Source organism: Streptomyces sp. F001, assembly GCF_004187715.1.
In the GTDB taxonomy this organism is placed as follows: domain Bacteria; phylum Actinomycetota; class Actinomycetes; order Streptomycetales; family Streptomycetaceae; genus Streptomyces; species Streptomyces flavusporus.
In genome coordinates this window covers 1-57,671 of record NZ_QZWF01000018.1, presented here as the reverse complement: position 1 = coordinate 57,671, position 57,671 = coordinate 1, and the positions used below count along the sequence as shown (strand labels likewise).

Genomic DNA, 57,671 nt, shown 5'->3' with positions numbered 1-57,671 from the left:
GCCTCGAACTCCTCGACGCACTTGCCGGAACCGAGCGCCACGCTGTCCAGCGGGTCCTCGGCGATGTGGATCGGCATACCGGTCTCGTGGCGCAACCGCTCGTCCAGGCCGCGCAGCAGGGCGCCCCCGCCGGTCAGCACGATTCCGCGGTCCATGATGTCGCCGGACAGCTCCGGCGGACACTTGTCGAGCGTCGTCTTCACCGCGTCCACGATCGCGTTGACGGGCTCCTCGATCGCCTTGCGTACTTCGGCGGCCGAGATGACGACGGTCTTGGGCAGTCCGGAGACGAGGTCCCGGCCGCGGATTTCGGTGTGCTCGTCGGAGTCGAGTTCGTACGCCGAACCGATCGTGATCTTGATCTGCTCGGCCGTGCGCTCACCCAGCAGGAGCGAGTACTCCTTCTTGATGTGCTGGATGATCGCGTTGTCCAGCTCGTCGCCCGCGACGCGGATGGACTGGGCGGTGACGATGCCGCCGAGGGAGATGACCGCGACCTCCGTGGTGCCGCCGCCGATGTCCACCACCATGTTGCCCGTGGCCTCGTGGACCGGCAGGCCGGAGCCGATGGCGGCGGCCATGGGCTCCTCGATGATGTGCACCTGGCGGGCGCCGGCCTGGGACGACGCCTCGATGACGGCACGGCGCTCGACGCCCGTGATACCCGAGGGCACACAGACGACGACCCGCGGACGAGCCAGATACCGCCGCTTGTGGATCTTCAGGATGAAGTAGCGGAGCATCCGCTCGGTGATCTCGAAGTCGGCGATCACGCCGTCCTTCAGCGGACGTACGGCAACGATGTTGCCCGGCGTGCGCCCGATCATCTTCTTGGCTTCGGCACCGACCGCGAGGATGCCACCGGTGTTGGTGTTGATCGCGACGACGGACGGCTCGTTGAGTACGATCCCGCGACCCCTGACGTACACCAGCGTGTTGGCGGTCCCGAGGTCGACAGCCATGTCACGGCCGATGAACGACATTGAGTTCCCCATCAGGATTCGTCTGGCCTTCCCACGGAGCTTTTGAGGGCTTTTCAGGTCGGCGAAGTGGGTTGCTGTGACGTGAAGGCTTCTATCGTAGACGCGCCTTCCCGCACTGTGCGCGAGGGTCTTCGCCATTGTCGGCAGATGGCGTGTCGCCTCGCTTGTGGAGACGGGCCATCGGGGGCACTCGTTCCCCCGATCGGCACGTGTATGCCGGGGGACGACCGGGAATACACGGCCGTCCCAGGTCAGGCGTATGGGAAAGGTGACGGTCCCTCAGAAGGACCCTCGGTGAATTCGTTCCGCTTCTACGGCGACCGGTCAGGCGCGACCGGGAAAGAAGATCTTCACCTCGCGTTCGGCGGACTCCTCGGAGTCGGAGGCGTGGATGAGGTTCTCACGGACGATCACGCCGTAGTCACCGCGGATGGAACCGGGCGCCGCGGCGATCGGGTCGGTCGGACCGGCCAGCGCGCGCAGGCCCTCGATGACCCGCTCACCCTCGACGATCATCGCCACGACCGGGCCCGAGGCCATGAACTCCACCAGCGGCTCGTAGAAGGGCTTGCCCTTGTGCTCGCCGTAGTGCTGCTCCAGCGTCTCCTGGTCCAGGGTGCGCAGCTCCAGCGCGGTGATCTGCCAGCCGGCCTTGCGCTCGATACGGCTGATGATCTCGCCGGTCAGGCCGCGACGGACGGCGTCGGGCTTGAGCAGGACGAGGGTCCGCTGGGTCACGACGGGGCTCCTTCGAAGGAAAAGGTGTGCGGGGTGGGGATGAGGCTACAGGGCTGGTCCCGGCGCCTGTTACACAGCGTCAGCCGAAGAGCCGGCCTGGGCCGCGAATCGTGCTTTGGCCTCGTCGATCTTCCTGCCGTAGTGCACCGACGCCCACCACAGCGCGGCGAACATCGCACCCATGAAGAACATGGTCGGGACGACGAAACCGGAGGCGATCAGACCGATCTGCAGGGCCCAGCCGAGGGCCACGCCGCCCGGCCGGGTGACCAGACCGCACAGCAGCAGACACAGGAACATCGCGATACCGCTGACCGTCCAGACCGTCGACGTCGACAGGTCGGGGTCCTTCATCGCGACCAACCCGGCGAAGCCGATGACGAAGAACTCGCCGATCAGGGTCGAAGCACAGAGCGTACGCACGAGAGTCAGCCCCTCCCCAGGAGCAGTCGGGCCTCGCCGACGGTGATGACGGAGCCGGTCACGAGCACGCCGCCACCCGCGAACTCGCCCTCCTCCTCGGCCAGGGTGATGGCGGCCTCCAGCGCGTCCGGCAGCCGCGGCTCGACCTGGACCCGCTCCTCGCCGAACACCTCGACGGCGATCGCGGCCAGCTCGTCGGCGTCCATCGCGCGATGGCTGGAGTTCTGTGTGACGACGACCTCGGCGAAGACCGGCTCGAAGGCCTCCAGCAGCCCGCGTGCGTTCTTGTCGCCGCTCGCGCCCACGACCCCGATGAGCCGGCTGAACTGGAAGGCCTCCCCGATCGCCGTGGCGGCCGCGCGGGCCCCCGCCGGATTGTGCGCGGCGTCCAGCACGACGGTCGGCGACCGCCGTACGACCTCCAGCCGCCCCGGCGAGGCGACGGCGGCGAACGCCTTGCGCACCGTGTCTATGTCGAGGGACTCGGCCCGCTGGGCGCCCACCCCGAAGAAGGCCTCGACGGCGGCGAGCGCGACGGCGGCGTTGTGCGCCTGGTGGGCACCGTGCAACGGCAGGTACACCTCGGTGTACTCACCGCCGAGCCCGCGCAGGGTGACGAGCTGTCCGCCGACGGCGACCTGCCGGTCCACCACCCCGAACTCGAGCCCCTCCCGCGCCACGGTCGCATCGACCTCGACGGCCTTCTTCAGCAGCACCTGCGCCGCGTCCACCGGCTGCTGCGCCATGATCACGGTCGAGCCGGGCTTCACGATCCCGGCCTTCTCGGCGGCGATCTCACCGGGCGTGGTACCGAGCCGGTCGGTGTGGTCGAGGTCGATCGGCGTGACGACGGCGACGTCCCCGTCGATCACGTTGGTGGCGTCCCAGGAGCCGCCCATGCCCACTTCGACGACAGCGACATCGACGGGCGCGTCGGCAAAGGCGGCGTACGCCATGCCGGTCAGCACCTCGAAGAAGGACAGCCGGAACTCCTGCTGGGCGTCGACCATCTCGATGTACGGCTTGATGTCGTGGTACGTCTCGATGAACCGCTCGGCGGAGACCGGCGCCCCGTCGAGGCTGATCCGCTCGGTGACGGACTGCACGTGCGGCGACGTGTACCGCCCGGTACGCAGCTCGAAGGCGCCCAGCAGGGCCTCGATCATGCGGGCGGTGGAGGTCTTGCCGTTGGTGCCGGTGATGTGAATGGAGGGGTACGACCGCTGCGGCTCCCCGAGCACATCCATCAGCGCGGAGATCCGCGCGACGGAGGGCTCCAGCTTGGTCTCGCCCCAGCGCGTGGCGAGCTCCGCCTCGACCTCCCGCAGCGCCTTGTCGACCTCGGGATCCTCCGGCCGCCCCGGCACATCGGCCTGCGGCGGACCGCCCTGCGTCCGCAGGGTCCGGCTGCCGGCCTCGATCACGGCGAGATCGGGGTCACGCTCGGTCTCGGCGGCGATGATCTCGTCAAACGCCTCAACGGGATCGGGCTGCTCGCTACTGTCATCCGGGGGGAGCTCACTCACAGGGCCAGTCTACGTACGCAGCACACCACACCCAGCTGCGGGCAGCCGCGCCACACCCAGCTGCGGGCAGTCGTGCCGCTGGGGCGGCACGGGTGGGCGCAGCGGCACCCCGTCAGCGCCGGGCCGCGCAACGCCCCCCGGCCCAGCACGAGGCCCCCGGAACCAACCAGCTCCGGGGGCCTGCACCGACGTAAAACCACCGCCCTACGCCGAAGGCAACCGCTCCAGCTGCGCCTGAATCCGCGCAATATCCTCATCGGCCTTGGCCAGCCGCCCCCGGATCTTGTCCACGACATGATCCGGCGCCTTGGCCAGAAACGCCTCGTTCCCCAGCTTCGCCGTAGCCTGCGCCTTCTCCTTCTCCGCAGCGGCAAGATCCTTGGCCAACCGCTTCCGCTCCGCGGCGACGTCGATCACGCCGGACAGATCCAGCGCGACCTCGACCCCCGCCACCGGCAGCGTCGCGGTCGCCGCGAACCCCTCACCCTCCGGCTGGAGACGCAGCAACTGACGGATCGCGGCCTCGTGCGCGGCGAGGACCGAGCCGTCGAGGGCGAGACGGGCCGGAACCCGCTGACCGGGCTGCAGCCCCTGGTCCGCCCGGAACCGCCGCACCTCGGTGATGACGGCCTGCAGCGTCTCGATCTCCCGCTCGGCGTCCGCGTCCCGGAACCCGCTGTCCTTGGGCCACTCGGCGATGACCACCGACTCACCACCGGTCAGCGTCGTCCACAGCGTCTCCGTGACGAACGGAACGACCGGGTGCAGCAGCCGCAGCGTGACGTCCAGGACCTCACCCAGAACCCGCTTGCTGACCTCGGCCGCCTCACCGCCGCCGGCAAACGTCGTCTTGGACAGCTCGACGTACCAGTCGAACACCTCGTCCCACGCGAAGTGGAACAGCGCGTCGGACAGCTTCGCGAACTGGTAGTCCTCGTAGTACGCGTCGACCTCGGCGACCACCGAGTTCAGTCGCGACAGAATCCACCGGTCCGTCGACGACATCTTCGACGCGTCCGGCAGCGGACCCTCCACCGTCGCGCCGTTCATCAGCGCGAAGCGCGTGGCGTTCCAGATCTTGTTGGCGAAGTTCCGGGACCCCTGGACCCAGTCCTCACCGATCGGGACGTCGACGCCGGGGTTGGCACCACGCGCGAGGGTGAACCGGAGCGCATCGCTGCCGTACTTGTCCATCCAGTCCAGCGGGTTGACGACGTTCCCGAAGGACTTCGACATCTTCTTGCCGTTCTGGTCACGGACCATGCCGTGCAGGGCGATGGTGTGGAACGGCGGGGTGCCGTCCATCGCGTACAGCCCGAACATCATCATGCGGGCGACCCAGAAGAAGAGGATGTCGTAGCCGGTGACCAGGACGGAGTTCGGGTAGAACTTCGCGAGGCTCTCGGTCTGCTCCGGCCAGCCGAGCGTGGAGAACGGCCACAGGCCGGACGAGAACCAGGTGTCGAGGACGTCGGAGTCCTGCCGCCAGCCCTCACCGCTCGGCGGCTCCTCGTCGGGACCGACACAGACGACCTCGCCATCGGGCCCGTACCAGACCGGAATCCGGTGACCCCACCACAACTGCCGCGAGATGCACCAGTCGTGGAGGTTGTCGACCCAGTCGAAGTACCGCTTCTCCATCTCCTGCGGGTGGATGGTGACCTTGCCCTCGCGGACCGCGTCACCGGCGGCCTTGGCGAGCGGCCCGACCTTGACCCACCACTGCATGGAGAGCCTGGGCTCGATGGTGGTCTTGCAGCGCGAGCAGTGGCCGACGGAGTGGACGTACGGCCGCTTCTCGGCGACGATCCGGCCCTCGGCGCGCAGCGCGGCGACGATCGCGGAGCGGGCCTCGAGCCGGTCCAGGCCCTGGAAGGGGCCGTGGGCGGTGATGACGGCGTGCTCGTCCATGATCGTGACGGCCGGCAGGTCGTGCCGCTGGCCGATCTCGAAGTCGTTCGGGTCGTGCGCCGGGGTGACCTTGACGGCACCCGTGCCGAACTCGGGGTCGACGTGCTCGTCCGCGACGACCGGGATGGAACGGTCGGTCAGCGGCAGCTTGATGAGCTTGCCGACGAGGTGCCGGTACCGCTCGTCGTCGGGGTGGACGGCGACGGCCGTGTCGCCGAGCATCGTCTCGGCACGGGTGGTGGCGACGACGATGGTGTCGTCCCCGTCCCCGTACTTCATGGAGACCAGCTCGCCGTCGTCGTCCTGGTACTCGACCTCGATGTCGGAAATGGCGGTGAGGCACCGGGGACACCAGTTGATGATGCGCTCGGCGCGGTAGATCAGCTCGTCGTCGTAGAGCCGCTTGAAGATGGTCTGAACGGCCTTGGACAAGCCCTCGTCCATGGTGAACCGCTCACGCGACCAGGCAACGCCGTCGCCGAGGCGCCGCATCTGCCCGGAGATCTGCCCACCGGACTCGGCCTTCCACTGCCAGACCCGCTCGACGAAGGCCTCGCGTCCCAGGTCGTGCCGGGACTTGCCCTCCTTCGCAAGCTCCCGCTCGACGACGTTCTGCGTGGCGATACCGGCGTGGTCCATGCCGGGCTGCCACAGCGTCTCGTACCCCTGCATCCGCTTGCGGCGGGTGATGACGTCGATGAGGGTGTGCTCGAAGGCGTGCCCCAGGTGCAGGCTGCCCGTGACGTTCGGCGGCGGGATGACGACGGTGAACGGCGGCTTGTCGCTCTTCGCGTCCGCCTCGAAGTAACCCCGCTCTACCCAGCGCTCGTACAGCGCCCCCTCTACCTCGGCCGGCGCGTACTGGGTCGGCAGTTCGGTCGTGGGCGCTGATGGCTGCTGCTGAGCGTTGTCGGTCACGGGCTCAGTTTAGGGGTGTCGCGGGCGTGTCCCGAAACGGGATTCTTCTGTAACGGTGCGCCCCCCGATGCCGTGCGTGCGCTGCGTTTGCGCCAAGATGTCGTGAACACATAAGCATCTGGAGGGGAACCCAGAAATGAGCTACAACCAGCCGGGCCCGTACGGCGGGCAGCCCCAGCAGCCCGGACCGTACGGCCAACCGGGTCCGTACGGCCAGCAGCCGCAGGCCCCCCAGCCCGGCTACGGCTACCCCCAGCAGCCTCCGCCGCCCAGCCGGCTACGGCTACCCGCAGCAACCCCCGCAGGGCGTCCCGCCCCAGCAGCCCCCGTACGGCCAGCAGCCCCCTACGGCCAGGCCCCGTACGGCACCCCGATGCCCCCGGCCCGGGCGGCGGGAAGAAGACGGGCCTCATCATCGGCGCGGTGGCGGTCGTGGCGGCGATCGGCGTCGGAGCGTACTTCGTGATCGGCGGGGGCGGCGGCGCGGGCGGCCTGGAGGACGACGGCGCGCACAAGCTGACGACGCCGGCGACCGCGCTCACCGAGTACAAGCGGGTCGGCGAGGGCAACCAGGTCAGCGACTCCGACACCGCGAAGGACATGGAGAAGAGCGGCGTCAAGAGCGGTACGGCCGTCGTCGGGCAGTGGTCGACCGCCGACTTCAGCAACTACGACCCGCAGGACCCCTCCACCATTCCCGACCAGTCCGAGCTGCTGACCGCCAAGGGCTTCACGATGGTGGGCGGTTACGGCGAGATCGCCGACCCCCAGACCGCCCTGGACAAGTTCTTCGCCTCCATCCAGAAGGAGGTCAAGGAGTCCTCCTCAAGTGACTCGAACACCATGCAGAACGCGGAGCTGGTCGGCGAGCCCGAGGAGGTCGAGATCGACGGCGCGGTCGCCAAGTGCCAGTCGACCAAGAGCACCAACGCGCTCACCAAGAAGGAGTCGACCGACTGGTTCTGCGCCTGGGCCGACTACAGCACGGTCGCCATGGTCTCGCCCGGCGACAACACCAGCACGGGTGTCGACAAGGACACCGCGATCGACATCACCACCAAGCTGCGTGAGGAAGTCCGCGTCAAGGCCTGACACCCGCTCAACGCCGAAGGGGCCCCGGTCGGTTGACCGGGGCCCCTTCGCTTGTCTGCTCTGCTGCTGCGGCGTTACGCCGACTTCTGCTCGCCCGTCCCCCGCCCCCGCGCATCCCGCGGGATCAGGGTCGGGTTCACGTTCGAGTGGACGACATCCGCCGTGATGACGACTCGGGCGACATCCTTGCGGGACGGGACCTCGTACATCACGGACATCAGGACTTCCTCCATGATGGCGCGCAGGCCTCGTGCGCCGGTCTGGCGGAGGATGGCCTGGTCGGCGATGGCCTCCAGGGCCTCGCGTTCGAAGTCCAGTTCCACTCCGTCGAGTTCGAACAACCGCTGGTACTGCTTCACCAATGCGTTGCGCGGCTCGACCAGGATCTTGAGCAGGGCCTCGCGGTCGAGGTTGTGGACGGAGGTGATGACGGGGAGGCGGCCGATGAACTCGGGGATCATGCCGAACTTGACCAGGTCCTCCGGCATGACGTCCTCGAACTGGTCCTTGGCCTCCAGCTCCCGCTTCGAGCGGATCGTCGCGCCGAAGCCGATGCCCTTCGCGCCGGCCCGGGACTCGATGATCTTCTCCAGACCGGCGAAGGCGCCACCGACGATGAACAGGACGTTCGTCGTGTCGATCTGGATGAACTCCTGGTGGGGGTGCTTGCGGCCGCCCTGGGGCGGGACCGAGGCCGTGGTGCCCTCGAGGATCTTCAGGAGCGCCTGCTGGACTCCCTCTCCGCTGACATCCCTGGTGATCGACGGGTTTTCGCTCTTTCGGGCCACCTTGTCGATCTCGTCGATGTAGATGATGCCCGTCTCGGCCTTCTTGACGTCGTAGTCCGCCGCCTGGATCAGCTTCAGCAGGATGTTCTCGACGTCCTCGCCGACATAGCCGGCCTCCGTCAGCGCCGTGGCGTCGGCGATCGCGAACGGGACGTTCAGCATGCGGGCCAGGGTCTGGGCGAGGAGGGTCTTGCCGGAGCCCGTGGGGCCCAGCAGCAGGATGTTGGACTTCGCCAGCTCGATGGCGTCGTCGCGGCCCTGGGCGCCGCCGTTCTCACCGGCCTGGACACGCTTGTAGTGGTTGTACACCGCGACGGAGAGGGCCTTCTTGGCGGGCTCCTGGCCGACGACGTACCCCTCGAGGAACTCGTAGATCTCGCGCGGCTTGGGCAGTTCCTCCCAGCGCACCTCGCTGGTCTCCGCGAGCTCTTCCTCGATGATCTCGTTGCAGAGATCGATGCACTCGTCGCAGATGTACACACCGGGGCCTGCGATGAGCTTCTTGACCTGCTTCTGGCTCTTGCCGCAGAACGAGCACTTGAGCAGATCGCCGCCGTCACCGATGCGTGCCACGGTGTGCTTCCCCTTCGCCTGGGAGACGCCTGGACGCAATGAGTCCAGCGGCTCCTGGTGCTGCCTTATGTCCGACGGTACCTTGCCGAGCCCCCCGTTCGGGCCCCCCTTGGCACGGTTCACTTTGACGTGCACCTTGCGATGCACGGTGACACAGCGCGCCAAGGGGCGGCAGACGATACAGGATCCGCGTCAGCGGACCGACTCGTTGTTCATCTTGCGTGTGGAGATGATCTGGTCGATCAGACCGTACGCCAGCGCGTCCTCGGCAGTGAGGATCTTGTCGCGCTCGATGTCCTCACGGATCTTGTCGATCGACTGGGTGGAGTGCTTGGCCAGCATCTCCTCCAGCTGCGAGCGCATCCGCAGGATCTCGTTCGCGGCGATCTCCAGGTCGGACACCTGGCCACGGCCGGTCTCGCTGTACGGCTGGTGGATCAGCACACGTGCGTTCGGCAGCGCCATGCGCTTGCCGGGCGTGCCGGCGGCCAGCAGGACGGCGGCGGCGGAGGCCGCCTGGCCCATGCAGACCGTCTGGATGTCCGGCTTCACGAACTGCATCGTGTCGTAGATCGCCGTCAGCGCGGTGAAGGAGCCGCCGGGGCTGTTGATGTAGACCGAGATGTCCCGGTCGGGGTCCATCGACTCAAGGCACAGCAGCTGCGCCATGACGTCGTTGGCGGAGGCGTCGTCGATCTGGACGCCCAGGAAGATCACGCGCTCCTCGAAGAGCTTCGCGTACGGGTCGTACTCGCGAATGCCCTGGGAGGTGCGCTCGACAAAGCGCGGGATGACATAGCGGGACTCGGCCGCCGGGCCGGTGTACTCGGCACGCGTACGGTCGTAGAGGCCGCTGCCGGGGAAGTCGTTCACGGTGTCTCCTGAAGGGGGCTGGAGCGGTGGCTGGGGGCTGAAGGGACCGCGGGGGCCTTTGCGGGCCCGAGCGGCCCTTAGGAGCCGCCTCCGGTGCCGCCGCCGCCCGGCATGTGGGCCGCCGTTGCGATCACGTCGTCGATGAGGCCGTACTCCTTGGCCTCATGGGCGTCGAACCAGCGGTCGCGGTCCGAGTCGCGGGTGATCTGCTCGACCGACTGGCCGGTGTGCAGGGCCGTGAGCTCGGCCATGCGCTTCTTGGTGTGCAGCAGCCGCTCGGCGTGGATCTTGATGTCCGAGGCCGAGCCGGCCAGGCCGGCGGACGGCTGGTGGATCAGGATCTCGGCATTGGGCAGGGCGAAGCGCTTGCCGGGAGTGCCCGCGCTGAGCAGGAACTGCCCCATCGAGGCCGCGAGGCCCATGGCGATCGTCACCACGTCGTTCTTGATGAACTGCATCGTGTCGTAGATCGCCATACCGGCCGTGATCGATCCGCCGGGGCTGTTGATGTAGAGGTTGATGTCCTTGTCCGGGTCCGCGGCAAGGAGCAGCAGCTGTGCGGTGATCTTGTTCGCGATGTCGTCGTCGACCGGCTGGCCGAGGAAGATGATTCGCTCGTTGAGCAGCCGGTTGTAGACCTGGTCGCCGAGGCCACCACCGATGGAAGGCTCGCCGGCGGCGGAGGGCATCAGATTCGTCACGTATCCACCTGCTCGTCTTACGACGGCGCCGGGCCGTCTCACGTTTCCCTGCGGGGGGCCTCCGGCGGGTTCGCCGAGTTCCCTGCCCCCGTATTCATGGACCCTAACGCGGTGACCCTGCGGTGCAATCCCGGTTCAGCCGGTGTTCGCTGTGAGCGCATGGTTCGCCGGGCTTCCTCACCGTGGCTCCGCCGGATTGTGGGCGGCTGCGAGTCCGATGTGGCTGATCGCGCAGTTCCCCACGCCCCCTTTAAGGGCATTTCCCTCACCGTACGACGAAAGGCCCCAGGGCGCGTTGTGCGCCCCAGGGCCCCTCGTACGACGTTCAGGCGCCGTGGGCTCAGCCCTCGGTCTTCTCCTCGGCCTCGGCCATGCCCTCGGCGGCCTCGACCGTCTCGGTGGCGGTCTCGACCTCGTCCTCGTCCTCCAGGTCCACGATCTCGCCGTTGGTGTCCTTGACGGTCGCGGCCTCGACGACGACGGCCAGGGCCTTGCCGCGGGCGACCTCGCCGACCAGGAGCGGGACCTGGCCCTGCTCGACGACGGCCTGCGCGAACTGGTCGGGGGACATGCCGGAGGAGGCCGCGCGCCGCATGAGGTGCTCGGTGAGCTCCTCCTGGTTGACGTTGAGCTTCTCCTGCTTGACGAGCTCGTCGAGCACGAACTGGGTCTTGATGCCCTTGACCGCGGCCTCGCGGGTCTCGGTCTCGAACTCCTCGGCGGTCTTGCCCTGGATCTCCAGGTACTTGTCGAGGGTCAGGCCCATCTGGCCGAGCTGGTGGTGCTCGAGGTTGTGCTTACGGGTGTTGATCTCGTCCTCGAGCAGCTTCTCGGGGACGGGGACCTCGACCAGCTCGAGCAGCTTCTCCAGGACGCGCTCCTGGGCCTGCGTGGCCTGGTCGAACTGCTTCATGTTCTCCAGGCGCTTGCGGCTGTCGGCCTTCAGCTCCTCGAGGGTGTCGAACTCGGAGGCGAGCTGAGCGAAGTCGTCGTCCAGCTCGGGCAGCTCGCGCGCGGCGACCTGGGTGACCTTGACGGTGACCTCGGCCTCCTGGCCGGCCGCGGAGCCGCCCTTGAGCTCGGAGGTGAAGGTGGCCTCGCCACCGGCCTCCAGGCCCTTCACGGCGTCGTCGATACCGTCGAGCAGCTCGCCGGAGCCGATGGTGTACGAGACGCCCTCGGCCACGCCGTCCTCGAGGACCTCGCCGCCGACCTTGGCCTCCAGGTCGATCGTGACGACGTCGCCGTCCTCGGCGGCGCGCTCGACCGGGGAGGTGGACGCGAAGCGCTCACGCAGCTCCTCGACCGCCTTGTCGACGTCCTCCTCGCTGACCTCGACGGCGTCGACCTCGACCTCGATGCCGGAGTAGTCCGGGATCTCGATGGCCGGGCGGATGTCGACCTCGGCGGTGAAGTTCAGCGTCTCGCCGTCCTTCAGCTCGGTGATGTCGACCTCGGGCTGGCCCAGCACGTCGATCTCGGCCTCGTTGACCGCCTCCGTGTAGAACTTCGGAAGCGCGTCGTTGACGGCCTCCTCCAGCACGGCGCCACGGCCGAACCGCTGGTCGATGACCCGGGCCGGGATCTTGCCCTTGCGGAAACCCTTCACCGTGACCTGCTGGTTGATCTTCTTGTACGCCGCGTCGAGGCTGTCCTTGAGCTCCTCGAAGGGCACCTCGACAGTGAGCCGAACCCGGGTCGGGTTCAGGTTCTCCACGGCGCTCTTCACGGTTCGGTCTCCTTGTGGCTGACTTCTCGGGTTCTGCCGGGACCCGACGGGTCCGGCGGATGTGGCCGCCCGGAGGACTATCAGTGATGAGACACACGGGCGTGCAGCTTGCATAGTAACGGCAGCGGCTACACGACCCAAAAGGCGATCACGCAAAGTGATCGGATGGGTGGTCGGGGTGGCGGGATTTGAACCCACGGCCTTCCGCTCCCAAAGCGGACGCGCTACCAAGCTGCGCCACACCCCGTCTGGTGCGACACGTAGGGTACATGCCCGCAGGCAGCACGGCTGCCGCATTTCCCGAGCACCGGTGCGGTGTCGGCGTCCGTACGGATGGGGTGTGCGGTGAGGGGGGCCGACCCGCTAGGATGCCTGCAGTGCCGCGGTCGGCTGACCTGCGGCGCGTTGTGTGCGGGCGTAGCTCAATGGTAGAGCCCCAGTCTTCCAAACTGGCTACGCGGGTTCGATTCCCGTCGCCCGCTCTGTACGGCGAAGGGCCCGGTTCCTCGGAACCGGGCCCTTCGTGTTCCACAGGTCGCGTACGTCCGCTCTTGATCAGCGCCGAGACCGGCCGGTCAGAACTGGATCTCGTTGATGGTCTGGGCTATCGAGTCCAGGAAGCGCTGTATGTCGTCGGCCATGCCGGTCGAGGCGAGGAAGAAGCCGAAGAGGACCGCAACGATCGCGGGGCCCGCCTTGATGTTCCCTGCCCTGATCATCACCACCAGGATGATCGCCAATAGCAGCACCACTGACAGCGAAATGGCCACAACTGATCACACCCTCGGTCGGTCCGCTCTCCCGGCCTGGGATGCAGCCCGCACACCCCCGGCAGAACCATCGTGCCACCAACACGGCCCCGGTATGCGGGCCGTGACGCATCGTCCGCCACACCCGTGTCCGACAAGTCCGGATCCGTCCGGGCGTGCGCACGCCCCTGTCACAACCGGCGACACAATTCGACAGTCAACTGCGCAAGGAATTCGACTGGTTCGTTTCCGTCTTCGCACAACGCGTTCGCAGGGAATTCGATTTGTTGCACATAAAGAGAGAGGAAGCGGACATTCCGTCATCCACCGCGTTGATTCACTGTGTTGACCATCACGTCGTCCGCCATGCCAACTCTGCGGAAACACGGGTAGGCGCGACGGAAAAGCAGGAATGACGCCGAGGGTTTTACGGAAACCCGCAGACGACGCTAGGGTGCCTCAGATGTTTCGACAGCGCGACGCCTTCTTCGACAACGCCAAGTATCTGGCGATCGTCCTGGTGGCCGTGGCCCACGCATGGGAGCCGTTGAAGGGGGACAGTCGGACCCTGGAGGCCGCGTACATGGTCGTGTACGCGTTCCACATGCCGGCGTTCATCGTCATCTCGGGCTTCTTCTCCCGCAGTTTCGACATGCGCGCGGACCGGCTCCAGCGGCTCGTCACCGGTGTCGTGGTGCCGTACATCGTCTTCGAAACCGCCTATTCGCTCGGCGAGCGCTACTTCGGCGACGACCCGGAACAGAAGATCAGCCTGCTCGACCCCTGGTATCTGACCTGGTTCCTGATCGCGCTGTTCATCTGGCGGCTGACCACCCCCATCTGGAAGCTGGTGCGGTGGCCGCTCCCTCTCGCGCTCGGTATCGCCATGCTGGCGTCCGCCACCCCGGGAATCGGCGACGACCTGGATCTGCAGCGGGTGTTGCAGTTTCTGCCGTTCTTCGTGCTGGGCCTGTGTATGAAGCCCGAGCACTTCCGGATGGTGCGCCGGCGTTCGGTGCGGATCCTGTCGGTGCCGGTGTTCGCGGCCGCGGGTGTCGTCGGCTGGTGGGCGGTGCCGCGGATGAACACCGGCTGGTTCTACCACCGGGACGCCGCGCAGGAACTGGGCGCGCCCTGGTGGACCGGGCCGGTCATGGTGCTCGCGCTGTTCGGCTGCTCGCTGTTGCTGACGGCCTGCTTCTTCGCCTGGGTGCCGGGCCGGCAGATGTGGTTCACGGCGCTCGGCGCGGGCACGCTGTACGGCTATCTGCTGCACGGCTTCCTGGTCAAGGCCGGTGGGTACGGCGGCTGGTACGAGCACGCCTGGCTGCACCGGCCGTACGGCGAGATCCTCGTGAGCGTCCTCGCGGCCGTCACCGTCACGCTGCTGTGCACCAAGCCCGTCCAGCGGGTCTTCCGGTTCGCGATGGAGCCGAAGATGGAGTGGGCGTTCAGGCGGGACGCCGCGGACCTGGCGCGCGAGCGCGAGCGGGCGCGGGAGAAGCAGCTGCAGAAGGCGGACGCCTAGTCGTCCGGCAGGCCGAGGAGTGTGCGCATGCGGGCGTACTTCTCGGTCAGTCGGGTGCGGGTGGGCTCGTCGAGGCGTGCGAGGCGGGCCGGGTCCGCGTTGTGGGCCAGGTCCGCCTCCTTGACGAGGAGTGCGCCCGGCGTGGCGAGGATGCGGGCGGCGTACGCCTCCGGTGACTCCCCCGCCCGTTTGGTGACCGCGCGCACCACGTCCTTCGTACGGCGGCTCAGCGCGGCCTCGTGCAGCCACTGCTCGGACAGGGCCTCGTCCTCGACCGCGTCGTGCAGCCAGGCCGCCGCGATCTGCTCCTCGTCACCGCCACGGGCACGGACGCCGTCGGCGACGGCGGCGAGGTGTTCGGCGTAGGGGCGGCCGGCCTTGTCCGTCTGCCCCTGGTGGGCGGCGCGGGCGACGGCCTCCACTTCGGCCAGGGTGAGGTGCGGGTTCTCGGTCACTCGTCGAGTGTCTCAGCGGGCCGCCGCCGCCAGGGCCGTCGGGCCCTCACGGCAGATCAGCAGGAGGGCTCGGTCGTCGTTGACGTCCTTCGCCACCGCCTCGATGAGGTGCCAGGCGGCGCCGTGGAAGCCGCCGGCGACATAGCGGTCGGCCTCGCCGGTGAGGCGGTCGAGGCCCTCGACGATGTCCCGGTCGGACGTTTCCACCAGACCGTCCGTGAACAGCATCAGCACGTCGCCGGGCCGCAGCGAGCCCTTCACCGAGTCGAACTGGGCGCCTTCGTACACACCCAGCAGCGGCCCCTCCGCCGCCTTCTCCTCCCAGCGGCCGCTGCCCGCGTTGAGCTGGAGGCCCGGCGGATGGCCCGCGGAGTACAGCTCGTAGTCGCCGGAGTCCAGCTCGAGGACCAGGTGGATCGAGGTCGCGAAGCCCTCGTCCCAGTCCTGGCGGAGGAGGTAGCCGTTCGCCGCCGGGAGGAAGGCGTGCGGCGGCAGCGAGCCGAGCAGACCGCCGAAAGCGCCCGACAGCAGCAGGGCGCGCGAGCCGGCGTCCATGCCCTTGCCGGAGACGTCCGTGAGGACGACCTCCAGGGTGCGGCCGCCGTTCGTGCGGGCCGCGACCACGAAGTCGCCCGAGAAGGACTGGCCGCCCGCCGGCCGCAGCGCCATCTCCCGGTGCCAGCCCTGCGGCAGCTTCGGCAGCTTGCTCTGCACCCGGATCCGCTCGCGCAGGTCGAACAGCATGGTGCCGCCGCGCCGCCAGGGCACGCCGACCCGGCTGCGGAACTGCGCGATCAGCAGCCCGAAGAAACCGCACGCGGCCACCACCAGGACCACGCCCGGGGTGACGCGTGAAGGCCCCTCCGTGTACGGGCCCAGCTGTATCGACTCCACGATCAGCGCCGTGGCCGCCGCCGCGTACAGGCCGAGCAGGCTCGCCGGACGCAGCAGCAGACCGCCCGCGACGATCGGCAGGACCAGCGCGGCCGGGGAGCACCACACCGAGTTGGCGAGCGTGATCATCGTGATCAGCGGGACGGTGAGCAGCAGTCCGGCCAGCGCGATCCAGTCCGAACCGTCGCCGCGGAAGTAGTCGACGGCGCTTCTGCGCACGCCGACGCGGGCCCGGTGCCACCTCATCCTCAACCGGGCCGGGAACGTATCGGCCGCCGCGCGCCGCTCTCGTCCTGCTGCCATTAGTTCGGGACCCTATCCATCGGACCAGCTGCTTGGCACGGGAGGTCCCACTTGTCCCCCGTCCGAGGCTCGACTCCACAGTGAACTCCACGGAAAGCCGCCGCGCCGCCGTCCGGGAGAAATTCCCTCGCTCGTCCCGCAGCGCCCTGGTAGGCATGGGCTCATGGCGACAAACTTCGCGGCAGGCCCGGGGGCAGAGCTACGGGTGCTGCGGCAGGACGAATGGGGCCGGTGGTACGACACCCTGATCCGCGCCTTCGGTGGCATGCCGGAGTCGGCCGAGGAGCGGGAGCTGTGGGACGCGCTCACCGAGTACGACCGGTCCCTCGGCGCCTGGGAGGGCGACGCCTGCGTGGGGACGGCCGGGGCGTTCACGTTCCGGCTGAGCGTGCCCGGCGGGGCGCCGGTGCCGGCGGCGGGCATCACGATGGTCAGTGTCGCCGCCACGCACCGGCGGCGCGGGGTGCTGACGTCCATGATGCGGCGGCAGTTGGACGACATCCGCTCCTGGGGCGAGCCGCTGGCGGTGCTCACCGCCTCCGAGCCGGCGATCTACGGCCGGTTCGGGTACGCCGCCGCGACGTTCGGGCTCAGCGCCGAGATCGACACGAGTCGGGTTCAGCTGTCGGTGCCGGCCGGCACCGATGACGTACGACTGCGGTACGCGGCGCCCGCGGACGTGCTCGACGCGTGCGAGGCGGTCTACGCGCGGCTGGTGCCCCGGCGTCCCGGGATGCTCGCGCGGCAGCCGAGCTGGGAGCGGGTGGGGCTGCTCGACCCGGAGAGCGAGCGGGACGGAGCGTCGCCACTGCAGTGCGTCGTCGCCGAACGGGACGGGGAGGTCACCGGGTACGCGCGCTTCCGAATCAGGCTGGGATGGGGCGTGACCGGGCACAACGGCACGGTGGCGCTGGCGGATTCGGCCGCCCTCGACCCGGTGACGGAGGCGGCGCTGTGGCGGTTCCTGTTCGGGATCGACCTGACGACGACGCTGACCGTGCGCGGGCGGCCGGTCGACGACGCGTGGCAGCACCTGGTGTCCGACATCCGGCGGTGCCAGCCACGGCTGCGGGACTCGCTCTACGTACGGCTGGTGGACGTCGGGGCCGCGCTGGAGGCGCGTACCTATCAGACGCCGGTGGACGTGGTGTTCGAGGTGGCGGACGACTTCTGCCCCTGGAACGCCGGGCGTTGGCGGCTGACGGGAGACGCGAAGGGAGCGTCGTGTGTGCGTACGTCGGATGCGGCTGACCTCGCCTTGTCCGTACGGGAGTTGGGGGCGGCGTATCTCGGCGGGGTGAGCCTCGGGTCGCTGGCGGCGGCCGGGCGGGTGCGGGAGCTGCGGGCGGGGCGCTGGCGGAGGCGTCGGTGGGGTTCGCGTCCACGGTGGCGCCCTGGCTGCCGCACGGGTTCTGACGCGGGGTCAGCCGCGTTACGGCGTCTGGCACTCCGGGCACCAGAAGAGGTTGCGGGCGGCGAGATCGGCGGTGCGGATCTCGCCGCCACAGATGTGGCAGGGCAGATTGGCCCTGCGGTAGACGTAGACCTCGCCGCCGTGGTCGTCGACGCGCGGCGGGCGGCCCATCGCCTCCGGGGTGTGCTCGGGGCGGACGGTGTCGATGCGGTTGTTGCGGACACCCTCGCGCATGAGCTCGACGAGGTCCGCCCAGATGGCGTCCCACTGCGCGGGGGTGATGTCCTTGCCCGCGCGGTACGGGTCGATGCGGTGCCGGAAGAGAACCTCGGCACGGTAGACATTGCCGACGCCCGCGATGACCTTCTGGTCCATGAGCAGGGCGGCGATGGTCGTACGGCTGCGGGAGATCCGCCGGTAGGCGAGGTGCGGGTCGGCGTCCTCACGCAGGGGGTCGGGGCCGAGGCGGTCGTGTATCGCACGCTTGTCGCCGTCCGTGATCAACGCACAGGTCGTGGGGCCGCGGAGATCGACGTACGACGCGCTGTTCGCGAGGCGGAGGCGGACGGTGTTCGTGGGCGGGGTGGGGGCGCCACCGAAGGTGACCTTGCCGAAGAGGCCGAGGTGGATGTGGATCCAGTCGGTGTTTTCGGGGGCGGGGTCCCGGAAGCCGAGGAAGAGATGTTTGCCGTGGGCGTCGGCGGTGTGGAGGGTTGAGCCGTCGAGGAGGGCTGCGGCGTCGGAGAACTTGCCCTGAGGGCTGGTGATGTGGACGGGGCCGCGGTTCTTGAAGCGGGCGGCGTAGTCCTGGGCCAGGCGGTGGATGGTGTGGCCCTCCGGCACGGGGCGGCTCCTTTCTTACGCGGTTGCCTCCGGTTTCTTACGCGGTTGCCTCCGGGTGGGTGAGGGATGGGGCGTTGCGCTTCCGCGGGGCTCGCCCACTCACCCGCCCGACTCGGTCCGTTCAGGGTGAACGCCCCTGGGGCTCCGCCCCAGACCCCGCCTCGCCCACCCACCCGACTCGGTCGGGAGAGAAGTGCCCCTCGGCCTGGGGCTCCGCCCCAGACCCCGGCGGGGACTGCGTCCCCTGCACCCCTCGCGGGGCTTCGCCCCTGCACCCCTGCGGGGGGTGTCCCTGCATCCCTCGTCCCTGCACCCCTGCCGCACTGCGTCCCTGCGGGGGTGCGTCTCCGCACCCCTGGGGGACTGCGTCTCCGCACGCCCCTCGCGGGTGTCCGGCACTCCGTCGCCGGGCTCCGCCCTGGCCGGGCAGTTACTGCTGAGGGTGGTGCGGCGGGATCGGCGGGAGTTCGCCGGTTGCCTCGTAGCTCTTCAGCATCTCGATGCGGCGTTCGTGGCGTTCGTCGCCCGAGAAGGGGGTGTTCAGGAATGTCTCCACGAACTTCGTCGCCTCGTCGAGGGTGTGCATGCGCGCGCCCACCGCGACCACGTTGGCGTTGTTGTGCTGGCGGCCCAGCGACGCCGTCTCCTCGCTCCAGGCGAGCGCCGCGCGCACGCCCTTCACCTTGTTCGCGGCGATCTGCTCGCCGTTGCCGGAGCCGCCGATCACGATGCCGAGGGCTTCGGGGTCTGCGGCCGTGCGCTCGGCGGCGCGGAGGCAGAAGGGCGGGTAGTCGTCCTGGGCGTCGTAGATGTGGGGGCCGCAGTCGACGGGGTCGTGGCCGGCCGCCTTGAGCCACTCGACGAGGTGGTTCTTGAGTTCAAAACCGGCATGGTCGGAGCCGAGGTACACGCGCATGGAAACGAGTGTGTCATGCCGGTTTCGAGGCGGGCGCGCCGGGTCAGCGAGGCGGAAAGTGTGAGTAACGCTACAGAATCTCAAGAAAACCTCAAGTAACGATCCGGAATCAAAGGTTCCCGAATTCGTTCACCTCCGATTCACTGGACCGATTCGTACACCCCCCGCACACCGCTCGGGCGGGTTCGTACGGGGAAACTGCTCGACCGGCGCAAAGGAAACCCGTCCCATGACTTCGCAGCCGACCCTGACGAAGGCCGGAACCGGCCCCGGAGGCACTGGCGACCCCGGCCACGGCCTCCAGGCCGGGCTCAAGAACCGTCATCTGTCGATGATCGCCATTGGTGGTGTCATCGGCGCAGGCCTGTTCGTCGGATCCAGCTCCGGTATCGCCACCGCCGGCCCCGGCATCCTCCTGTCGTACGCCCTCGTCGGCACGCTGGTCGTGCTCGTGATGCGGATGCTCGGTGAGATGTCCGCGGCGAATCCGACGTCCGGCTCGTTCTCGGCGCACGCCGACCGCGCGCTCGGGCCCTGGGCCGGGTTCTCCATCGGCTGGCTGTACTGGTTCTTCTGGGTCGTCGTGCTGGCGGTGGAGGCGACCGCCGGGGCCGCGATTCTGGAGGGGTGGATTCCCGCCGTGCCCCAGTGGGGGTGGGCGCTGATCGTGATGGTGGTGCTGACCGCCACCAACCTCGTCTCCGTCGGCTCCTACGGCGAGTTCGAGTTCTGGTTCGCCGGGATCAAGGTCGTCGCGATCGGAGCGTTCATCGTCATCGGCGGGCTCGCCATCTTCGGTGTGCTGCCCGGGGCCGACAGTGAGCAGGCCGGGCTCTCCAACCTCACGGAGCACGGCGGCTTCCTGCCCAACGGGCCCGGCGCCATCCTCACCGGTGTGCTGCTCGTCGTCTTCTCCTTCATGGGCAGCGAGATCGCGACCCTCGCGGCCGGCGAGTCCGAGGACCCGCAGCGGGCCGTGACCAAGTCGACCAACAGCATCATCTGGCGTATCGCCGTGTTCTATCTGGGGTCGATCTTCGTCGTCGTCGCCCTGCTGCCCTGGGACTCCCCCGCCATCGCCGAGAAGGGCTCCTACGTCGCCGCCCTGGACTCTCTCGGCATCGCGCACGCCGGTCAGATCATGAACTTCATCGTGCTGACGTCGGTGCTGTCCTGCCTCAACTCCGGTCTCTACACCGCTTCCCGGATGGCGTTCTCGCTGGGCGAGCGCGGGGATGCGCCGAAGGCCTTCGCACGGACGACGGGTCGCGGTGTGCCGCGGACGGCGATTCTCGTCTCCGTCGTGTTCGGGTTCGTGGCCGTGTTCTTCAACTACAAGTTCCCGGACTCCGTCTTCCTGTTCCTCGTCAACTCCTCCGGGGCCGTGGCGCTGTTCGTCTGGCTCGTCATCTGCTTCTCGCAGCTGCGGATGCGGAAGATCATCCAGCGGGAGGCACCGGAGAAGCTGGTCGTGCGGATGTGGCTGTACCCGTACCTGACCTGGGCGACGGCCGCGCTGATCGTGTTCGTGCTCGGCTACATGCTGACCGACACCGAGCACGACGGACGCAAGACCGTGCTGCTGTCGCTGCTGGTCGCGGCCGTGGTGCTGGCGATCGCCGTGGTCCGGCAGAAGCGCCGGGGTGCCGTCGGTGCTCCCGACAAGGTGTCGGTGGGCGACTGACGCGCCGCCTCCTCAGTGGTGGTCGAGGGCCCCGTGGCGTCGCGCCGCGGGGCCCTCGGCTGTGTGGGGCGTCCGATGTGCCTCACAGCAGGGTGAAGCTCTTCTTCACGTCCTCGTAGATCGCGAGGGCTTTTTCCTCTCCGGTCGGCTGGTACCAGGTGTTGATCTGGTACGACTTCCCCTTCGCGTCGAAGCCCAGCAGGCGGGCGTGCCAGGGGACGCCCTCCAGCCTGAAGGTGTACTCCCACACCACCGCCGGGTGGCCGCGGAACGTCGTCTCCTCCAGGCGGATCTTCCGGTAGTCCTGGCCCTGGTGGGCGCCTCGTTCCGAGGTTCGCCAGGAGTCCATGAGGTCGCCGCGGGCGAGGGAGGACTTCGCCACGAGTTCCTGGGTGCCGTCCGGGGAGGTGTAGTGCACCTCCGCTCCCGTCTTCACGTCCCGGCGCCAGCCCTCGGGTGTCGTCCACGCGAACCCTCCGGCCTCCTCCCGCGCGCCCGGCGGCAGGGTCGGCGGCCTGGAGGTGCCCTCGACGGTGGGCGACGAGGAGTACGCGGAGGAGGCGGGGGGCTTGGTGTCCGTCCGGGTGTCGTCCGGTGACTCCGCGGTCGCCGCGAGGACGATCCCGGCCACCGCGGCGGCCGTGAGCACGCCGGTGGCGGCCACCAGCGTGGTGCGGCGCCGGGTTCGCCGGGGTGGCGCGGACGGGACGGCGGGGCCGGGCAGTTCACTGCCCGGCGGTATCGCGGCCGGTCGCCGTTCCGTCACCGCCTCGGCCCGCAGGAGTGAAACGCCCGCCGGGCGGGGCCCCTCGGGGGGTGGGCGCAGGTGCGGCGGCTGTACGAGGAGCGGTGTCGGCTGCTCCTGGGCCGGCTCCGGCGGCTCCGGCACGGGGTTCGCCACCGGTTGCGGCGCCGGATGCGCCACCGGTTCCGGTACCGGATGCGCCACGGGTGCCGGCTCCGGTACCGGGTTCGCCGCAGGTTGCGGCTCCGGCAAGGGCACCCGCTCCTGCACTGCCCCGGTTCCCGGCGGCGTCGGCTCCGGCAAGGGCACCGGCCCCGGCACCGCCCCCGGTCCCATCACCGTCGGCGTCGGCTCCGGGAATGCCACCGGCCGCAACGCCGTCTCCAGTTCCTCCAGCGCCGGTCGGGCGGACGGCTCCTTCTGCAGGAGAGCGGCCAGGATGTCCCGCAACGTACCTGCCGCGGCGGGGAGTTCGGGTTCCTCGTAGAGGACGGCGTGCAGGGTGGCCAGGGTGGTGTCGCGGGAGAAGGGAGAGCGGCCGGCCAACGCCGCGCAGAGGGTGGCGCCCAGGGACCAGACGTCCGAGGGCGGTCCCTGCGGGCGGCCGGAGACCCGTTCGGGGGCCATGTAGTCGGGCGAGCCGACCAGCATGCCCACCATGGTGAGCGCCTTGGCGTCCTGGATCGCGGCGATGCCGAAGTCGGTGAGCACGATCCGCCGGGCGTCGTGCTCGACCAGGACGTTGCCTGGCTTGATGTCACGGTGCAGCACTCCGCGCGCATGCACCTGGCGCAGCGCCTCCACCAGGCCGAGTCCGGTCCGTGCCGTCTCGCGCGGTCCGAGCGGCCCGTCCTCGGCCATGATCCGTTCCAGGGAGCGGCCGTCGACCAACTCCATGACGATCCACAGGCGTTCGCCCTCGTCCACGACGTCATACACGCGCACCACGTTGGGATGGTCGATGCGGGCGGTGGCCCGGGCCTCGCGCAACGTGCGTTCACGGCGGGTCCGGGCGTCCTCCGCATCCAGGCCGTCGATACGCATTTCCTTGACGGCGACCGGCCGGTCGAGCATGTCGTCGGCGGCCCGCCACACCCGCCCCATTCCCCCCTGGCCGATGCTCTCGACCAACCGATAACGCCCGGTCACCAATAACCCTGGAACACCGCCACTTCGCGTATTCCCCGGCAATTCGCTGCACCCCCTCGACAACCCCATGACTGAAACACAATGACCACACTTCAGGCCGTACCAGCATAGTGCGGAGAAATCTTGTGGTACCTCTTCAAGTACTGCGAATTCAGGCGCAGCCAAGGGGGACGAACATGAGTGCTCGCCGTACGACGACAATCGCGGGATCGCTGGTCGCGGCATCTTTCTCGGCGGTGATGATCCTTTCCTTCACCGCCGGTGCGGACGATCAGGGACCCGGAAGCAGTAAGGGGGGAAAGGCCGTCGACGAGGCACCGGCAGGGGTGGAACTGAGCACACTGCTGCCCGAGAAGATCTCGGTCGACAACGGTTCGGAGGAAACGGAGATCACCGCCACGGTGAAGAATGAGGGGACTGCTGACAGCGGGCCGATCAGGCTCTGGGTCGTCGGTTTCGACGGGCTGACGGTCAGGAATGTCCCAGGCTGCTCCCCGATCGCCGAAAAAGATCTGCCCGAGGGTTCGAACAGCGGATTCAGCTGTTCGCTCGACAGTCTCGCCGCCGGTGCGTCGAAGTCGTACGACGTCGACGCGACCTACGACCTGGGCAGGACCGGGAAGATCTGCCTGCCCGTCCAGAACGGTGACGGAAGCAAGACGTTCTGGCAGCAGGGCCCGGTTCCGTTCGGTACGGCGAACCCGTCGCCGAACGCCCCGGCCACGCCGCTGCTGCTCGGCACCGACAACAAGCCCGTCGCGCCGGGCGGCGACGAGCTGCCCAGGACCGGCGTCGGACGGGACGTCCTGCCGCTGGCCGCGGCCGGCGGGGCGCTGGTCGCGGCCGGAGCGGCGGGCCTGTGGTGGTCGCAGCGGCGGCCGAGGCGGCAGCAGGAGGGATGAGCACCAAAAAACACCGACCGGGGCGCGGTTTCCCGCGCCCCGGTCGGTGTCCGGCGAGACTCGGTCAGCGCTTGTCGACGAGCTTCCAGGCGGTGGGCAGCACGCCCATCGCCAGGGCGGCCTTCAGGGCGTCGCCGATCAGGAACGGGGTGAGGCCGGCCGCGATCGCGGCGGAGGCGGACATGCCGGTGGCGAGGGCCAGGTAGGGGACGCCGACGGCGTAGACGATCGCCTCGCCGAGCAGCATCGCGCCGGCCATGCGCCACGGGGAGCGGTCGGCGCCGCGGCGGGCCAGGGCACCGACGGCGGTGGCGGCGAGCAGCAGGCCGATGACGTAGCCGAAGGACGGGGCGGCCGCACCGGAGCCGCCCTCCGCGAACCACGGCACACCGGCGATACCGGCCAGCGCGTACAGCGCGAGCGAGAGGAAACCGCGACCGGCGCCGAGGGCCGTGCCGACGAGCAGCGCGGCGAAGGTCTGGCCGGTCACCGGCACCGGGGAGCCCGGTACGGGCACGGCGAGCTGGGCCGCGAGGCCGGTGAGCACGGCACCGCCGGCCACCAGGGCGACGTCCCGGACACGGGAGGAGGGGAGCAGGTCGGCGAGGACCCGTCCCTGGAGGGCGGGGGTGGCGGCAGCGGTGCTCATGGGGACTCCGCGAGTGAGGGCGGTTCGGGACACCGTGACGCTAACCCAGTGCGCCTGAGCCCGACACCGTCACCGCTCGACAAAGGCGGGAGCCGCTATGTGGTGGGCTCTGCACAAAGAGTGGTGGTTACACGTGAGTGGGCGTGACACTGGTCACTGAGGTGAGGATGTGTGCGTCACGAGGGGCGAACGAGTGGCGGACTGTAGGGTTCCACCAATCCGCACCCCCATCCACATGCGCTCGAGCCGCCCGTGAGCGTAGCCGTACACTCCGTGTCTCCGGTGTCCGGATAGTGAACACCGCGCCCCCGCGAGCGGGAACGCCGCCCAGACTGTGGGCGTTTTACCCCTCTCCCGTACGACGTAATGGACGAGCCGCGCCCATGCCCAGCACCTCTGTCGAGACGCCACCAAAGCCGGACGCGTCTCTTTCCCATGGCCGAACGCGTCACTGTCGATGATCCCCTCGTGGGTAATCGGCGCCGCGTTCGTCGGCTCCGGCGCCGGTATCGCCGCCGCCGGGCCCTCGATCGTCGTCGCCTACATCCTCTCCGGCCTCCTGGTGATGCTGGTGATGCGGATGCTGGGCGAGATGTCCGCCGCGCATCCCTCCTCGGGGTCCTTCTCCGCGCATGCCGAGCGGGCGATCGGGCCGTGGGCCGGGTTCACCGCGGGCTGGTCGTTCTGGGTGCTGCTGTGCACGGCCGTCGGCCTGGAGGGCATCGGCGCCGCGAAGATCGTCACCGGCTGGCTGCCGGGCACGCCGGAGTGGGCGTGGGTGGCGCTGTTCATGGTGGTGTTCTGCGGGGCCAATCTGGCCGCCGTGAAGAACTTCGGCGAGTTCGAGTTCTGGTTCGCGGCGCTGAAGGTCGGCGCGATCTCGCTGTTCCTGGTGCTCGGCGTGCTGGCGATCGCGGACGTCCTGCCCGGCACCGACTCCCCCGGTGCGAGCAATCTGACCGACTTCCTGCCGGGCGGCGGTGAGGGGCTGGTCATCGGCCTGCTCGCCTCGGTGTTCGCGTACGGCGGCCTGGAGACGGTCACCATCGCGGCGGCCGAGTCGGAGGACCCGGTCAAGGGCGTGGCGAGCGCGGTCCGTACGGCGATGTGGCGCATCGCGCTGTTCTACATCGGCTCGATGGCGGTCGTCGTCACCCTCGTCCCGTGGGACTCCGCAGCCGTCGTCGAGAAGGGCCCGTACGTGGCCGCCCTCGAGCACCTCGGCATCCCGGGCGCCGGACAGTTGATGAACGTGGTCGTGCTGGTCGCGCTGCTGAGCGCGATGAACGCCAACATCTACGGCTCCTCGCGCATCGCCTACTCGCTGGTGCAGCGCGGGCAGGGCCCCAAGGCGCTGGGCAAGGTCTCCGGCGGCGTACCGCGCCTCGCCGTGCTCGCCTCCTGCGTCTTCGGCTTCGTCTGCGTGGTCCTCAGCTACTGGCGTCCGGACGACGTCTTCCCCTGGCTGCTGAACATGATCGGCGCGGTCATCCTGGTCGTCTGGATCTTCATCGCGGTCTCGCAGCTGCGGCTGCGGCGCCGGCTGGAGCGGGAGGCGCCGCAGAAGCTGGTCGTGCGGATGTGGGCGTTCCCGGTGCTGACCTGGATCGCGCTGGCCGGCATGGCCGCGATCTTCGTCCTCATGGCGCGGGAGCCGGACACGCGGGTGCAGCTGTACTCGACGGGCGGCATGACGCTGGTCCTGGCGCTGATCGGGTACGCCTGGCAGAAGGCACGCGCCCGGAACTGACGCGTTTCCACCCTGCCCACAGGCCCTCACGTTGCCCACGTGAGGGCCTTTTTGTTGCTAGCGTGTAGTTGCAAGCTACTTGCAACAAGGGCTTCGGAGGGGGCCGCCATGCCCGTCCACACACTGCCTGAACCTGCCGTACGAAGACTCGACACCCACCCCAGGGTGAGCGCCGAGTCCATCAAGCTGCAGCAGCAGGTCTACGACCACCAGGGCAACGTCGGCCAGGGCGTGACGCCGATCCTCGTCTTCGACGCCTGGGAGCACGCCTTCTACCTGCGGTACCGGAACCAGAAGGTGGACTTCTTCGAGGCCATGTGACAGGTCGTCAACCGGCAGGACGTGGCCCGGCGCTACGAGGCCGCGAAGTCCCGGGCGGATGTACTGCTGTCGGCGCCATAACGGCCCGTCGAGTCGTCCTGCCTCGTGATCGTCTTCTCACCTTTCACGCGGCAGGCGGAGAAAAGGGGCGGCCCCGCGAGGACGTGACTCGCGGGGCCGCCTCCGTCATGGAGCTCACAGGTTGCTGAAGTCCGGGCCCTTGGTGCGGGTGCGCTTGATCTCGTAGAAGCCGGGGACCGATGCCACCGCGAGGGTGCCGTCCCACAGGCGGGCGGCCTCCTCACCCTTGGGGGCGGGCGTGACGACCGGGCCGAAGAAGGCGATCTGCTCGCCGTCAGGGCCCGGGACGGCGATGACCGGGGTGCCGACCTCCTGACCGACCTTGTCGATGCCCTCCTTGTGGGAGGCGCGAAGCTCGGCGTCGAACTCGAAGTCCTCCTGGTCGAAGTATTCGACCAGGTCCGCGGGCAGGTTCACCTCGGCCAGGGCGGCGGCGACGGCCTCCCGGGTCGGGCCCTCGCCGCGGTTGTGGAAGCGGGTGCCCAGAGCGGTGTAGAGCGGGCCCAGGACCTCGGCACCGTGCTTCTGCCAGGCCGCGGTCACCACCCGGGCCGGCTGCCAGGCCGTCTTCGCGAGCATCTCCCGGTACTCCTCGGGCAGCTCGTCCAGCTTGTCCTCGTTCAGCACCGCCAGGCTCATGATGTGCCAGTGCACCTCGATGTCACGGACCTTCTCCACCTCCAGCACCCAGCGGGAGGTCATCCACGCCCACGGGCACAGGGGGTCGAACCAGAAGTCGACTCGGGTCTTCTCGGCGGAGGTCGTCGCGGTCTCGGACATGGCTCTCCTCGGTAAGCGGTCTTTGAACGCGGCAACATCGTCGGCCCGCCGCTCATTCCCTGCTGCCCGGCGTCAGGGGCACATGGCAGGATCGGTCCTGATCAGCCGTAACCGACCAGCCTGAGGGAGTGCCGCCCGTGCCCGGTGAGAATCTGTCCCGCGACGAGGCCCGGGAGCGGGCCGCCCTGCTGTCCGTCGACGGGTACGAGGTGTCCCTCGACGTGCGCTCCGCGGTGGGCACCGACGCCGGGGACGGCGGGCCGCGGACCTTCCGGTCCGTGACCACGATCCGGTTCCGCTGCGCCGAGCCGGGCGCGGCGAGCTTCGCGGACCTGGTCGCGCCGAGCGTCACCGCGGTCTCGCTCAACGGCAGGGACCTCGACCCCAGCGAGGTCTTCGACGGCACCCGCATCCTGCTGGAGGACCTCGCCGCCGACAACGAACTGATCGTCGACGCCCAGTGCGCCTACTCGCGCACCGGTGAGGGCCTGCACCGCTTCGTCGACCCCGAGGACGGCGAGGTGTACCTGTACACGCAGTACGAGCCCGCCGACTCCCGCCGGGTCTTCGCCACCTTCGAGCAGCCGGATCTGAAGGCGCCCTTCCGTTTCGAGGTGCAGGCGCCGGAGGACTGGACGGTGTGGAGCAACGGCGTCGGCCAACTCGCCGACGGGGTATGGCGGTTCGCGGAGACCAAGCCGATCTCCACGTACATCACCTGCGTGGTGGCGGGTCCGTACCACTACGTGACGGACACGTACTCCCGTACCTTCGACGACGGTACGACGCTGGAGGTCCCCCTCGGCGCCATGTGCCGCAAGGGCCTCGCGCCCTACTTCGACTCCGACGACGTCTTCCTGGTCACCAAGCAGGGCCTGGACTTCTTCCACGACCACTTCGACTACCCGTACCCGTTCGGCAAGTACGACCAGGCGTTCGTGCCCGAGTACAACCTCGGCGCGATGGAGAACCCGGGCCTGGTGACCTTCAAGGAGGAGTTCATCTTCCGCGGGAAGGTCACGCAGACGTCCTACGAGAACCGGGCCAACGTCATCCTGCACGAGATGGCCCACATGTGGTTCGGCGACCTGGTCACCATGGAGTGGTGGGACGACCTGTGGCTCAAGGAGTCCTTCGCCGACTTCATGGGCGCCTTCTCACTGGTCGGCGCGACCCGCTTCAAGGACGGATGGATCACCTTCGCCAACCGCCGCAAGGCCTGGGCCTACCGCGCCGACCAGCTGCCCTCCACCCACCCGATCACCGCCGACATCCGCGACCTGCAGGACGCCAAGCTCAACTTCGACGGCATCACGTACGCCAAGGGCGCGTCGGTGCTCAAGCAGCTGGTGGCGTACGTCGGTCAGGACGCGTTCCTGGAGGGCGCACGGCGCTACTTCAAGCGGCACGCGTACGGCAACACGCGCCTCGGTGACCTGCTGTCGGTGCTGGAGGAGACCAGCGGGCGGGACATGGGGGCGTGGGCGCGGGCCTGGCTGCAGACGGCCGGGGTCAACTCGCTGACGCCGCAGGTGCTGTTGGACGCGCAGGGCCGGGTCGGCGAGCTGACCGTGGTGCAGGAGGCGGCCGAGTCGCACCCGGAACTGCGGCCGCACCGGGTGGCGGTGGGGCTGTACCGACGCGCCGCATCCGGTGCACTGGAGCGGTACGCGCGGGCCGAGGTGGACGTCGACGGTCCGCGTACGGTCGTCGCGGAGCTGGCCGGGGCGGAGGCGCCCGAGCTGGTACTGGTCAACGACGACGACCTCACGTACTGCAAGATCCGCTTCGACACGGCCTCGCTGGAGACGCTGAAGGACGGGCTGGGTGACCTCACCGATCCGCTCGCCCGCGCCCTGTGCTGGTCGGCGCTGTGGAACATGACGCGGGACGCGCTGCTGCCGGCGCGGGACTTCATCGACCTGGTGCTGCGGTACGGGGGCCGCGAGTCCGACATCGGCGTGCTCCAGATGCTGCACGCCTGGGCGAACTCGGCGCTCGTCCACTACGCGGCGCCCGACTGGCGGGAGACCGGCGAGCGGCTCCTCGCCGGCGGTGCGTTGCGCGAGCTGAGGCGCGCCGAGCCGGGCAGTGAGCACCAGCTGGCGTGGGCGCGGTTCGTCGCGTCCACGGCGGCTGCCGAGGCCGACCTCCAGCTGCTGCTCGGGCTGCTGGAGGGCACGGAGAAGATCGACGGGCTGGACGTGGACCAGGAGCTGCGCTGGGCGTTCCTGGAGCCGCTGGCCGCGCACGGGGTCGCCGACGAGAAGCGGCTGGCGGCGGAGCTGGCGCGCGACGACACGGCGTCCGGCAAGCGCCACCAGGTCCGCTGCCTGGCCGCGCGGCCCTCGGCGGCGGTCAAGGCGCAGGCGTGGGCGCAGGTCGTCGAGTCGGACGTGCTGTCCAACGCGCTGGTCGAGGCGACGATCGCGGGGTTCGGACAGCCGTCGCAGCGGGAGTTGCTGGCGCCGTACGCCGAGAAGTACTTCGCGGTGATCGAGCGGGTGTGGGCGGAGCGGTCGATTCAGATCGGGATGGATGTGGTGCGGGGGTTGTTCCCGGGGTTGCAGGACTCCGAGGGGACGTTGGCGGCGACGGACGCGTGGCTGACGGCGCATGAGGGGGCTGCGCCGGCGTTGCGGCGGCTGGTGCTTGAGGCGCGGGACGATCTGGCTCGGGCGTTGCGGGGGCAGGCGTGTGATGGGGCGGCGGCCGCCGGCTAGCGGCTCGCTGTCGCTGGGGCGGGTAGCCGGGGCGCCCGGCGCTGCAGGCTGTGCCCACCCTCCCCACTCTCGGCTTCGCTCGAGCGGGGGGACCCCCATCGCCCTGGGGGTCCCCCAGGCCCTTAAGGCACTGGGGGAGGAACGACTGCCCACAGCGGTTGCGGCAGCGGTCGCGGTTGCGGGGCGAGGGTCACAGCGGTCGTCGGCTGGGGCGGTCGTAAGTCGTTACTGAATCCGGGTAATCGGAACCGTAACCCTTCTGGCCCACCCGAACGGACCAGGGGGTTTCGGCATCCGAACATCCGTCCTTTAGGGCGAGCTTGTCCGGAATTGTCGACGGGCGTGTAACAGCGGTTAGAGGGCCGTTCGGGTACGGGAACTTCGGGGTCATGAACCACAACACCCCGCTCTCCCCCCGCCCCCTGCGTCACCTCTCCGAGGTGCACCGCCGTGTCATGACGGCCGCTCAGCTCCGCTCGCACGGTGTCCCCGCCGCGGAGATGAACGAGCAGTGCCGCTCCGGCGGCCCCTGGCAGCAGATCCTGCCGGGCGTGTTCCTCCTCCACCCCGGCCCGCCGACCAGCGAGGAGCGGCTGCACGCGGTGCTGATGTACGCGGCCCGCGAGTCGTCGCCGGGCGTGCCCTCCCAACCGGGCGCGGACGACCCGCACCGTCCCGTGTACGCCGAGGCGATGATCACCGGTCTCGCGGCACTGAACCTGCACGGTTTCTCGGCCGCTCCCCCGCTGCTCTCCCTGGACCGTGTCGACGTCCTGGTCCCCCGGCTGCGCCGGCTCCGCTCGACGGGCTGTGTGCGCATCGTCCGCACCTCGGCCCTGCCCACCCCCCGGCAGATCACTGGCGTACCGGTGGCTCCGGTGCCGCGCGCGCTGGCCGACGCCGTGGCGGATCTGGCGGACGCGGGTGCCGTGCGCCGGCTGCTGACCGAGGCGGTGCGCGGACGGTACTGCGAACCGGCGGTGGTGGTACGGGAGTTGACCAACGCGAAGCTGCTGAGCCGGCCGCATGTGGTGGACGCTGTGGACTCGCTGCTGGCCGAGGGCCGGGCGATCGCGGAGGACCGGCTGTACCGGATGGTGCGGGAGTACGGTCTGCCGGACCCGGTCTGGAACGTCGATCTGCGGCTGCCGGGCGGCCCCCACCTCGGCGGTCTGGACGCCTACTGGCCGGAGCAGGCGGTCGCCCTCGAGCTGGACACCCGGGCACCGCGTCAGAGCCATCGGCAGGACGACGACGGGCTGTGGTCGGAGTACGCCCGCAAGCGTGAGCACCTGGAGCGGCTGGGCATCACGGTCGTCCACGTCACGCCGAAGAAGCTGCGGGACTCGATGGAGCAGCAGGCGACCGTCGTCCGTACGGCGCTGATGGCGTCGGCGGACCGGGACCCGGCGGCGTATGTCGTGGTGCTGCCCCGGTAGTGACGGACCGGGACAGTCGCCAGGAGGGGAGAGGAGGGGCCGCCGAACCCGGCGGCCCCTCCTCGTGCATGACCCGGCCGCGCCCTGCTCGGGCGGGTTTCAGCCCTTCTTCAGCAGCAGCTCGGTGTTGCGGTCGCGTGAGGTGCCGGCCAGGTCGGTGCGGGCGCCGGGGGCGTTGAAGGAGAGTTCGCGGTAGAGGGCGGCGAGGCCGGTCTGGGAGAGGTCGGTGAAGTCCGTACGGTGCGGGGCCGCCGACTCCACCAGCGTGGTGAAGACCGACAGGGTGCCGTCCTTGTTGTCGACCAGCTCGATGACCCGGGCGAGCTGCGGGAAGTCGACGTGCGAGGCGGTGGAGATCTCCCAGAAGGAGTGCCCGGCGGAGCCGGTGTGCGGGGTGATGTCGTTGCGGTGGATATGGCCGTTCACCCAGGCGAGGACGGTGCGGTGGCGACCGAGCACGGCGAGGACGTCGTCGCCGTTGTGCCGGCGCTCGTTCGGACGGGCCGGGTCGGGGCGCGGGTTGTCCATCGTCTTGCTGGTGTGATGGCTGAAGACGATCGCGTACGAGTCCCTGTTCTCGCGCAGCGTGCGGTCCAGCCAGCGCAGCTGCGCCGAGCCGATGGAGCCCTCGTAGTGGCCGCCGGGGTCGGTGGTGTCGAGGCTGATGCCGATGACGTCGTCGGCGATGCGGAAGCTGTAGTACTGGGTGCCCGCCTCCACGTTGGCCGTGGAGTAGCCGTGGCCGACCGGACCCGGGCCGGTGTACGCGGGGTCGAGGTGGGCCTTGACGTACTCGGCCGGGGTGTAGGGGGCGCGGCGCTCGTCCGGGGTGATGGGGCGCAGGTCGCGGGTGTGGGCCTTGAGCAGGTCGCGGAACTGGGTGCCGATCGGGTCAGTGGCCTGCTTGATGGTGTCCTGGAGCTTCTTCGCCTCGGCCGGAGCGAGGCTCATCAGCTTCCTGCCGCCGACGGCGAAGTCGGCGAGGTAGGAGTCGCCGTGACCGTAGCAGCCGAGCGGGAGGGAGTCGTGGTTGCCGACGGTGGAGTACCAGGGCAGGTTGAGACCGGGACTCTGCAGTTCGCGGACGGCGGCGGCGAGGAAGCCGTCGAGGTGCGGGAAGCCGCGTTCCTTGTCGGCGTCGCGGACGCTGGAGTCGGGCTGCCAGAACTGCCTCAGGCCGCTGTTCTGGACGCCCTCGTAGCGGCGCAGGTCACCGGAGTCGGGGGTGATGCGGCCGCCGCTCATGACGGTCAGGAACCACTCCAGTTCGGTGCGGGCGTTGTTGTCGGTGTTGTCGCCGGTCGTCATGGCGAAGTGCAGCGGGGCGCCGGTGACGGGAGCGCCCCGCAGCGCGTTGACCCGCTCGACGAGCGAGACCGCACCCTGCACGGTCAGCAGCTCCTGCGGCCGCCAGGCGTGCACGTCGGTGGAGCGCAGGAACTCCAGGCGCAGCGGGTGCTGGGCGTCGATGATGTGCAGGTCGGTCAGCTGCACGAACGCGGCGAGTGCGGTACGGCGTTCGCCGCGGCCGGACTTGGGGGCGGCGAGTTCGTTGCGTACGACACGTCGCCAGCCGGGGCCGTCGCCGAGCCGGCGGTAACCGGAGCTGGTGCGGGGCGCGGCGACGGTGGCGAGGGTGGTTCCGCGGGCGTACGGGGCGAGCGGCCCGACGGGCGCCTTGCGGGAGGACGCGATCGGCGCCTCGCCCTCAGGGGCTGCAGCAGCGGGCGCAGCCTCGCTGTCGGTGGGGCGCAGGGCGTAGCCGACGCCGGCGGACAGGGACACCGCTCCGGCGGCGGCGAGGACCGTACGGCGGTTGACCGCCAGTGCGGAGGCGGCGGAGCTGGCGACAGAGCGTATGCGCGACATGGCGCTTCTCTCCCCGAGTGCGAACGCGTCGGCAGTGGTCGCGGACGGCCGCGTCGCGAACCCCCCGCTCGCTCTGGATCGTTGGCACCGGGAATGACCTGCGCGTTAATGAGACGCCAACGGGCAGCGCCGATCACCGTACGTCGATCTTGGACTACCCTGCGCGCCCACGGCCGCTTGTCGAACGGCCCGTGAGCGGTCACTCGGCGTTCATCTGACGGGGTAACACACCTGTCCCTAGGCCGGGTCGACCCGCCCCGCGGCCGGGCGCTCGCGCCACAGTTTCAGGCCCAGGTCGACCAGCCCGATGCGGCGCAGGGCGGCCACCGCGTCCAGTTCGTGCCAGGCGGCCATGTCGGTGGAACCGCCGATCTCGTGCCGCAGTTCGCCGCCGACGACCGTCCCCTCGTACACGAGGCGTACGCCGTGGTGGTCGGTCGCCTGACGGAAGCGGCGGCCGGGAAAGGTGCGGTGGAGGGAGTGGACGCCGAGGATGCCGGTGACCTCGATGCGGTAGCCGGTCTCCTCGCGCACCTCACGGCGGACGGTGTCGTACGGGTCCTCCCCGTGCTCCATGCCGCCGCCGGGCAGCACCCACTCGGGAGTGCCGTCGGGTGCCGGGGAGCGGGCGAGCAGGACCTGGCCGTCGCGGACGCATATGGCGTAGGCCGCCACCCTCAGCTTCTTACGCACGCAGGGACGTTAACCCGTGGAACCGGGAATGCCGACCGACACCCGAAAAGTTCCGCTCGCTCCATATGCCCCTGCATGCGCATCGCGGGTTTTCCCCATGCATCCATTGCGATTCGGTCAACCCTCCCCAAACATGCGCCCCTTGCGTAAGGCTGAGCGGTCGTCCGGGACCAAATTCCGGACTGTCTCGTTCCTTTACCAACAAGGATGCCGATGACCCCCTCCTCCCAGAGCGATCCGATATCGGGCGCGAGACGCGTGGCCCGTATCGCCGTGGCCGCCGGTCTGGTGGCCGCACTCTCCGCGGCCGGGCCGATACCCGTGGCCCTCGCCGCGGACCAGACCCCGGCGGCAGCCGACCCGGGCGTCAAGTCCGCCCACGAAAAGCTCGGTTCCGACGACGCCGATCTGCTCGCCGAGGCCAAGGCCGACGGCGCCAAGAGCGTCACGATGATGGTCGCGACCGCCCCCGGCCGGACCGAGCAGGTCGCCGAGCAGCTCGACTCGGTCGACGGCGGCCTGGTCGGCCGTACCCACGACAAGCTCGGCTACGTCCGTGCCACCGTCCCGACCGGCAAGGCGGACGCGGCCATTGCCGCCGCCGTGAAGCTGTCCTCCGTGCACGGCATCGACCTGCGCGAGGAAATCCCGCTGGACGACCCGGCGCCGAACGGCTCACCAGAGGCCGGTGCCACGGGGACGTATCCCGCCCCCGGCAAGAAGACCCCCGCCGAGAACCCGTACAACCCCTCCTTCGAGACGGGCGCCGTCGAGTTCGTCGAGGACCACCCGAAGGCGGACGGCCGCGGCATCACCATCGGCATCCTCGACTCGGGCGTGGACCTCGGGCACCCGGCGCTGCAGAAGACCACGACCGGTGAGCGCAAGATCGTCGACTGGGTGACCGCCACCGACCCGGTCACCGACGCGGACGGCACCTGGCGGCAGATGACCACCTCGGTCTCCGGCCCGACGTTCTCGATCACCACCGAGTCACTGGGCACCGAGACGTTCAAGGCGCCCGAGGGCACCTACAAGTTCAACTACTTCTCCGAGTCCGCCACCACCGGCGGCGACATGGCCGGCGACCTCAACCGCGACGGCGACAAGACGGACGTCTGGGGCGTGCTGTACGACGCCGCCTCGGGCACGGCCCGCGTCGACCTCGACGACGACCTCGACTTCACCGACGACCAGGCCATGAAGCCGTACAAGGACGGCTTCCAGGTCGGCTACTTCGGCACCGACGACCCGGCCACCGACGTCGTCGAGCGCATCCCGTTCGTCGTCGAGATCCGCAGGGACGTCGTCCACAACGCCGCGGGCGCGAAGGCCGACTACGTCAGCATCGGCGTCATCGAGGGCTCGCACGGCACCCACGTCGCCGGCATCACCGCCGCGAACGGCCTGTTCGGCGGCGAGATGAACGGCGCCGCGCCCGGCGCGAAGCTGGTCTCCTCCCGCGCCTGCACCTGGTCCGGCGGCTGCACCAACGTCGCGCTCACCGAGGGCATGATCGACCTCGTGGTCAACCGGGGCGTCGACATCGTCAACATGTCGATCGGCGGTCTTCCGGCGCTGAACGACGGCAACAACGCGCGCGCCGAGCTCTACACCCGCCTGATCGACGAGTACGGCGTCCAGCTGGTGATCTCCGCGGGCAACTCCGGCCCCGGCGCCAACACCATCGGCGACCCGTCCCTCGCCGACAAGGTGATCTCGGTCGGCGCGACCATCTCCAGGGAGACGTGGGCGGCCAACTACGGCTCGAAGGTGGAGAAGCGGTACGCGATGATGCCGTTCTCCTCGCGCGGCCCGCGTGAGGACGGCGGCTTCACTCCGACGCTGTCCGCGCCCGGCGCAGCGATCAACACCACCCAGACCTGGTCGCCCGGCGGCCCGGTCGCCGAGGCGGGGTACCAGCTCCCGGCCGGCTACTCGATGCTCCAGGGCACCTCGATGGCCTCCCCGCAGGCAGCCGGCGCCTCCGCGCTGCTGCTGTCCGCCGCCAAGCAGAAGGGCATCGACCTCACCCCGGCGACCCTGCGCACGGCGCTCACCTCGACCGCCGACCACATCAGCGGTGTCCAGGCCTACGAGGAGGGCGCGGGCCTGATCGACATCGTGGACGCCTGGGACGCCATCCGCGACGGCGCCACCGCCCACACGTACACGGTCAAGGCGCCGGTCGACACCGCGATCGACTGGGCGCTGAAGACGCCGGGTTACGGCACGGGCCTCTACGACCGTGAGGGCGGTCTGAAGGCCGGTCAGAAGAAGACGTACGAGATCACCCTCACCCGTACGTCCGGCGCCGACCGTGCCATCCGGCACGAGCTGGACTTCGACAACAACGCCGGCGGCACGTTCCGGATCGTCGGCTCCGACGAGGTGCGGCTGCCGCTGAACCAGCCGGTGACCGTCAAGGTGCAGGCCGCGCCGAAGTCCGCCGGCCTCAAGAGCGCGATCCTCGAGGTCGACGACCCGCGCACCGAGGGCGTCGACAAGCAGGTCCTCAACACGGTCGTGGTCTCGGCGCCGCTGAAGTACACCTACTCCGCGTCGGGTTCGGTGCAGCGCAACAGCACCAAGTCGTACTTCGTGACCGTGCCCGAGGGCGCCAAGTCGCTGGAGGTGGCGATCGGCGGGCTGAAGGACAAGAGCCAGACCCGGTTCATCGCGATCCACCCGTTCGGCGTTCCGGTCGACAACACCGGCACCCCCTTCTGCTACAACAACTACCTCGACGGCAACGGCTGCAAGCCCGGCGTGCGTTCGTACGCCGACCCGCAGCCGGGCGTCTGGGAGATCGAGGTCGAGTCGCGCCGTACGTCGCCGCTGCTCGACAACCCCTACAAGCTGGACGTCACCGTCCTCGGCGCGGCCTTCGACCCGGAGACCGTGACCGTGCCCGAGGCCAAGGTCGGCACCCCGGCCGCCGCCTCCTGGAAGGTGACCAACGGCTACGCCGCGATCGACGGCAAGCTGGCCGGCGGCCCGCTCGGCTCGTCGAAGACCACCCGCCCGACCATCGCGCAGGGCGCCACGCAGACCACCACGGTCGAGGTTCCGCAGGGCGCCACCTCGCTCGACGTGGCCATCGGCAACGTCTCGGACGCGTCCGCCGACCTCGACCTGTACGTGTACGACGCGTCCGGCGAGGAAGTCGGCTCCGCCGCCGACGGCGACTCGGAAGAGGCGGTCTCGATCGCCACCCCGGCCGCCGGTACGTACACCGTCCAGGTCGTCGGCTACTCGGTGCCGGCCGGCTCCACCGCGTACGACTACCAGGACGTGTTCTTCTCCGCCGCCCTGGGCTCCGTCACCGTCGACGAGTCGCCGGTGAAGCTCGGCACCGGCGACTCCACGACGGTCTCCGGCAGCGTCACCGCCCTGGCGGCCGCGCCCGAGGGACGTGAGTTCTTCGGGCAGGTCCAGCTGGTCAACGCGCGCGGCACGGTCGCGGGCGTGGGCAATGTGAAGATCGAGAAGGTCACGCCGTAGTCGACTGCGGCTGAACCGAGGGGCGGGCGTCCGGGGACGCCCGCCCTTCTCCTTGTGCTATTCGCAGGCCGTGGTCCGCGACTCGGGCAGCGTCCGGGTGAGGGCCTGGCGTTGGGGAGCGATGTCGCGCTCGCCGACGACCCAGAAGTCGGGGGACGCGGACCCGCGCGGGATGGCGACCAGGAGGTGGTCGCCCTCGTCGAGACCCGCGCTCGTCCGGATCACGAAGGTGACCTCGTCCTCGCCCTTCGCGGGCTTGTAGGAGCGGGTCACGTCCAGGGTGATGCGTTCCTGACGTTCGCCGGGGACCGGCTGGACGTCCGTCACGTCGCCCTCGGCGACCAGGCGGGCGCAGGCGAGGTAGGCCGGGGAGCCCAGAGGGCCGGCGTCCTTGGAGTCCGACTGTGCGCTGTCGGCGGTGGTTGCGCCGGCGTCGTCCCCACTGCCGCCCCCGGCCTGCACGAGCAGCCAGCCCATGCCCACGACCATCGCACCGGCCGCCGCCACTCCGACGGCACCGAGGGCGAGGGCGAAGGGACGGCGCCGGCGCGGACGTACGGGGACGGGTTCGGGGGCCTTCGGCTTCGCGGGCTCGGTCAGTACCCGTCCGATGACCTCCAGCTGTTCCCGCAGCAGCGCCACGTCGGCAGTCGCCGAGCGGTGCTCGGCCATGAAGGCGGCGTCGGCGCGGGCCTCGTCAGGGAGCGGCTCGTCCGTGATCGCGGCCAGCAGTGCGTCCAGTCCGCCGGTTCCGTCGTGCGTGTTGTGCTCGGCGGTCACGTCACACCACCTCGTCCTCGTGCAGGCGGGCGCGCAGAGCCCGTACCGCCGTGTGCAGCCTGCTCTTGACCGTGCCCTCCGGGATGCCGAGCTCCTCGGCGATCCCGCGCACCGGCAGATCGGCGAAGAAACGCAGCACGAGGACCTGCCGCTGGGCGTCGGGCAGCTCGTCCAGGCCCTGGGCGACGGCGACCGAGAGCACGCTGGTGTCCTCGCCGGAGGGGTGCGCGGGCTGGCGCAGGGCGGCCAGCCGCTCGCCGAGCCGCTCCTGGCGGCGTTTGGCCCGGTGCCAGTCCATGGCGAGGTTGGAGGCGACGACCGCTGCCCACGCGGACACGTCCCGCGGCGCCTCCCGGCCGCTCGCCGCCCGCTCCAGCAGCCGCAGGCGTACCTGCTGTACCCCGTCCAGCAGGTCCGCCTGCGGCACCCCGCCCAGCGCGAGCACCGCTCGCACCCGGCGCTCCTGCGCCGCGTCCAGTGGGTCGTCCTGGGCGTCGCCCCCCTGGTCGCGGCGGGTCTTTCTGCGCAGCACAGCCACCCCTCCCCTCGCCGCGTTTCCTCTATGACGCGGATGCGGGCCGGAACGTTCGACTCCATTTGTGGCGTACGTCACACCTGTCCGGAAACTGAGAGGAGGTTCACGCAGGAAAGCCGACGCCGACGGGGTGGGTGTCCCATTCCTCGGGCACAAGGGCAAAGAATTGGACACAGGGGCCCAGGTGCCCCGCATGATGGAAAGGCCCCCGGTCAGGGACGGGGCGCCCCGCAAGCCAGGTAAAGGAGTCGCCGTGAGGGTCGGAATCGTCGGAGCCACCGGTCAGGTCGGCACGGTCATGCGCAGGATCCTCGCCGAGCGGGCTGCATCGAATTCTCTTGGCCCGGTCACCGAGCTGCGCCTGTTCGCCTCGGCCCGTTCGGCGGGGACGGTCCTCGACGGTGTGACGGTGGAGGACGCGTCGACGGCCGACTACACCGGCCTGGACATCGTGCTGTTCTCCGCGGGCGGCGCCACCTCCAAGGCGCTGGCCGAGAAGGTCGCCTCGCAGGGTGCGGTCGTGATCGACAACTCCTCCGCCTGGCGCCGGGACCCCGAGGTGCCGCTCGTGGTGTCCGAGGTGAACCCGCACGCGATCGCGAGCCGCCCCAAGGGCATCATCGCCAACCCGAACTGCACGACGATGGCCGCGATGCCGGTCCTGAAGCCGCTGCACGAGGAGGCGGGGCTCCAGGCCCTGGTCGTCGCCACCTACCAGGCGGTGTCCGGCTCCGGCCTGGCCGGCGTCGACGAGCTGTTCGAGCAGGTCAAGAAGGTCGGCGAGGACGCACCCAAGCTCACCCACGACGGCTCGGCGGCCGAGTTCCCGGCGCCGGACAAGTACGTGGCGCCGATCGCGTACAACGTCCTCCCGCTCGCCGGCTCGATCGTGGACGACGGCCTCAACGAGACCGACGAGGAGCAGAAGCTCCGCAACGAGTCCCGCAAGATCCTGGAGATCCCCGAGCTGAAGGTCTCCGGCACCTGTGTCCGCGTCCCGGTCTTCACCGGCCACTCGCTCCAGGTCAACGCCCGTTTCGCCCGTCCGATCAGCGTCGAGCGGGCCAAGGAGCTGCTGGCCGGCGCCCCCGGCGTCGCCCTCACCGAGGTCCCGACCCCGCTCCAGGCCGCCGGCCAGGACCCGTCCTACGTCGGCCGCATCCGCCGCGACGAGACGGTGGACAACGGCCTCGCCCTGTTCGTCTCCAACGACAACCTCCGCAAGGGTGCTGCGCTGAACGCGGTGCAGATCGCGGAGCTGGTGGCGGCAGAGCTGAGCGCGTAGGCGCCGCCGACACGCCAGAGGGGCGCCCACCGCTCGATCGGTGGGCGCCCCTCTGTCCGCTCCGCCCACCGGCGGTAAACGAACATCGCGTTCCGTGCAGGTCCCGTGGAAGGATGGCACAACCGACACATAACGAGGAGATGACCGCGTGCCTGGCACAAACCTGACTCGCGAAGAGGCGCAGCAGCGGGCGAAGCTGCTCACCGTTGACTCGTACGAGATCGATCTCGACCTCTCCGGCGCGCAGGAGGGCGGCACCTACCGGTCCGTGACGACGGTGCGCTTCGACGTCGCGGAGAACGGCGCCGACTCCTTCATCGACCTGGAGGCCCCGACCGTCCACGAGGTGACCCTCAACGGCGACCCGCTCGACGCTGCCGCGGTCTTCAAGGACTCCCGGATCGCCCTGCCGGGCCTGCTGGAGGGCCGCAACGTCCTCCGTGTCGTCGCCGACTGCGCGTACACCAACACGGGCGAGGGCCTGCACCGCTTCGTCGACCCGGTCGACAACCAGGCCTACCTCTACACCCAGTTCGAGGTCCCCGACGCCCGCCGCGTCTTCGCGTCCTTCGAGCAGCCGGACCTGAAGGCGACCTTCCAGTTCACCGTGCGCGCGCCGGAGGGCTGGACCGTCATCTCCAACTCGCCCACCCCCGAGCCCAAGGACAACGTCTGGGCCTTCGAGCCGACGCCGCGGATCTCGACGTACATCACCGCCCTGATCGTCGGCCCGTACCACTCCGTGCACAGCGTGTACGAGAAGAACGGCCAGAGCGTGCCGTTGGGCATCTACTGCCGGCCCTCCCTCGCCGAGTACCTCGACTCGGACGCGATCTTCGAGGTCACCCGGCAGGGCTTCGCCTGGTTCCAGGAGAAGTTCGACTACGCGTACCCGTTCAAGAAGTACGACCAGCTGTTCGTGCCGGAGTTCAACGCGGGCGCGATGGAGAACGCGGGCGCGGTGACCATCCGCGACCAGTACGTCTTCCGGTCGAAGGTGACGGACGCGGCGTACGAGATGCGCGCCGAGACCATCCTGCACGAGCTGGCCCACATGTGGTTCGGCGACCTGGTCACCATGGAGTGGTGGAACGACCTGTGGCTGAACGAGTCGTTCGCCACGTACACCTCGATCGCCTGCCAGGCGGCCGCTCCCGAGTCGCGCTGGCCGCACGCGTGGACGACGTTCGCCAACTCCATGAAGACCTGGGCGTACCGGCAGGACCAGCTGCCGTCCACGCACCCGATCATGGCCGAGATCCGCGACCTGGACGACGTGCTGGTCAACTTCGACGGCATCACGTACGCCAAGGGCGCGAGCGTGCTGAAGCAGCTCGTCGCCTACGTCGGTGAGGACGCGTTCTTCCGCGGCGTGCAGGCCTACTTCAAGCGGCACGAGTACGGCAACACCCGCCTGTCCGATCTGCTGGGCGCCCTGGAGGAGACCTCCGGACGCGACCTGAAGACCTGGTCGAAGAAGTGGCTGGAGACCGCCGGCATCAACATCCTGCGCCCGGAGATCGAGACGGACGCCGACGGTGTCATCACGTCCTTCGCGATCCGCCAGGAGGCCCCCGCCCTGCCCGCCGGCGCCAAGGGCGAGCCGGTCCTGCGCCCGCACCGCATCGCGGTCGGCCTGTACGACCTCGACGAGGACAGCGGCAAGCTGATCCGGGACGACGACGGCGGACGGATCGAGCTGGACATCGACGGTGAGCTGACCGCCGTACCGCACCTGACCGGCCGGCGCCGCCCCGCGGTGATCCTGCTCAACGACGACGACCTGTCGTACGCCAAGGTCCGCTTGGACGAGCAGTCGCTGGCGTTCGTGACCGAGCACCTGGGCGACTTCTCGGCGTCGCTGCCACGGGCGCTGTGCTGGGCGTCGGCGTGGGACATGACGCGCGACGCCGAGCTCGCCACGCGCGACTACCTCTCCCTGGTCCTGTCGGGCATCGCCAAGGAGTCCGACATCGGTGTCGTGCAGTCGCTGCAGCGGCAGGTGAAGCTGGCCATCGACCTGTACGCCGCACCGTCCGCCCGCGAGGCGCTGCTCACCCGCTGGACCGACGCCACGCTGGCGCACCTGCGGGCCGCCGAGCCGGGCAGCGACCACCAGCTGGCGTGGGCGAGGGCGTTCGCGGCGACCGCGCGCACGCCGGAGCAGCTGGACCTGCTGGAGGCGCTGCTGGACGGTTCGCAGACGATCGAGGGCCTGGTCGTGGACACGGAGCTGCGCTGGGCGTTCGTCCAGCGCCTGGCCGCGGTGGGCCGCTTCGACGAGGCGGAGATCGCGGGCGAGTACGAGCGGGACAGGACGGCAGCGGGTGAGCGGCACGCGGCGACCGCGCGGGCCGCGCGTCCGACGCCGGAGGCCAAGGCGGAGGCCTGGGCCTCGGTCGTGGACTCCGACAAGCTCCCGAACGCCGTGCAGGAGGCGGTCATCAGCGGTTTCGTCCAGACCGACCAGCGTGAGCTGCTCGCCCCGTACACCGACAAGTACTTCGAGTCGGTCAAGGACGTGTGGGAGTCCCGCTCGCACGAGATCGCCCAGCAGATCGCGGTCGGCCTGTACCCGGCGGTCCAGGTCTCGGAGGAGACCCTGCGCAAGACGGATGCCTGGCTGTCCTCCGCCGAGCCGAACGCGGCCCTGCGCCGGCTCGTCTCGGAGTCGCGCGCGGGCATCGAGCGTGCGCTGAAGGCCCAGGCGGCGGACGCGGCGGCCGCGTAGCCGGTGCGAGGGGGCGGGTGACCGGGCCGGTCACCCGCCCCCTTCGCACACCCGGCGGGCGAGGTCGACCATGGTGCGCACATGCAGTCCGGTCTGCGCGGCCACGGGCACCCACTGGAGGTCGTACGACTTGTCGAGCTCCTGGCACCACTCGCGCACCAGGTCGCCGAGGGCGTCGGCGGTCTCGGGGGCCGTGCGGGCGAGGGAGCGGCGCATCATGGCCGCCGCGCGCAGCGGGAGGCGGCGGGCGGCGATGCCAAGGGTCGCGAAGTGGCCCCGGGAGCCGCTGAGTTCCTCCGTGGCCCAGGTCTCGACGACCGAGGGCGCCACGCCGATGAGTTCGAGGGCCGCGTCACGCAGGGGCGCCAGGTCGTCGGGGACGGCCGTGTCCCGCCCGTCGAGTACGGCCGTGAGCTCGCGGGTGCGGCCGAGCAGCACCTCACCCAGCCGTACGAGCTCCCGCTCCGGGGCGTCGGCCGGGCGCGGGTCGCTCACGGCGGGGACGCTCCAGGCGGGCGCCTCGACGAGGGCGGTCAGGGTGCCGTACCGCCGCGGGTACAGCCATGTGCTCTCGGCGACGAAGCCGCTCGGGTCACGTTCGCTTCCGGTGCGGTCACCCGGCAGCACCAGGACTCCCGGCGGCTCCGGGTGCCAGTCGGGGCCGTCGCAGGGGTGGTCGTCGAGGGGGATACGGAGCCGCGCCGCCGTCTCCCGGAAGGCGCGCGCGGCGCCGGAGACCTGGCGCGTCTGCATGGTGAAGGCGCCGCCGAACTCGATGCCGTGCAAGGTGAACTGAGCCACGGGACGCAGTTCGTCGAGCAGCCGCACGAGGGCCGCCGACTCGGGCAGGGGCTGCCGGTCCTCGCCGTGCGCGGGCAGCGACTCCGGCTGACGGGCGAACACGGGCCGGTAGAAGTGCCGGTGGCACTCCTCCAGGGACGGCGTCGGCTCCTGAGGGATCCAGCCGTGCGCGAGCTGCGCCCCGTCCGGGTCGAGGGTGAGCAGGAAGTGCCAGGTGCAGCCGAGCCGTTCGAGCTCCTCCGGCCGGCGTGCGAGCACCCGCGCGAGACGGAGCGCCGAGGCCCCGCCCACCGGTTCGTTGGCGTGCGCCCCGGCCACGGTGAGGATCTGCCGCTCCCCGTGCCCGGCGGACAGCAGCCACAGCGGGCGCCCGGCGCGGCTCTCGCCCACGGCACTCAGGCGCACCACCCCGGGCGCCCCGGCGGCCAGCGCGCGGGCCTGCCGTTCCAGGTCGGCAACAGCCGGATACAACGATGTCCGCACGCCGGCTCTCCGATCAGGCGCCCTGGGAGTTGCTGTCCCCGGTGGTCTCCTTCTTGTCCAACGGACGGATCACGATCTTCGTAGTCACGTCAACTCCTTTGGTCAGCAGGGTTGTTGAGCGTTACACCGCACTCGGGGCACGGCCTTGTCAACCCTCGACTCGACGGTCCAGAGTGTCAAGGACGTAAACGGACAAGTGGTCGAGGCGAAGGGACACGTGTGACGGTCGTGGTGGAAGCGTTGAGCCGGCCCCGGATCAAGCCCGAGCACCGGCCGTACCGCACCGTCGACGGCAACGTCCGCGTCGGCAGCGTCGTCCACGGCATAGGCGCGGAGATCGCGGACCCGCAGGGCTGGGTCTGGACCCTGGTCCGGGCGATGGACGGGACGCGAGGTCTGTCCGAGGTGGTGGACCGGGTGCTCGGCGTACATCCCGGACCGAGCGGCGGCGAGCGTCCCGAGGCGGGCAACGGTGAGCAGTCCGGGCTGACGGCCGAGGACGTGCGGCAGGCTGTGGCCGATCTGTTCGCCGCCGGGTTCGTCGAGGACGCGGGCGCGTCCGTGCCCCTGCCCGAGCGGGAGCGCGAGCGCTACAGCCGGGGCGTACCGCTGCTGCGCTGGATGGATCTCGGGCCGCGGGCGAGCCCGTGGGAGGCACAACTCCGGCTGCGCGAGGCCCGCGTCCTGCTCGTGGGCGTCGGTGGCACCGGCGGATACGCGGCCCAGAGCCTGGTTGCCTCCGGCGTCGGCCATGTGCACTGCGTGGACCCCGACGTCGTGGAGCTCTCCAACCTCAACCGCCAGCCCCTGTTCCGTGAACCGGACATCGGCCGCCCCAAGGTGGACGCGGCAGTGGAGGCATTGCGGGCGCTGAACTCCGACGTACAGGTCACCGGGGAGAGGAGGGAGGTGTGCGGGTCGGCGGACCTGGCGGAGTTGCTCGGGAGAGGAGTGAGCACTGAAGACGGCCAAGGGCGCCAACGGGAGTCGCGTCCGTACGACCTCCTCGTCCTCGCCGCCGACCGTCCCGCCGAGATCCGTCGCTCAGCCAACCGTGTGTGCCTGGCCGCGGGGCTCCCGTGGGTGGACGCCGGCTACCGCGGCCCCCTGGTGACGACCGGTGTGTACGTCCCCGGACGGGGCGCCTGCTGGGAGTGCCTTCGGGCCGGGGAGGCCGAGCGGCGCGAGCTGCGGCTGGCGCCCGGCCAGGACGAGGAGGTGGCCTCGCCCCGAATGCCGTGGAACCCGGCGACCGCGGTCACCGCCGGCCTCTCCGGAACCCTGCTCGCCCACGCGGCCCTGTCCCTGCTCAGTGGTGTGCCCGCACTGGAGCCCGGCTTCCGGTTCGGCGTGAACCTGATGATGCCGGGCGACCCGATCGTGCAGCGTTTTCCGCGGCGACTGGACTGCCCCGCGTGCGGCGAGGCACCGTGAGGGGGCGGTGGCGGGACAGGGGGCGGCCGTGACCGCAGGGGCCGCCGGCCGCGTACGCCTGCACGAGCTCGACTCCCGCCCCGACGGGGAGGAGTGGATCGTCGGGCGGATGGCCACCGGCCGGTTCGTCGCGCTGCCCGGCATCGGCAAGCGCGCCCTCGACCTGCTCGGGCAGGGACTCACCACCGACGAGGTCACCGAGCGGCTGCGGGCCGAGACGGGCGACGACATCGACGTACGGGAGTTCGTCGAGGCACTCGTCGACCTGGGGTTCGTGGCGGAGGTGGACGGCCGGGAGGTTGCGTCGCCCGCTGTGCCGAGGCCCAGCCTCGCCCGGATCCGTCCCCGCCACGTCCGCTGGACGCTCAGCCCCGCTGTGCCCGTCCTGCTCGGCGTCCTCTTCGCGACGACCCTGCTCGCCCGCCCGGACGTGTCCCTGAACTACCGCACGCTGCTGTGGAGTTCGCACGGGAGTGCCGTCATCGCGTTCGGGGCCGCCGCGGGCTGGTCGCTGCTCCTGCTGCACGAGTGCGCGCACCTGCTGACGGCCCGTGCGACCGGCGTCCCCGGACGGATACGGCTGGGCACCCGGCTGCAGTTCCTGGTCATGCAGACCGACATCAGCGGGATCGAACTCGCGCCCCGCCGCCACCGCCTGACCGCCTACCTTGCCGGGATCGCCACCAACCTGGCCGTCGCCGCGCTCGCGGCCCTGGCCGCGGGCGCCGTGGACGGCACGGCCCAGCGCGTCCTCGCCGCCCTCACCCTACTGGCCCTGCTCCCGCTCCCCTTCCAGCTGATGGTCTTCATGCGCACCGACCTGTACTTCGTCCTGCAGGATCTGACCCGCTGCCGGGATCTGTACGGGGACGGGGTGGCGTACGCGAAGTACGCGGCCCGCCGGGTGTTCCGCACCCGTACGAAGGGCGAGGACCCCAGCCGTGCGCTGCCCGCCCATGAACGGCGGGCCGTCCGCGTGTACAGCGTGGTGCTCGTCGTCGGCACCACGTTGTGCCTGGCGTTCCTGGCGACGGTGACCCTGCCTGCGGACGTGACGCTGTTCGCCCGTGCGGTGGCGGCCGGTCTGGGCCCCGGCCACTCCGTGTGGGAACGCCTGGACGCGGTGGCCGTCGTCGTCACACTCGGCGGGGTCCATGTGCTGTGGGCGCGCACATGGTGGCGCAACCGCGCCCGGCACCGCGTCCCCTAGGGCTCCTGGCGTTTTCGGCCTGTCGGACCTGTGCGGGCCGCGTCCCGCACAGGTCCGACAGGCCGAGAGTGGGTGGCAGAGCGCTCAGCGTCCGAGTGTGGCGGTCAGGGCCGTCTCCACGGCCGTGGCGTCCGCGTTGTCCGCCGCCCAGGCCACGTAGCCGTCGGGGCGGACCAGGACGGTCGTACGCCGGTCGCCTGCCCAGCTCTCCACGTTCAGGCGGTTCGCGCGGTCTCCGGACTCCTCGTAGGACCCGGCGGGGGTGATGAGGACGAAGCGGCCGCCGCGGAGGGCCTCGTAGAGGCGGCCGCTCTTGAGGGCGACGTCCGGGATGCGGGTGCCGGTCAGGCTGTGGGAGCCGCGGGGAGCCGTGTACTTGTAGCCGAGGCCGGAGATCTGGGCCAGGGCCTTGCGCTGGGCGGGGCGGGCCAGGTTGACGAAGGCCGAGACGAGGGTGCGTGCGGCGCGCAGTACGGGACTCTGTGCGCGGGCCAGCCGGACCAGCCCGCCGCTGCTGCGCAGCACCGCCTTGCCGACCGGGTGGCGCTCGGCCTCGTACGTGTCCAGGAGGCTCTCCGGCGCCCAGCCCTGGACGGCCGCGACGAGCTTCCAGCCGAGGTTGGCCGCGTCCTGCAGTCCGGTGTTCATGCCCTGACCGCCGGCCGGGGAGTGGATGTGCGCGGCGTCGCCGGCGAGGAAGACCCGGCCGACCCGGTACTTCGGCGCCTGGCGCTCGTCGCTGTGGAAGCGGGACAGCCAGCGGGCGTCGTGCATGCCGTAGTCGGTGCCCAGGGCGCGGCGGGTGATCTCCTTGACCTCGTCGAGGTCGAGCGGGGCGTCGTCGGACACCTCGTGGCGACGGTTCCAGCCCATGACGCGGTACCAGCCGTCGCCGAAGGAGGCGATCATCGCGAAGGCGTCGCCCTCGCCGTTGACGGTGAGCACGCCCTCGGGCTGCTGCGCGAGCCGGACGTCCGCCAGGATCAGAGACCTGATGACGGAGACGCCGGGGAACGGCAGGCCGATCGCCTCCCGTACGGCGCTGCGGTGACCGTCCGCGCCGACGACGTACGCCGCGCGGTGGGTCACGACCGTCCCGTCCGAACCGCGTACGTCGAGGTCGACGCCGGTGTCGTCCTGTCGCAGCCCCACGACCTCGCTCTCGTGGGCGAATTCGACCCCGAGCTCGCGCGCCCGCCGCTCCAGCAGCCGCTCGACCTCGTACTGCGGGGTGATGAGCAGGAACGGGAAGCGGGACGGCAGCGTGCCCAGGTCGAGGGCCAGGCGGCGGAAGAGACGCAGTTCGGTGATGGTGGCGCCGGTGTCGATCAGCGGGTCGGCGAGGCCGCGGGCATCGAGCTGCTCCAGGGTGCGGGCGTGCACGCCGAAGGCGCGGGAGAGGTTGCTGATCTTGTGGGGGCGCCTTTCGAGGAGGGTGACGGGAACGCCGCCGGCGGCGAGATCACCGGCCAGGAGCAGGCCGGTGGGGCCGGCGCCGACGACGATGACGGAGCGGGGGGTGCTGGTTCCGAGATTGCCGTTCATCTTGACCTCCGGAATGCCAACGCTCGTTGGTCAACGTTTGTTGGTCAACACTTGTTGGCAACCGTAGGGCGCTACACCTAGCAGTGTCAACACTTGTTGGCCTACGAATGTTGGCCTACGCTTGTTGGCATGAACGACAGCGACTCCAAGCCCGCCTCCCGCCGCTCCGACGCAACCCGCACCGCCATCCTCGACGCCGCCCGCGAGCGCTTCGCCGCCGACGGATACGAGCGGGCCACCATCCGGGCCATCGCCAGGGACGCGAACATCGACCCGTCGATGGTGATGCGCTACTACGGCAACAAGGAAGGCCTCTTCGCTGCGGCCGTCGCCATCGATCTCCAGATGCCCGACCTCGGCGCGTTCCCCCGCCACGACGTCGGCCGCGCTCTCGTGACGCACTTCCTCGACATGTGGGAGGAGAACGAGGTGCTGACGGCCCTGCTCCGGGTCGGGGTGACCAACCAGGCCGGGGCCGAGCGGATGCAGGGCATCTTCCGGGACCAGTTGCTGCCGACCGCGCGCCATGTCTGCCCCGACCCGGAACAAGTACCGACCCGGGCCGCACTCTGCGCGACGCAGGTGCTCGGGCTGGCGCTCACCCGCTACGTCCTGCGGCTTCCGCCGGTCGTGGCGCTGGTCCGCGAGGAGATCGTGGCCTGGCTGGCGCCGACGCTCCAGCGCTACCTCACCGCACCGAGCCCGTGAGCCCCTGAGTCACGTCCACGGAAACATGCCGAGGGCGCCGTTCCCGTCGGCGTACAGCGCTGTGCGCGTGCGTACGACGACGGGGACGGCGCCCTCGGGAGGTGCGCGGCGGGCTCGTGCGGAGCCCTGCGTCAGGCCTTCGAGCCGGCCTTGGTCGTGATGTTGGTGCTGGTCGTGTCCTTCTGCTTGTGCGACTTGTCCAGGACCATCACCAGCCCGGCGATGACCGCGAACAGCGCGAGCGGGGCAATGACGAACAGCCCCAGCGTCTCGATGACGCTCAGGCCCGTGCCGGGGTCGTCACCGTCGTCCGGGGTGAGCGCGAGCGCGGGGGACGTCATGAGCAGCATCATCAGCGTCGTACCGGCAGCCAGGGCGCCGGCGCGCAGGGCGTTCTTCTTGTCCACGGTGCCAACGTATCCAACGCCGGTTTGATACGCGCGTCCGGGGTGCCCTATGAGACCGGCGCCGGCTGATCAACACCGCCCGGCGTTCCCCCGCAGCACCTCGACCAACGCATGCAGCCGCGCCGACCCCGCCAGCTCCTCCAACGTCACCGGCCTCCCCTCCGCGTCCGCCACGGGCAGCCGCCAGTTCGGGTACTCGTCCCACGTCCCGGGAAGGTTCTGCGGGCGCCGGTCACCGACCCCGTCCGGCAGCCATACGCCGATCATCCGGGCGGGGGTGCGCAGCAGGAAACGGTGGACGGCCTGGACCTCGGCCTCCTCCTCCGACGTACCGAGACCGCCACCCGTACCCTGCAGCAGGCCGAGCCGGGTGAGGAGGGCCAGCCATTCGCCGGTGTCGGCGGCGGCTTCGGCGCGCTCCACGTCGAGGGGGCGGGTGAGCAGGCCGAGACGATCGCGGAGTTCGACGTGTTCCCCGCTGAGACGGGCCGCGGTCGGCGGCAGGTCGTGCGTGGTCGCGGTGGCGAGGCAGTCGGCACGCCAGGACTCCGGCGGCAGGGGACGCCCGTCCCCGTCCCAGTCCCGCTCGAACCACAGCACCGAGGTGCCGAGCACGCCCCGCGAGCGCAGCGTCTGCCGCACACCCGGCTCCACCGTTCCGAGGTCCTCCCCGATCACCACCGCTCCGGCGCGGGAGGCCTCCAGCACCAGGATCGCAAGCATGGCCTCGGCGTCGTAACGGACGTACGTCCCCTCCGTCGGCGGCTGCCCCTGCGGCACCCACCACAGCCGGAACAGCCCCATGACGTGGTCGATCCGCAGCGCACCCGCGTACCGGAACAACGCCCGCAGCAGACGGCGGTACGGCGTGTACCCCGACTCGGCCAGCCGGTCCGGTCGCCAGGGTGGCAGCCCCCAGTCCTGGCCCCGGGCGTTGAAGGCGTCCGGCGGCGCCCCCACCGACATCCCGGCCGCGAAGTACTCCTGCTGCGCCCAGGCGTCCGCGCCCCCGGGATGCACCCCGACCGCGAGGTCGTGCACGATCCCGACGGGCATCCCCGCCTCCCGCGCGACCCGCTGGGCGGCAGTCAGCTGGGCGTCGGTGAGCCACGCGAGACGGCAGTGGAAATCGACCCGGTCCATCAACTCCCCCCGCGCACGGGCGGTTTCGGACGACCGTGGATCCCGCAGCCCCTCCGGCCATCGCTGCCAGTCCGGGCCGTGCACCTCGGCCAGGGCGCACCAGGTGGCGTGGTCCTCCAGTGCCTGGCCCTGCTCGGCGAGGTAGTCGCAGTAGGCGGCGTGCCTGCCGGGGCCGAGGGGCACCTCGTGGAGGAGCTCCAGCGCCTCCCGCTTCGCCTCCCACACCGCGTCCCGGTCGATCAACGCCCCCTTCTCCAGCACCGCTTCACGCAGCCGCCCGGCCCGCTCCAGCAGCGCCCGCACGCGCTCGCGGTCCTCGACGTACGCGAACTCGGGGACGCCCTCGACCCGCAGGTGCACGGGGTCGGGAAAGCGGCGGAGAGGGCGGTAGGGAGGGGTCGGCCGGGGGTCCGGGTACGGCCGCGTGCAGCGGGTTGACCTGCACGAATCCGGCGCCGAGCGCCCGGCCGGCCCAGGCGGCGAGTTCGGCGAGGTCACCGAGGTCGCCCATGCCCCAGGAACGGCGGGAGAGGAGGGAGTAGAGCTGAACCAGGAGGCCGTACGAGCGTCCGGAGGGTGCGGGCAGACAGGCCGGGGCGACGACCAGGTGGCTGTGCGCCGTACGACCGTCGGGAGCCGTGGCGGTCAACCGGTGGACCCCGGGCGGGAGTCGGTCGGCGGCGGCGCGGGTCTCGCCCTGTTCGGTCTCGATGTGCAGCCGGGTGCCGGACGGCAGCGCGGCCAGCGCCTCGGGCGCGTCCCCGCTCCAGCACACCACCGTCGGCGGCAGCAGCCGCTCGCGCAGCTCCCGCTCACGCGCGGCGAGCGCGGCACCGACGGCCCCGGGCGTGCTCGCGTCGACGCCGAGGGCGGCCAGGGCGCGGGTGAGTGCGGTGGCGGAGGCCGTGACCGTACGGTCCGCGGACGGCTGGTAGGAGGTGGCGACGCCGTGCAACTCGGCGAGCCGGGACAGATCCTCGGCGGGGAGTTCGGCCGACCGCTGCGCTGTCATCTACGGCCTCGGGGAGCCCAGGTCCGGAATGTCCAGACCAAAGGCCGCTTCGCCGGCATCGAAGGCCGCCTCGCTCTTCAGGGGCGCCGCATCGGCGAGCGGCGGTTCGCTGGTGAGGGGCTGCTCGGCGTCCGGCAACGGCGGCTCGCTGGTGAGCGGGGTCTCGGCGCAGGCGCCTTCGGCGCTGAAGACACAGGCGTGCGCCTCGTATTCACCGGACGCCTCGGGTTTGGAGAGGGCCGAGAGCAGAAGGTGTGCCGATGCTGCGGCCACGGGGGCCTCCTTGTCGGTGCGCCGTCGAGTACGACGACTTACGGCTTGCGGCCTGCCCTGCGGTTCTCGCCGGCCAGGCCCTGGCGGGTTATCGCAGCCCTACCCGGCAGGCGCGACGCCAGACGTACAGAAAGGAACAACGTGCCTCTCGTCACATTCTGTTTCCGCCGAGAGGCCTTCTCATCGATCACTATTCACTCAGTACATGTACTCAGTGCATAATGATCCGCATGAGCACCCGCCACATCCTGTTGGGGCTGCTCGCCGCAGGGCCGAGCCACGGCTACGACCTCAAGCGACGCCACGACGAACGTTTCCCGCAGGCCCGTCCGCTGGCCTACGGGCAGGTCTACACGACCTTGCAGCGCCTGGTCCGCGACGGCCTGGCCGAGATCGAGGGCACCGACTCGGACGGCGGCCCGGAGCGGACGACGTACCGCTCGACGGAGGACGGAGCGCGTGAACTGGCCCAGTGGGCCGGGGAGATCGCGCCGCCCGCGCCGTTCGTGACGAACGAGATCTTCGCCAAGGTCGTCGTCTCGATCCTGTCCGGCGGTGACCCGGAGGCCTATCTGCGCGCCCAGCGCGCCGCCCACATGGAACGGATGCGGGAACTCACGGCGGTCAAGACCGCGCACGGCGCCGACCTCGCGACGGTGCTCTCGGCGGACTACGCCCTCAACCACCTCGACGCCGACCTCCGTTGGATGACGACCACGGCGGCCCGGCTCACCACCCTGACCGCGGAGGTCGACACAGCATGAGCAACAAGGGGGGAACCGCGGTGCCGCTGCTCGCGGCCCGCGACCTCGTCAAGGCGCACGGCAGAACGCAGGCCCTGCGCGGCGCCTCCGTCGAGCTGCACGCCGGGGAGATCCTCGCCGTCACCGGCGCGAGCGGCAGCGGAAAGTCCACGCTGCTGCACTGTCTGACCGGCATCGTCCGCCCGGACGCCGGCTCGGTGAGCTACGGCGGGGAGCGGCTCGACCAGTTGCCCGAGAAGCGGCTGAGCGAGCTGCGGCGCACGGAGTTCGGCGTGGTCTTCCAGTTCGGGCAGCTGATCCCCGAGCTGACGGCCCTGGACAATGTGGCGCTGCCGCTGTTGCTCGCGGGCGTCCGCCGCCAGGAGGCCCAGGCGACGGCCGGGGAGTGGCTGGAGCGGTTCGGGGTGCGCGGTCAGGAGGAGCTGCGGCCCGGCGAGATGAGCGGCGGCCAAGCCCAGCGAGTGGCGCTGGCCAGGGCCCTGATTACCGGCCCGAAGGTCGTCTTCGCCGACGAACCGACGGGGGCGCTGGACTCGCTGGCGAGCGAGCAGGTGATGACGGCCCTGGTGCACACGGCCCGCGAGTCGGGCACGGCGGTGCTGCTGATCACGCACGACGCGCAGGTGGCGGCGTACGCGGACCGCGAGGTGCGGCTGAGCGACGGCGCCCTGGCGCCGGTGGGGGTGACGGCGTGAGCAGCGCTGCGGGGATTTCCGTCGACGTACGGCTCGCCTGGCGGCTCACCCGGGGTTCCGACCGGCGTGAGTGGTGGCGGGTCGGGCTCACCGTGGCCGGCGCGGCGCTCGCGACCGGGTTCGCGCAGGCCGCCGTGGTGCTGGCCTCGCTGGACGGCCACTACGCGATCGGGGTGGCGCACGGTCTGCTGGACAACCCCGGGGAGCGCCACGGCGTGGTCTTCAGCCTGCTGCTTCTCCTCGTCCCCGTCCTCGGCTTCCTCGGCCAGACCGCGCGCATCGGCGCCGTGCACCGAGACCGGCGACTGGCCGGGCTGCGGCTGGCCGGGGCCACGCCGTGGCAGGTGCGCCGGATCGCCGCGCTGGAGACAGGACTGGCCTGCTTGCTGGGCTCGATGCTCGCCGCCGCGGTCGCGGTGCCGATCCTGCTGTCCTACTGGGCCGGCCCGTCCGCCCTCGCCTGGGCGGGGATGGTCGCGGTCGCTCTGGGGGTACCGATGCTGGGTACGGCGGTGGGCGCGCTGGCGCTGCGCCGGGTGGTGGCCTCGCCGCTCGGCTGGGTGCGCCGGGTACGACCCGCACAGCGCCCGGGGCGGGTGTTGCTGGTGGCGACGCTGCTGTTCACGGCGCTGGCGCTGGTCACCTTGCTGACGCCGTTCACCGCCAACCCACTCTTCGGGTTCGCGCTCGTCCCGCTGACCGTGTTCGCCCTGGTCCTGCTGGTCGGCTCCGCCGCGGTGTGGCTGTCGGGCTGGTCTTCGAGCCTGCTGGGACGCGTCCTCGCCGACCGGGCGCATAGCGCGGCGGGGCTGATCGCGGCGGAACGGCTGCGGGACGATCCGTGGTCGGCGGCCCGTACGCATGCGGCCGTGCTGCTGGTGACGGTCGTGGGCACCGGCTTCGTGGGGGTACGGCAGGTGATGCTGGCCGATCTGAGGGGGATGCGTAGTGTCGGCCAGCTCGGCATGGACATGGAGTTCTACACGACGGGCCTGGACCTGACGGCGGCGGCGATCACCGTCGGCCTCGTGATCGTGCTGTCCGCTCTCGCCGTCGGCACCGCCGAGTCCCTGGCCAGTCGCCGCCAGGGCCTGGCCGCACAGGCCGCTGCCGGGGTGCCGCGCGCGGTGCTGGGTCGGGCGCTGCTGCTGGAGAGCGCGCTGCCACTGGCGCCCGCGGTCCTCGTGGCGGGCACGGGCGGCATGGCAATCGGCGTCTGGTACGCGTCGATCACCACGGAGTACACGACGCATAACGTGCCGTATGCGGCGCTGCTGGTGCCGCTCGCGGTGTACATGTGCTGCCTGCTCGCGGCGGCCACTTCCCTGCCGTTGCTGCGGCGGTCGGTGCGGCCGGCGGAGCTGCGGTACGTGTGAGAGCAGCCGTCCGGCTGGGACCAGCCGTCCGGTCCCGGGGGCACTGGGGACCCCCGGGGCCGGCATCACGGCGCACGCACGCACACGTACGCCAGGTATGCGAAGGCCCGGATCGTCAGGCGGAAATGCCGTCGATCCGGGCCAAGGCGTCATCCGCGCCGTACGGCTGCAAGTACGGCAGCCAGCGCGGGTCCCTATGGCCGGTGCCGATGATGCGCCAGGCCAGACCGGTGGGCGGAGCGGGTTTGTGGCGCAGCCGCCAGCCGATCTCGAACAGGTGTCGGTCGGCCTTCACGTGGTTACAACGGCGACACGAGGCCACCACGTTGTCCCAGACGTGCTTGCCCCCGCGGCTGCGCGGAATGACATGGTCGACGCTGGTTGCGACGCCACCGCAGTACATGCACCGGCCCCCGTCGCGCGCGAACAGCGCCCGACGGGTCAACGGAACGGGTCCCCGATAGGGAACCCGGACGAATCGTTTGAGCCGGACCACGCTGGGTGCGGGGACTGTGACGGTTGCGCTGTGCATAAAGGCGCCGGACTCCTCGAGGCATACGGCCTTGTTCTCGAGGACGAGGACGAGCGCGCGGCGGAGCGGTACGACGCCGAGCGGCTCGTACGACGCATTGAGGACCAGGACGTGCGGCACGGATGCCTCCTTGTACGCCGGCGGCGCGTGGCTCGCGCCGGGACGATCTGCAGTCAGTCTCCCCTCATGCCTGGTGAAAGCGCCACCATGTCCCGGTAACGGGCTGGGAGTGTTTTCGACCACATCCGATTCCTCCCCCGGATCACGACCACTTCATTCCCCCTCCTGGTGTCACTGCTCGTCCCACCTGGTGTTCGTCTGGTCTGTTCATCCCCACGGGGACGCCGTCTCTCCCTCGAACATCGCAACGATCCCCACACGATGCCCCGATAGTGTGGTGAATCCGCCCGCCCGGTGACCTTTCCGTGACCTCGACCACGTTCACGGCCTTGAACTCTGACCGCCGTACCGGGGGCGGACCGTTGCACCTGGAGGTACCTGCTGTGTCGCCCTTCTCGGACCTGCTCGCCGCCGGTTCGTCGCCGTCGCCGTCCCCGTCGGAGACGGCCCCGTCCGTTCCCTCTCTCCAGGACGCCCAGGAGAGCGCCACGAACGCCGCCGGCTGGGTCGAGGAGAACTGGTCGACCTGGCTCGCGATCGGCCTCAGGGTGCTGCTGATCGCGGTGATCGCGACGGTGCTGCGGGTGGCGGTACGGCGGGCGATCACCAAGCTGATAGACCGCATGAACCGCACCGCGCAGGCGGTCGACGGTACGGCGATCGGCGGTCTGCTGGTGAACGTGGAGCGCCGCCGGCAGCGTTCCCAGGCGATCGGCTCGGTGCTGCGCTCGGTGGCGAGTTTCCTGATCCTCGGCACCGCGGGCCTGATGATCCTCGCCACCTTCGAGATCAACCTGGCGCCGCTGCTGGCGTCCGCGGGTGTCGCAGGCGTCGCGATCGGTTTCGGCGCGCGCAACCTCGTCACGGACTTCCTGTCCGGCGTGTTCATGATCCTGGAGGACCAGTACGGCGTCGGCGACTCCATCGACGTGGGCGTCGCCTCGGGCGAGGTCGTCGAGGTCGGCCTGCGCGTGACCAAGCTGCGCGGCGACAACGGGGAGATCTGGTACGTCCGCAACGGCGAGGTCAAGCGCGTCGGCAACCTCTCCCAGGGCTGGGCCACGGCCGGCGTCGACGTCACGGTCCGCCCCTCGGAGGACCTCGACCACGTCAAGGCCGTGCTCACCGAGGTCGGCGAGGCGATGAGCAAGGAGGACCCCTGGAACGAGATGCTGTGGGGCCCGGTCGAGATCCTGGGCCTGGACAGCGTCCTGCTCGACTCGATGGTCGTCCGCGTCTCCGCCAGGACCATGCCGGGCAAGTCCCTCACCGTCGAACGCGAGCTGCGCTGGCGTATCAAGCGCCGTTTCGACAGCGAGGGCATCCGCATCGTCGGCGGTCTGCCGTTGCAGCAGGAGACGGAAGCGGACAGCGACCCGACGGCGGGCATGGCGGCTCCGTCGGCCTACGCCAACACGACGTCCCCGCAGGCCCAGGCGGCCACGCCGCTGACGCCGCCGAGCGTGACGAAGTAACGGAACGGTTCAGCACACTCGTTCGAGTGAACGGTCGGGCATCCGGCGCTGGGTGGGCGTCGGATGCCCGACCGTTCTGTCGGGGCACCCAGCGCGGGCGTAGCCTGGCAACAGCGTGGCAAGGAGAACCGATGAGCGCCGAACCGATCATGGAGCCGGTGATGACGCAGGTGGACCCCATCGACCTGTTGATTGCGCTCGAAGAGGCATCGCCGATGCCGATTCGACCGGAGTATGTCGAGGGGACGGTCATCGTGCCGCCGCAAGCCAACGACAGCCACAACCATGGCGCTTACGAACTGAGCTACCAGCTCCGTGCGGCCGGATTCCGCCTCGTGGGCATGGGCAACGGATATCGCGCCGCCCACAAGGACGGCAGCACCATGGCCCTGCTCATCCCCGACTTCTACGTCCGCCGCCGCAGGGCGTCCGAACTCGACGAGTCGTACCGCAAGGCCCACAAGGGCTGGTACCCCGTCGACATGATCTCCCTGGTTGCCGAGGTCACGTCGTCCAATCACTGGGCGGACACCGGCCCCAAACTCCGCACCTACGCTGCCGCGGGCGTTCCCGTCTACGTACTGATCAACCGCAACACCAAGACGGCTCACTGCTACACCGACCCCATTCTCCCCGGCGACGACCCCGCCAAGGCCTACTACGACAACGAGTCCGATGTCGACCTCGGCGACCCGCTCCCCCTCCCCGCCCCGTAC

Annotated in this window: 43 protein-coding genes, 2 tRNA genes and 5 pseudogenes (1 of these 50 running past the window's edge); 22 read left to right on the top strand and 28 right to left on the bottom strand. The window is 70.2% G+C overall.

Annotated elements, in window-relative coordinates:
• From StrepF001_RS35745 to StrepF001_RS35725, 5 genes are all read right to left on the bottom strand, one after another.
• Positions 1-983, bottom strand: the 5' portion of a protein-coding gene (locus tag StrepF001_RS35745) for a rod shape-determining protein (protein WP_129802332.1). It extends 37 nt beyond the left edge of the window; the window shows 983 of its 1,020 coding nt (coding positions 1-983); it begins with the start codon at positions 981-983; its stop codon lies off the left edge, out of view.
• A 324-nt stretch (positions 984-1,307) separates the two neighbouring features.
• Positions 1,308-1,721 carry a nucleoside-diphosphate kinase gene (gene ndk / locus StrepF001_RS35740; RefSeq protein ID WP_129802331.1) on the bottom strand — a complete coding sequence of 138 codons (414 nt, stop codon included), beginning with the start codon at positions 1,719-1,721 and terminating at the stop codon, positions 1,308-1,310.
• 69 nt (positions 1,722-1,790) lie between these two features.
• Positions 1,791-2,144, bottom strand: coding sequence for a DUF4233 domain-containing protein (locus tag StrepF001_RS35735; RefSeq protein ID WP_129802330.1), 354 nt, complete (start codon positions 2,142-2,144; stop codon positions 1,791-1,793).
• A 5-nt stretch (positions 2,145-2,149) separates the two neighbouring features.
• Positions 2,150-3,670 (bottom strand): folylpolyglutamate synthase/dihydrofolate synthase family protein, encoded by a 1,521-nt coding sequence (locus StrepF001_RS35730; RefSeq protein ID WP_129802329.1) that lies wholly within the window; start codon positions 3,668-3,670, stop codon positions 2,150-2,152.
• A gap of 204 nt (positions 3,671-3,874) precedes the next feature.
• Positions 3,875-6,499, bottom strand: a complete 2,625-nt coding sequence (locus StrepF001_RS35725) for a valine--tRNA ligase (RefSeq protein WP_129802328.1) — start codon at positions 6,497-6,499, stop codon at positions 3,875-3,877.
• A 136-nt stretch (positions 6,500-6,635) separates the two neighbouring features.
• Between StrepF001_RS35725 and StrepF001_RS35720 the strand changes: the two are divergent.
• Positions 6,636-7,591 (top strand): annotated as a pseudogene (locus StrepF001_RS35720) (hypothetical protein).
• Positions 7,592-7,665: 74 nt separating this feature from the next.
• On the opposite strand, the gene clpX reads toward StrepF001_RS35720, so the two are convergent.
• From clpX to StrepF001_RS35695, 5 genes are all read right to left on the bottom strand, one after another.
• Entirely contained in the window at positions 7,666-8,952 is a 1,287-nt protein-coding gene (clpX, locus tag StrepF001_RS35715) for an ATP-dependent Clp protease ATP-binding subunit ClpX (RefSeq protein ID WP_129802327.1), read from the bottom strand.
• A 192-nt stretch (positions 8,953-9,144) separates the two neighbouring features.
• Positions 9,145-9,825 (bottom strand): ATP-dependent Clp protease proteolytic subunit, encoded by a 681-nt coding sequence (locus StrepF001_RS35710; protein ID WP_129802326.1) that lies wholly within the window; start codon positions 9,823-9,825, stop codon positions 9,145-9,147.
• A 77-nt stretch (positions 9,826-9,902) separates the two neighbouring features.
• On the bottom strand, positions 9,903-10,514 hold the full coding sequence (locus StrepF001_RS35705; RefSeq protein WP_165396475.1) for an ATP-dependent Clp protease proteolytic subunit: 612 nt from the start codon (positions 10,512-10,514) through the stop codon (positions 9,903-9,905).
• 352 nt (positions 10,515-10,866) lie between these two features.
• Positions 10,867-12,255: a trigger factor gene (tig, locus tag StrepF001_RS35700; protein ID WP_129802324.1), complete on the bottom strand. Its 1,389-nt coding sequence runs from the start codon at positions 12,253-12,255 to the stop codon at positions 10,867-10,869.
• Positions 12,256-12,425: 170 nt separating this feature from the next.
• Positions 12,426-12,502: transfer RNA gene (locus StrepF001_RS35695), tRNA-Pro, on the bottom strand.
• A 164-nt stretch (positions 12,503-12,666) separates the two neighbouring features.
• On the opposite strand from StrepF001_RS35695, the gene StrepF001_RS35690 reads away from it, so the two are divergent.
• Positions 12,667-12,737, top strand: a tRNA-Gly gene (locus tag StrepF001_RS35690).
• 93 nt (positions 12,738-12,830) lie between these two features.
• Here the strand turns inward: StrepF001_RS35690 and StrepF001_RS35685 are convergent.
• Complete coding sequence (locus StrepF001_RS35685; RefSeq protein ID WP_129802323.1) at positions 12,831-13,025, bottom strand: hypothetical protein; 195 nt, start codon at positions 13,023-13,025, stop codon at positions 12,831-12,833.
• Positions 13,026-13,180: 155 nt separating this feature from the next.
• On the opposite strand from StrepF001_RS35685, the gene StrepF001_RS35680 reads away from it, so the two are divergent.
• On the top strand, positions 13,181-13,420 hold the full coding sequence (locus tag StrepF001_RS35680) for a hypothetical protein (RefSeq protein ID WP_129802322.1): 240 nt from the start codon (positions 13,181-13,183) through the stop codon (positions 13,418-13,420).
• 47 nt (positions 13,421-13,467) lie between these two features.
• On the top strand, positions 13,468-14,532 hold the full coding sequence (locus StrepF001_RS35675; protein WP_240797820.1) for an acyltransferase family protein: 1,065 nt from the start codon (positions 13,468-13,470) through the stop codon (positions 14,530-14,532).
• Here StrepF001_RS35675 and StrepF001_RS35670 read toward each other — a convergent pair.
• Both StrepF001_RS35670 and StrepF001_RS35665 read right to left on the bottom strand, forming a co-directional pair.
• On the bottom strand, positions 14,529-14,987 hold the full coding sequence (locus StrepF001_RS35670) for an HD domain-containing protein (RefSeq protein WP_129802320.1): 459 nt from the start codon (positions 14,985-14,987) through the stop codon (positions 14,529-14,531). The genes StrepF001_RS35675 and StrepF001_RS35670 overlap by 4 nt on opposite strands.
• A gap of 12 nt (positions 14,988-14,999) precedes the next feature.
• Entirely contained in the window at positions 15,000-16,184 is a 1,185-nt protein-coding gene (locus StrepF001_RS35665) for a PP2C family protein-serine/threonine phosphatase (RefSeq protein WP_129802319.1), read from the bottom strand.
• 163 nt (positions 16,185-16,347) lie between these two features.
• Between StrepF001_RS35665 and StrepF001_RS35660 the strand changes: the two are divergent.
• Positions 16,348-17,600, top strand: a pseudogene (locus StrepF001_RS35660) (GNAT family N-acetyltransferase).
• Positions 17,601-17,616: 16 nt separating this feature from the next.
• Here the strand turns inward: StrepF001_RS35660 and StrepF001_RS35655 are convergent.
• Together StrepF001_RS35655 and StrepF001_RS35650 are read right to left on the bottom strand one after the other, a co-directional pair.
• Positions 17,617-18,441: a DNA-formamidopyrimidine glycosylase family protein gene (locus StrepF001_RS35655; protein WP_129802318.1), complete on the bottom strand. Its 825-nt coding sequence runs from the start codon at positions 18,439-18,441 to the stop codon at positions 17,617-17,619.
• 430 nt (positions 18,442-18,871) lie between these two features.
• The gene (locus StrepF001_RS35650) at positions 18,872-19,357 is read right to left on the bottom strand and encodes a ribose-5-phosphate isomerase (protein ID WP_129802317.1); all 486 of its coding nucleotides are present in this window, start codon (positions 19,355-19,357) and stop codon (positions 18,872-18,874) included.
• 229 nt (positions 19,358-19,586) lie between these two features.
• Between StrepF001_RS35650 and StrepF001_RS35645 the strand changes: the two genes are divergently transcribed.
• Positions 19,587-21,041, top strand: a complete 1,455-nt coding sequence (locus StrepF001_RS35645) for an amino acid permease (RefSeq protein WP_129802316.1) — start codon at positions 19,587-19,589, stop codon at positions 21,039-21,041.
• A gap of 82 nt (positions 21,042-21,123) precedes the next feature.
• Here the strand turns inward: StrepF001_RS35645 and StrepF001_RS35640 are convergent, their stop codons facing one another.
• Positions 21,124-22,938 carry a serine/threonine-protein kinase gene (locus tag StrepF001_RS35640; RefSeq protein WP_276322867.1) on the bottom strand — a complete coding sequence of 605 codons (1,815 nt, stop codon included), beginning with the start codon at positions 22,936-22,938 and terminating at the stop codon, positions 21,124-21,126.
• A 173-nt stretch (positions 22,939-23,111) separates the two neighbouring features.
• Here StrepF001_RS35640 and StrepF001_RS35635 point away from each other — a divergent pair, with 173 nt between their 5' ends.
• Positions 23,112-23,837 (top strand): hypothetical protein, encoded by a 726-nt coding sequence (locus StrepF001_RS35635; RefSeq protein ID WP_129802314.1) that lies wholly within the window; start codon positions 23,112-23,114, stop codon positions 23,835-23,837.
• A 64-nt stretch (positions 23,838-23,901) separates the two neighbouring features.
• Here the strand turns inward: StrepF001_RS35635 and StrepF001_RS35630 are convergent, their stop codons facing one another.
• Complete coding sequence (locus StrepF001_RS35630) at positions 23,902-24,486, bottom strand: biotin transporter BioY (RefSeq protein ID WP_129802313.1); 585 nt, start codon at positions 24,484-24,486, stop codon at positions 23,902-23,904.
• A 383-nt stretch (positions 24,487-24,869) separates the two neighbouring features.
• Here StrepF001_RS35630 and StrepF001_RS35625 point away from each other — a divergent pair.
• Both StrepF001_RS35625 and StrepF001_RS35620 read left to right on the top strand, forming a co-directional pair.
• Positions 24,870-26,236, top strand: a pseudogene (locus StrepF001_RS35625) (amino acid permease).
• Positions 26,237-26,428: 192 nt separating this feature from the next.
• Positions 26,429-26,638: pseudogene (locus StrepF001_RS35620) on the top strand (Fe-Mn family superoxide dismutase); the annotation flags it as partial.
• Between the two features lie 114 nt (positions 26,639-26,752).
• Here the strand turns inward: StrepF001_RS35620 and StrepF001_RS35615 are convergent.
• Positions 26,753-27,418: a DsbA family protein gene (locus StrepF001_RS35615; RefSeq protein WP_129802312.1), complete on the bottom strand. Its 666-nt coding sequence runs from the start codon at positions 27,416-27,418 to the stop codon at positions 26,753-26,755.
• A gap of 137 nt (positions 27,419-27,555) precedes the next feature.
• On the opposite strand from StrepF001_RS35615, the gene pepN (StrepF001_RS35610) reads away from it, so the two are divergent.
• Both pepN (StrepF001_RS35610) and StrepF001_RS35605 read left to right on the top strand, forming a co-directional pair.
• Positions 27,556-30,141, top strand: coding sequence for an aminopeptidase N (pepN, locus tag StrepF001_RS35610; RefSeq protein ID WP_165396469.1), 2,586 nt, complete (start codon positions 27,556-27,558; stop codon positions 30,139-30,141).
• Positions 30,142-30,530: 389 nt separating this feature from the next.
• Entirely contained in the window at positions 30,531-31,580 is a 1,050-nt protein-coding gene (locus StrepF001_RS35605; protein ID WP_129802311.1) for a hypothetical protein, read from the top strand.
• A 99-nt stretch (positions 31,581-31,679) separates the two neighbouring features.
• Here StrepF001_RS35605 and StrepF001_RS35600 read toward each other — a convergent pair whose 3' ends face one another.
• Positions 31,680-33,449, bottom strand: a complete 1,770-nt coding sequence (locus tag StrepF001_RS35600; protein ID WP_129802310.1) for a TIGR03767 family metallophosphoesterase — start codon at positions 33,447-33,449, stop codon at positions 31,680-31,682.
• Between the two features lie 237 nt (positions 33,450-33,686).
• The gene (locus tag StrepF001_RS35595; protein WP_129802309.1) at positions 33,687-34,142 is read right to left on the bottom strand and encodes an NUDIX hydrolase; all 456 of its coding nucleotides are present in this window, start codon (positions 34,140-34,142) and stop codon (positions 33,687-33,689) included.
• A 213-nt stretch (positions 34,143-34,355) separates the two neighbouring features.
• Here StrepF001_RS35595 and StrepF001_RS35590 point away from each other — a divergent pair, with 213 nt between their 5' ends.
• On the top strand, positions 34,356-37,646 hold the full coding sequence (locus tag StrepF001_RS35590) for a S8 family serine peptidase (RefSeq protein ID WP_129802308.1): 3,291 nt from the start codon (positions 34,356-34,358) through the stop codon (positions 37,644-37,646).
• 57 nt (positions 37,647-37,703) lie between these two features.
• Here StrepF001_RS35590 and StrepF001_RS35585 read toward each other — a convergent pair whose 3' ends face one another.
• Complete coding sequence (locus StrepF001_RS35585; RefSeq protein ID WP_129802307.1) at positions 37,704-38,426, bottom strand: hypothetical protein; 723 nt, start codon at positions 38,424-38,426, stop codon at positions 37,704-37,706.
• A 1-nt stretch (position 38,427) separates the two neighbouring features.
• A complete protein-coding gene (locus tag StrepF001_RS35580) occupies positions 38,428-38,964 on the bottom strand; it encodes a sigma-70 family RNA polymerase sigma factor (protein ID WP_129802306.1) in 537 nt (178 codons plus the stop codon).
• 250 nt (positions 38,965-39,214) lie between these two features.
• Between StrepF001_RS35580 and StrepF001_RS35575 the strand changes: the two genes are divergently transcribed.
• The gene (locus StrepF001_RS35575; RefSeq protein ID WP_129802305.1) at positions 39,215-40,246 is read left to right on the top strand and encodes an aspartate-semialdehyde dehydrogenase; all 1,032 of its coding nucleotides are present in this window, start codon (positions 39,215-39,217) and stop codon (positions 40,244-40,246) included.
• Positions 40,247-40,394: 148 nt separating this feature from the next.
• Positions 40,395-42,977, top strand: coding sequence for an aminopeptidase N (gene pepN, locus StrepF001_RS35570; protein ID WP_129802304.1), 2,583 nt, complete (start codon positions 40,395-40,397; stop codon positions 42,975-42,977).
• Between the two features lie 30 nt (positions 42,978-43,007).
• Here pepN (StrepF001_RS35570) and StrepF001_RS35565 read toward each other — a convergent pair whose 3' ends face one another.
• Complete coding sequence (locus StrepF001_RS35565) at positions 43,008-44,261, bottom strand: M14 family zinc carboxypeptidase (protein WP_129802303.1); 1,254 nt, start codon at positions 44,259-44,261, stop codon at positions 43,008-43,010.
• Positions 44,262-44,516: 255 nt separating this feature from the next.
• Here StrepF001_RS35565 and StrepF001_RS35560 point away from each other — a divergent pair, with 255 nt between their 5' ends.
• On the top strand, positions 44,517-45,695 hold the full coding sequence (locus StrepF001_RS35560; RefSeq protein WP_129802371.1) for a ThiF family adenylyltransferase: 1,179 nt from the start codon (positions 44,517-44,519) through the stop codon (positions 45,693-45,695).
• A 28-nt stretch (positions 45,696-45,723) separates the two neighbouring features.
• On the top strand, positions 45,724-46,905 hold the full coding sequence (locus StrepF001_RS35555; protein ID WP_206307038.1) for a PqqD family protein: 1,182 nt from the start codon (positions 45,724-45,726) through the stop codon (positions 46,903-46,905).
• Positions 46,906-46,989: 84 nt separating this feature from the next.
• On the opposite strand, the gene StrepF001_RS35550 is transcribed toward StrepF001_RS35555, so the two are convergent.
• On the bottom strand, positions 46,990-48,450 hold the full coding sequence (locus StrepF001_RS35550; protein WP_129802301.1) for an FAD-dependent monooxygenase: 1,461 nt from the start codon (positions 48,448-48,450) through the stop codon (positions 46,990-46,992).
• A gap of 129 nt (positions 48,451-48,579) precedes the next feature.
• Here StrepF001_RS35550 and StrepF001_RS35545 point away from each other — a divergent pair, with 129 nt between their 5' ends.
• Complete coding sequence (locus StrepF001_RS35545; RefSeq protein WP_129802300.1) at positions 48,580-49,158, top strand: TetR family transcriptional regulator; 579 nt, start codon at positions 48,580-48,582, stop codon at positions 49,156-49,158.
• 131 nt (positions 49,159-49,289) lie between these two features.
• On the opposite strand, the gene StrepF001_RS35540 is transcribed toward StrepF001_RS35545, so the two are convergent.
• The 3 genes and pseudogenes from StrepF001_RS35540 to StrepF001_RS35530 all read right to left on the bottom strand — a co-directional run bounded on the left by StrepF001_RS35540 (position 49,290) and on the right by StrepF001_RS35530 (position 51,993).
• Positions 49,290-49,565 (bottom strand): hypothetical protein, encoded by a 276-nt coding sequence (locus StrepF001_RS35540; RefSeq protein ID WP_129802299.1) that lies wholly within the window; start codon positions 49,563-49,565, stop codon positions 49,290-49,292.
• Positions 49,566-49,634: 69 nt separating this feature from the next.
• Positions 49,635-51,720 (bottom strand): annotated as a pseudogene (gene malQ / locus StrepF001_RS35535) (4-alpha-glucanotransferase).
• On the bottom strand, positions 51,721-51,993 hold the full coding sequence (locus tag StrepF001_RS35530) for a hypothetical protein (RefSeq protein ID WP_129802298.1): 273 nt from the start codon (positions 51,991-51,993) through the stop codon (positions 51,721-51,723).
• 230 nt (positions 51,994-52,223) lie between these two features.
• Between StrepF001_RS35530 and StrepF001_RS35525 the strand changes: the two genes are divergently transcribed.
• The 3 genes from StrepF001_RS35525 to StrepF001_RS35515 are packed head-to-tail and all read left to right on the top strand — an operon-like array spanning position 52,224 to position 54,828.
• Entirely contained in the window at positions 52,224-52,757 is a 534-nt protein-coding gene (locus tag StrepF001_RS35525; protein ID WP_129802297.1) for a PadR family transcriptional regulator, read from the top strand.
• Complete coding sequence (locus StrepF001_RS35520) at positions 52,754-53,452, top strand: ABC transporter ATP-binding protein (protein WP_129802296.1); 699 nt, start codon at positions 52,754-52,756, stop codon at positions 53,450-53,452. The genes StrepF001_RS35525 and StrepF001_RS35520 overlap by 4 nt, the downstream gene beginning before the upstream one ends.
• Complete coding sequence (locus tag StrepF001_RS35515; protein WP_240797819.1) at positions 53,449-54,828, top strand: FtsX-like permease family protein; 1,380 nt, start codon at positions 53,449-53,451, stop codon at positions 54,826-54,828. The genes StrepF001_RS35520 and StrepF001_RS35515 overlap by 4 nt, the downstream gene beginning before the upstream one ends.
• Positions 54,829-54,943: 115 nt before the next feature.
• Here the strand turns inward: StrepF001_RS35515 and StrepF001_RS35510 are convergent, their stop codons facing one another.
• Complete coding sequence (locus StrepF001_RS35510; RefSeq protein ID WP_086843133.1) at positions 54,944-55,480, bottom strand: HNH endonuclease; 537 nt, start codon at positions 55,478-55,480, stop codon at positions 54,944-54,946.
• 383 nt (positions 55,481-55,863) lie between these two features.
• Here StrepF001_RS35510 and StrepF001_RS35505 point away from each other — a divergent pair, with 383 nt between their 5' ends.
• Together StrepF001_RS35505 and StrepF001_RS35500 are read left to right on the top strand one after the other, a co-directional pair.
• On the top strand, positions 55,864-56,955 hold the full coding sequence (locus StrepF001_RS35505) for a mechanosensitive ion channel family protein (protein ID WP_240797818.1): 1,092 nt from the start codon (positions 55,864-55,866) through the stop codon (positions 56,953-56,955).
• A gap of 131 nt (positions 56,956-57,086) precedes the next feature.
• The coding region (locus StrepF001_RS35500; RefSeq protein ID WP_129802294.1) for a Uma2 family endonuclease at positions 57,087-57,671 on the top strand (585 nt) is incomplete at its 3' end.

Bases quoted from the DNA above. Each gene is read 5' to 3' on its own strand.
- StrepF001_RS35550 (WP_129802301.1), bottom strand. From the start codon at position 48,450: ATGAACGGCAATCTCGGAACCAGCACCCCCCGCTCCGTCATCGTCGTC.
- StrepF001_RS35650 (WP_129802317.1), bottom strand. From the start codon at position 19,357: ATGCGCGTGTACCTCGGCTCCGACCATGCCGGTTTTGAACTCAAGAAC.
- StrepF001_RS35600 (WP_129802310.1), bottom strand. From the start codon at position 33,449: ATGTCGCGCATACGCTCTGTCGCCAGCTCCGCCGCCTCCGCACTGGCG.
- StrepF001_RS35590 (WP_129802308.1), top strand. From the start codon at position 34,356: ATGACCCCCTCCTCCCAGAGCGATCCGATATCGGGCGCGAGACGCGTG.
- StrepF001_RS35630 (WP_129802313.1), bottom strand. From the start codon at position 24,486: ATGAGCACCGCTGCCGCCACCCCCGCCCTCCAGGGACGGGTCCTCGCC.
- StrepF001_RS35615 (WP_129802312.1), bottom strand. From the start codon at position 27,418: ATGTCCGAGACCGCGACGACCTCCGCCGAGAAGACCCGAGTCGACTTC.
- StrepF001_RS35665 (WP_129802319.1), bottom strand. From the start codon at position 16,184: ATGGCAGCAGGACGAGAGCGGCGCGCGGCGGCCGATACGTTCCCGGCC.
- StrepF001_RS35635 (WP_129802314.1), top strand. From the start codon at position 23,112: ATGAGTGCTCGCCGTACGACGACAATCGCGGGATCGCTGGTCGCGGCA.
- StrepF001_RS35645 (WP_129802316.1), top strand. From the start codon at position 19,587: ATGACTTCGCAGCCGACCCTGACGAAGGCCGGAACCGGCCCCGGAGGC.
- StrepF001_RS35705 (WP_165396475.1), bottom strand. From the start codon at position 10,514: ATGCCCTCCGCCGCCGGCGAGCCTTCCATCGGTGGTGGCCTCGGCGAC.
- StrepF001_RS35545 (WP_129802300.1), top strand. From the start codon at position 48,580: ATGAACGACAGCGACTCCAAGCCCGCCTCCCGCCGCTCCGACGCAACC.
- StrepF001_RS35675 (WP_240797820.1), top strand. From the start codon at position 13,468: ATGTTTCGACAGCGCGACGCCTTCTTCGACAACGCCAAGTATCTGGCG.
- StrepF001_RS35520 (WP_129802296.1), top strand. From the start codon at position 52,754: ATGAGCAACAAGGGGGGAACCGCGGTGCCGCTGCTCGCGGCCCGCGAC.
- StrepF001_RS35525 (WP_129802297.1), top strand. From the start codon at position 52,224: ATGAGCACCCGCCACATCCTGTTGGGGCTGCTCGCCGCAGGGCCGAGC.
- StrepF001_RS35605 (WP_129802311.1), top strand. From the start codon at position 30,531: ATGAACCACAACACCCCGCTCTCCCCCCGCCCCCTGCGTCACCTCTCC.